The 57,671-nt window shown below is 63.3% G+C and carries 49 protein-coding genes (1 of these 49 cut by a window edge); 19 read left to right on the forward strand and 30 right to left on the reverse strand.

Annotation, left to right across the window (positions count from 1 at the left end):
* Nucleotides 1-10, reverse strand: partial view of an NAD(P)H-dependent oxidoreductase gene (locus tag ACYVG8_RS18030; protein ID WP_199489760.1) — the 5' end (the start) only. Its footprint begins 461 nt before the window's first position; 10 of the gene's 471 nt are visible here — the first part of the coding sequence; it begins with the start codon at nt 8-10; the stop codon falls past the left edge of the window.
* A 28-nt stretch (nt 11-38) separates the two neighbouring features.
* On the opposite strand from ACYVG8_RS18030, the gene ACYVG8_RS18035 reads away from it, so the two are divergent.
* Nucleotides 39-800: a LysR substrate-binding domain-containing protein gene (locus ACYVG8_RS18035; protein ID WP_460746487.1), complete on the forward strand. Its 762-nt coding sequence runs from the start codon at nt 39-41 to the stop codon at nt 798-800.
* A 46-nt stretch (nt 801-846) separates the two neighbouring features.
* On the opposite strand, the gene ACYVG8_RS18040 is transcribed toward ACYVG8_RS18035, so the two are convergent.
* The 4 genes from ACYVG8_RS18040 to ACYVG8_RS18055 form a co-directional block, all read right to left on the reverse strand.
* The gene (locus ACYVG8_RS18040) at nt 847-1,848 is read right to left on the reverse strand and encodes a class 1 fructose-bisphosphatase (RefSeq protein WP_028498179.1); all 1,002 of its coding nucleotides are present in this window, start codon (nt 1,846-1,848) and stop codon (nt 847-849) included.
* A 196-nt stretch (nt 1,849-2,044) separates the two neighbouring features.
* On the reverse strand, nt 2,045-2,200 hold the full coding sequence (locus tag ACYVG8_RS18045) for a hypothetical protein (protein ID WP_158537410.1): 156 nt from the start codon (nt 2,198-2,200) through the stop codon (nt 2,045-2,047).
* A gap of 204 nt (nt 2,201-2,404) precedes the next feature.
* Nucleotides 2,405-3,568: a pyridoxal phosphate-dependent aminotransferase gene (locus ACYVG8_RS18050; protein WP_036385214.1), complete on the reverse strand. Its 1,164-nt coding sequence runs from the start codon at nt 3,566-3,568 to the stop codon at nt 2,405-2,407.
* Between the two features lie 41 nt (nt 3,569-3,609).
* Complete coding sequence (locus ACYVG8_RS18055; RefSeq protein ID WP_028498453.1) at nt 3,610-3,966, reverse strand: 5-carboxymethyl-2-hydroxymuconate Delta-isomerase; 357 nt, start codon at nt 3,964-3,966, stop codon at nt 3,610-3,612.
* Nucleotides 3,967-4,168: 202 nt separating this feature from the next.
* Here ACYVG8_RS18055 and mobB point away from each other — a divergent pair, with 202 nt between their 5' ends.
* Genes mobB through ACYVG8_RS18070 form a run of 3 tightly spaced genes read left to right on the forward strand, consistent with a single transcriptional unit; the run spans nt 4,169 to nt 6,752 of the window.
* Nucleotides 4,169-4,666 carry a molybdopterin-guanine dinucleotide biosynthesis protein B gene (gene mobB, locus ACYVG8_RS18060; protein ID WP_028498181.1) on the forward strand — a complete coding sequence of 166 codons (498 nt, stop codon included), beginning with the start codon at nt 4,169-4,171 and terminating at the stop codon, nt 4,664-4,666.
* Complete coding sequence (locus ACYVG8_RS18065) at nt 4,663-5,886, forward strand: molybdopterin molybdotransferase MoeA (protein WP_233495202.1); 1,224 nt, start codon at nt 4,663-4,665, stop codon at nt 5,884-5,886. The genes mobB and ACYVG8_RS18065 overlap by 4 nt, the downstream gene beginning before the upstream one ends.
* Nucleotides 5,887-5,888: 2 nt before the next feature.
* Nucleotides 5,889-6,752: a lysophospholipase gene (locus ACYVG8_RS18070; RefSeq protein ID WP_460746488.1), complete on the forward strand. Its 864-nt coding sequence runs from the start codon at nt 5,889-5,891 to the stop codon at nt 6,750-6,752.
* Nucleotides 6,753-7,059: 307 nt separating this feature from the next.
* Here the strand turns inward: ACYVG8_RS18070 and ACYVG8_RS18075 are convergent, their stop codons facing one another.
* Nucleotides 7,060-8,370: an NADH-dependent flavin oxidoreductase gene (locus tag ACYVG8_RS18075; protein WP_199905525.1), complete on the reverse strand. Its 1,311-nt coding sequence runs from the start codon at nt 8,368-8,370 to the stop codon at nt 7,060-7,062.
* Nucleotides 8,371-8,434: 64 nt separating this feature from the next.
* Here ACYVG8_RS18075 and ACYVG8_RS18080 point away from each other — a divergent pair, with 64 nt between their 5' ends.
* The gene (locus ACYVG8_RS18080) at nt 8,435-9,358 is read left to right on the forward strand and encodes an AraC family transcriptional regulator (protein ID WP_028498185.1); all 924 of its coding nucleotides are present in this window, start codon (nt 8,435-8,437) and stop codon (nt 9,356-9,358) included.
* Nucleotides 9,359-9,465: 107 nt separating this feature from the next.
* On the opposite strand, the gene ACYVG8_RS18085 is transcribed toward ACYVG8_RS18080, so the two are convergent.
* Complete coding sequence (locus tag ACYVG8_RS18085) at nt 9,466-10,422, reverse strand: LysR family transcriptional regulator (protein ID WP_315383617.1); 957 nt, start codon at nt 10,420-10,422, stop codon at nt 9,466-9,468.
* Nucleotides 10,423-10,547: 125 nt separating this feature from the next.
* Between ACYVG8_RS18085 and ACYVG8_RS18090 the strand changes: the two genes are divergently transcribed.
* Nucleotides 10,548-11,300: an SDR family oxidoreductase gene (locus ACYVG8_RS18090; RefSeq protein WP_107888549.1), complete on the forward strand. Its 753-nt coding sequence runs from the start codon at nt 10,548-10,550 to the stop codon at nt 11,298-11,300.
* Between the two features lie 138 nt (nt 11,301-11,438).
* A complete protein-coding gene (locus ACYVG8_RS18095; protein WP_460746490.1) occupies nt 11,439-12,113 on the forward strand; it encodes a glutathione S-transferase family protein in 675 nt (224 codons plus the stop codon).
* Nucleotides 12,114-12,566: 453 nt separating this feature from the next.
* On the opposite strand, the gene ACYVG8_RS18100 is transcribed toward ACYVG8_RS18095, so the two are convergent.
* Genes ACYVG8_RS18100 through ACYVG8_RS18110 form a run of 3 tightly spaced genes read right to left on the reverse strand, consistent with a single transcriptional unit; the run spans nt 12,567 to nt 14,310 of the window.
* Nucleotides 12,567-13,412: an MBL fold metallo-hydrolase gene (locus tag ACYVG8_RS18100; protein WP_460746492.1), complete on the reverse strand. Its 846-nt coding sequence runs from the start codon at nt 13,410-13,412 to the stop codon at nt 12,567-12,569.
* A gap of 18 nt (nt 13,413-13,430) precedes the next feature.
* Nucleotides 13,431-13,757 carry a hypothetical protein gene (locus ACYVG8_RS18105; RefSeq protein WP_460746493.1) on the reverse strand — a complete coding sequence of 109 codons (327 nt, stop codon included), beginning with the start codon at nt 13,755-13,757 and terminating at the stop codon, nt 13,431-13,433.
* Nucleotides 13,732-14,310 (reverse strand): hypothetical protein, encoded by a 579-nt coding sequence (locus ACYVG8_RS18110; RefSeq protein ID WP_460746494.1) that lies wholly within the window; start codon nt 14,308-14,310, stop codon nt 13,732-13,734. The genes ACYVG8_RS18105 and ACYVG8_RS18110 overlap by 26 nt, the downstream gene beginning before the upstream one ends.
* A gap of 165 nt (nt 14,311-14,475) precedes the next feature.
* Here ACYVG8_RS18110 and ACYVG8_RS18115 point away from each other — a divergent pair, with 165 nt between their 5' ends.
* The 4 genes from ACYVG8_RS18115 to ACYVG8_RS18130 all read left to right on the forward strand — a co-directional run bounded on the left by ACYVG8_RS18115 (nt 14,476) and on the right by ACYVG8_RS18130 (nt 23,891).
* A complete protein-coding gene (locus ACYVG8_RS18115) occupies nt 14,476-15,372 on the forward strand; it encodes a LysR substrate-binding domain-containing protein (protein WP_112692286.1) in 897 nt (298 codons plus the stop codon).
* Between the two features lie 268 nt (nt 15,373-15,640).
* The gene (gene rdrA, locus ACYVG8_RS18120; RefSeq protein WP_460746495.1) at nt 15,641-18,397 is read left to right on the forward strand and encodes an antiviral RADAR system adenosine triphosphatase RdrA; all 2,757 of its coding nucleotides are present in this window, start codon (nt 15,641-15,643) and stop codon (nt 18,395-18,397) included.
* Nucleotides 18,397-21,168 carry an antiviral RADAR system adenosine deaminase RdrB gene (rdrB, locus tag ACYVG8_RS18125; RefSeq protein ID WP_107888545.1) on the forward strand — a complete coding sequence of 924 codons (2,772 nt, stop codon included), beginning with the start codon at nt 18,397-18,399 and terminating at the stop codon, nt 21,166-21,168. The genes rdrA and rdrB overlap by 1 nt, the downstream gene beginning before the upstream one ends.
* 506 nt (nt 21,169-21,674) lie before the next feature.
* Nucleotides 21,675-23,891: an OsmC domain/YcaO domain-containing protein gene (locus ACYVG8_RS18130; protein ID WP_112692219.1), complete on the forward strand. Its 2,217-nt coding sequence runs from the start codon at nt 21,675-21,677 to the stop codon at nt 23,889-23,891.
* A 101-nt stretch (nt 23,892-23,992) separates the two neighbouring features.
* Here ACYVG8_RS18130 and ACYVG8_RS18135 read toward each other — a convergent pair whose 3' ends face one another.
* From ACYVG8_RS18135 to yaaA, 3 genes are all read right to left on the reverse strand, one after another.
* Nucleotides 23,993-24,808, reverse strand: a complete 816-nt coding sequence (locus ACYVG8_RS18135) for a redoxin family protein (protein WP_460746497.1) — start codon at nt 24,806-24,808, stop codon at nt 23,993-23,995.
* Between the two features lie 62 nt (nt 24,809-24,870).
* The gene (locus tag ACYVG8_RS18140; protein WP_107888542.1) at nt 24,871-25,620 is read right to left on the reverse strand and encodes a 3-oxoacyl-ACP reductase family protein; all 750 of its coding nucleotides are present in this window, start codon (nt 25,618-25,620) and stop codon (nt 24,871-24,873) included.
* 210 nt (nt 25,621-25,830) lie between these two features.
* The gene (gene yaaA / locus ACYVG8_RS18145; RefSeq protein ID WP_112692218.1) at nt 25,831-26,613 is read right to left on the reverse strand and encodes a peroxide stress protein YaaA; all 783 of its coding nucleotides are present in this window, start codon (nt 26,611-26,613) and stop codon (nt 25,831-25,833) included.
* Nucleotides 26,614-26,742: 129 nt separating this feature from the next.
* Between yaaA and dtd the strand changes: the two genes are divergently transcribed.
* From dtd to ACYVG8_RS18175, 6 genes are all read left to right on the forward strand, one after another.
* Complete coding sequence (dtd, locus tag ACYVG8_RS18150) at nt 26,743-27,195, forward strand: D-aminoacyl-tRNA deacylase (RefSeq protein WP_028498195.1); 453 nt, start codon at nt 26,743-26,745, stop codon at nt 27,193-27,195.
* 91 nt (nt 27,196-27,286) lie between these two features.
* Nucleotides 27,287-28,654 carry an L-serine ammonia-lyase gene (locus tag ACYVG8_RS18155; RefSeq protein WP_028498196.1) on the forward strand — a complete coding sequence of 456 codons (1,368 nt, stop codon included), beginning with the start codon at nt 27,287-27,289 and terminating at the stop codon, nt 28,652-28,654.
* A gap of 161 nt (nt 28,655-28,815) precedes the next feature.
* A complete protein-coding gene (locus tag ACYVG8_RS18160; protein ID WP_460746498.1) occupies nt 28,816-31,647 on the forward strand; it encodes a DNA translocase FtsK in 2,832 nt (943 codons plus the stop codon).
* A gap of 115 nt (nt 31,648-31,762) precedes the next feature.
* On the forward strand, nt 31,763-32,899 hold the full coding sequence (locus tag ACYVG8_RS18165; protein WP_084299816.1) for a PDDEXK nuclease domain-containing protein: 1,137 nt from the start codon (nt 31,763-31,765) through the stop codon (nt 32,897-32,899).
* On the forward strand, nt 32,896-33,243 hold the full coding sequence (locus ACYVG8_RS18170) for a RidA family protein (protein WP_028498198.1): 348 nt from the start codon (nt 32,896-32,898) through the stop codon (nt 33,241-33,243). Before ACYVG8_RS18165 ends, ACYVG8_RS18170 begins: the two co-directional genes overlap by 4 nt.
* Nucleotides 33,244-33,377: 134 nt before the next feature.
* Complete coding sequence (locus ACYVG8_RS18175) at nt 33,378-34,997, forward strand: ArnT family glycosyltransferase (protein ID WP_112692215.1); 1,620 nt, start codon at nt 33,378-33,380, stop codon at nt 34,995-34,997.
* A gap of 13 nt (nt 34,998-35,010) precedes the next feature.
* Here ACYVG8_RS18175 and ACYVG8_RS18180 read toward each other — a convergent pair whose 3' ends face one another.
* The 12 genes from ACYVG8_RS18180 to ACYVG8_RS18235 all read right to left on the reverse strand — a co-directional run bounded on the left by ACYVG8_RS18180 (nt 35,011) and on the right by ACYVG8_RS18235 (nt 49,574).
* The gene (locus ACYVG8_RS18180) at nt 35,011-36,960 is read right to left on the reverse strand and encodes an acetoacetate--CoA ligase (RefSeq protein WP_460746500.1); all 1,950 of its coding nucleotides are present in this window, start codon (nt 36,958-36,960) and stop codon (nt 35,011-35,013) included.
* Nucleotides 36,961-37,030: 70 nt separating this feature from the next.
* Complete coding sequence (locus ACYVG8_RS18185) at nt 37,031-37,885, reverse strand: beta-keto acid cleavage family enzyme (RefSeq protein WP_028498201.1); 855 nt, start codon at nt 37,883-37,885, stop codon at nt 37,031-37,033.
* Nucleotides 37,886-37,889: 4 nt separating this feature from the next.
* On the reverse strand, nt 37,890-39,218 hold the full coding sequence (locus ACYVG8_RS18190) for an aspartate aminotransferase family protein (RefSeq protein ID WP_028498202.1): 1,329 nt from the start codon (nt 39,216-39,218) through the stop codon (nt 37,890-37,892).
* 108 nt (nt 39,219-39,326) lie between these two features.
* Nucleotides 39,327-40,379 carry a C45 family autoproteolytic acyltransferase/hydolase gene (locus ACYVG8_RS18195; RefSeq protein ID WP_460746501.1) on the reverse strand — a complete coding sequence of 351 codons (1,053 nt, stop codon included), beginning with the start codon at nt 40,377-40,379 and terminating at the stop codon, nt 39,327-39,329.
* Nucleotides 40,376-41,098 (reverse strand): glutamine ABC transporter ATP-binding protein GlnQ, encoded by a 723-nt coding sequence (gene glnQ / locus ACYVG8_RS18200; RefSeq protein ID WP_107890252.1) that lies wholly within the window; start codon nt 41,096-41,098, stop codon nt 40,376-40,378. The genes ACYVG8_RS18195 and glnQ overlap by 4 nt, the downstream gene beginning before the upstream one ends.
* 2 nt (nt 41,099-41,100) lie before the next feature.
* Nucleotides 41,101-41,757, reverse strand: coding sequence for a glutamine ABC transporter permease GlnP (gene glnP, locus ACYVG8_RS18205; RefSeq protein WP_028498205.1), 657 nt, complete (start codon nt 41,755-41,757; stop codon nt 41,101-41,103).
* Between the two features lie 189 nt (nt 41,758-41,946).
* Nucleotides 41,947-42,699, reverse strand: coding sequence for a glutamine ABC transporter substrate-binding protein GlnH (gene glnH, locus ACYVG8_RS18210; protein WP_028498206.1), 753 nt, complete (start codon nt 42,697-42,699; stop codon nt 41,947-41,949).
* Between the two features lie 139 nt (nt 42,700-42,838).
* A complete protein-coding gene (locus ACYVG8_RS18215) occupies nt 42,839-43,771 on the reverse strand; it encodes a MurR/RpiR family transcriptional regulator (RefSeq protein ID WP_112692212.1) in 933 nt (310 codons plus the stop codon).
* A gap of 79 nt (nt 43,772-43,850) precedes the next feature.
* Nucleotides 43,851-44,768 (reverse strand): hydroxymethylglutaryl-CoA lyase, encoded by a 918-nt coding sequence (locus ACYVG8_RS18220; RefSeq protein WP_028498207.1) that lies wholly within the window; start codon nt 44,766-44,768, stop codon nt 43,851-43,853.
* 28 nt (nt 44,769-44,796) lie between these two features.
* Nucleotides 44,797-46,758 (reverse strand): acetyl/propionyl/methylcrotonyl-CoA carboxylase subunit alpha, encoded by a 1,962-nt coding sequence (locus ACYVG8_RS18225; protein ID WP_028498208.1) that lies wholly within the window; start codon nt 46,756-46,758, stop codon nt 44,797-44,799.
* Between the two features lie 28 nt (nt 46,759-46,786).
* Nucleotides 46,787-48,385 (reverse strand): carboxyl transferase domain-containing protein, encoded by a 1,599-nt coding sequence (locus tag ACYVG8_RS18230; RefSeq protein WP_460746504.1) that lies wholly within the window; start codon nt 48,383-48,385, stop codon nt 46,787-46,789.
* Nucleotides 48,386-48,398: 13 nt separating this feature from the next.
* On the reverse strand, nt 48,399-49,574 hold the full coding sequence (locus tag ACYVG8_RS18235; RefSeq protein ID WP_107888532.1) for an isovaleryl-CoA dehydrogenase: 1,176 nt from the start codon (nt 49,572-49,574) through the stop codon (nt 48,399-48,401).
* A 240-nt stretch (nt 49,575-49,814) separates the two neighbouring features.
* Here ACYVG8_RS18235 and ACYVG8_RS18240 point away from each other — a divergent pair, with 240 nt between their 5' ends.
* The gene (locus ACYVG8_RS18240; protein WP_028498211.1) at nt 49,815-51,491 is read left to right on the forward strand and encodes an AMP-binding protein; all 1,677 of its coding nucleotides are present in this window, start codon (nt 49,815-49,817) and stop codon (nt 51,489-51,491) included.
* Nucleotides 51,492-51,524: 33 nt separating this feature from the next.
* Here ACYVG8_RS18240 and ACYVG8_RS18245 read toward each other — a convergent pair whose 3' ends face one another.
* Nucleotides 51,525-52,013 (reverse strand): winged helix-turn-helix transcriptional regulator, encoded by a 489-nt coding sequence (locus tag ACYVG8_RS18245; protein ID WP_028498212.1) that lies wholly within the window; start codon nt 52,011-52,013, stop codon nt 51,525-51,527.
* A gap of 162 nt (nt 52,014-52,175) precedes the next feature.
* Here ACYVG8_RS18245 and ACYVG8_RS18250 point away from each other — a divergent pair, with 162 nt between their 5' ends.
* A complete protein-coding gene (locus ACYVG8_RS18250) occupies nt 52,176-53,486 on the forward strand; it encodes a D-amino acid dehydrogenase (protein ID WP_028498213.1) in 1,311 nt (436 codons plus the stop codon).
* On the opposite strand, the gene ACYVG8_RS18255 is transcribed toward ACYVG8_RS18250, so the two are convergent.
* The 4 genes from ACYVG8_RS18255 to ACYVG8_RS18270 form a co-directional block, all read right to left on the reverse strand.
* On the reverse strand, nt 53,458-54,522 hold the full coding sequence (locus ACYVG8_RS18255; RefSeq protein WP_051528662.1) for an extracellular catalytic domain type 2 short-chain-length polyhydroxyalkanoate depolymerase: 1,065 nt from the start codon (nt 54,520-54,522) through the stop codon (nt 53,458-53,460). The two genes, ACYVG8_RS18250 and ACYVG8_RS18255, sit on opposite strands and share 29 nt — an antisense overlap.
* Nucleotides 54,523-54,618: 96 nt before the next feature.
* Nucleotides 54,619-54,930, reverse strand: coding sequence for a metal-sensitive transcriptional regulator (locus ACYVG8_RS18260; RefSeq protein ID WP_315383672.1), 312 nt, complete (start codon nt 54,928-54,930; stop codon nt 54,619-54,621).
* The gene (locus tag ACYVG8_RS18265; RefSeq protein ID WP_028498215.1) at nt 54,917-55,117 is read right to left on the reverse strand and encodes a heavy-metal-associated domain-containing protein; all 201 of its coding nucleotides are present in this window, start codon (nt 55,115-55,117) and stop codon (nt 54,917-54,919) included. Before ACYVG8_RS18265 ends, ACYVG8_RS18260 begins: the two co-directional genes overlap by 14 nt.
* A 47-nt stretch (nt 55,118-55,164) precedes the next feature.
* Nucleotides 55,165-57,534, reverse strand: coding sequence for a heavy metal translocating P-type ATPase (locus ACYVG8_RS18270; protein ID WP_028498216.1), 2,370 nt, complete (start codon nt 57,532-57,534; stop codon nt 55,165-55,167).
* Between the last annotated feature and the right edge of the window lie 137 nt (nt 57,535-57,671).

Consider the following 57,671-nt stretch of genomic DNA (forward strand, 5'->3'; position numbering starts at 1 on the left):
TGGCCGGCATCGAGTACCACCACAGCGGAAACTGCAGGATGAGGGAAGCGCTCGGCGATCCGCTGCTGCTGCCGGGCCCCCGGGGCATGCGTCCGGCCGCGCGTGCCGAGGCGTTGCGCGACCCGCTGCGGCAGGCGCTGGATGCCCTGGCGCAGGCGGTGTCGGCACCTGCGGTGTTCGATCCTGCACGGGCCAGCCAGACCTGGCGCGTCGCCTCGTTCGACTACGGCGAGTCAACCATTCTGCTGCCGGCGCTGGCCGGTTTGCGTGCCGCCGCGCCCGGTACCCGGCTGGCGGTTCTTGAGGTCGCGCCCGCCGACATGGGCCGGCAGCTTGAACAGGGCGGGATAGATCTGGCATTTCATGTCGGGGACGAGGCGCCCGGGGGATTGCGCCGGCGGCTCATGTTTGCCGAGCAGTACGTGCTGGTCGGCCGGGCCGGCCATCCGGGTCTGAGCCGGCGTCCGACCCTCGCCGAATTCAGCCGGTTCGAGCATGCGATCGTCTCGCCGGATGGTGGCGGATTTCGCGGCGTGACTGACTCTGCGTTGTCGGAACGGGGGCTGAGCCGACGGGTCGTGCTCTCCGTCCCGCATTTCCTGTTTCTGAAATCAGTGCTGGCCAGTACCGATCTGGTGGCCATGCTGCCGTCGCGGCTGGTGCAGGACGATCCCCGGCTGCAGCAGGTCGAGCCGCCCGTGGCCGTGCCCGGCTTCGAGATGCACATGCTGTGGCACGAGCGCTCGCACCGTGATCCCGCGCATCAGTGGCTGCGCGAGCACATCGCGGCGTCGGTGTGAGCGCGCGACGGGCTGCCGGACCGGAATCCGGCAGCCCGCATCCCGCTCAGTTTGCGTGCAGGGCGGTCACGAGGTCGACTTCTTCCTTTGCGCCAAGGAAGACGGCGACGCGCTGGTGCAGGCCTTCCGGCTGCAGGTCGAGAATGCGGCCGTGGCCATTGCTGGCGGCACCGCCGGCCTGCTCGATGATGAACGACATCGGGTTGGCTTCGTACATCAGGCGCAGCTTGCCGGGCCTGGACGGGTCACGGCTGTCCTTCGGGTACATGAACACGCCGCCACGGCACAGGATGCGATGCACCTCGGCCACCATCGACGCCACCCAGCGCATATTGAAGTCCTTGCCGCGCGGACCGGTTTTGCCGGCGAGCAGTTCGCCGACATAGCGCTGGACCGGGGCTTCCCAGTGGCGCTGGTTCGACATGTTGATGGCGAATTCCTTGGCGGTTTCCGGCACGCGCATCAGCGGGTGGGTCAGCACGAACTGGCCGGTACCGTGATCGAGGGTGAAGCCGTTGACGCCATGGCCGCTGGTCAGCACCAGCATGGTCTGCGGGCCATACAGCACATAGCCGGCCGCGGCCTGGGTGGTGCCGCGCTGGAGGAAGTCGGCGACTTCGATGCCGGTCTTGCCTTCCGGGGCGCGCAGCACCGAGAAGATGGTGCCGACGGAAATGTTGACGTCGATATTCGACGAGCCGTCGAGCGGATCGAACAGCAGCAGATACGGGCCTTGCGGGTAGGTGGCCGGGATCGGATACGGATCGTCCATTTCTTCCGAGGCCATGGCCGCCAGCTGACCGGTCCATTCATTGGCTTCGAGCAGCATGTCGTTGGCGATGACGTCCAGTTTCTTCTGGTCCTCGCCCTGCACATTGCCGGTGCCGGCTTCGCCGAGCACGCCGGCCAGCGCGCCGCGATTGACGGCGTCGCCAATGGCGACGCAGGTGTTGGCTACAGTAAGAATGAGTTCGCGCAGCGTGGCGTCGGCCAGTTGGCCCTGACGTTCGGCGTCGAGCAGGAAGCGGGAAAGCGTGATGCGGTTCATGGCGGTCCTGAATGGGAAGCGGGCGCGAACGGCGGAGGCCGGCGCGCGACAATCCCTTATTTTGCCAGACTGACGACCCGGCTGGTATGCGACATGCCACATGTCCGGACGCACAAACGCCAACCTGGGCGGTTGGCGTGTTGTCGTTGGGGGGAAACGGGGAGTCAGGCAGGCATTGCCGTCCCCGTCCGGGTTATCAGCGTTCGCTGTGGCGCTGGCTGGCAACCGGAAGCGGTGCCCGGCGGTTCGCGGTGATCGCGATCACGCAGCGCTGGATTTCCCGATAACTGGATTGGCGGGGGCGGTGATGGATCGTTGCATACAGGTCCAGCAATTTCATCGCATTGTTCATTTTAGTCTCCAACCAACCGCACATTCGGGGGATGCCCGATGGCGTTCTTGTCAAAGAGCCTGCGTTGACACCCCGGCAGTGTGTCCCGGGGCTAAACCGATTGTTGTTACAGGCCCATACCGTTTTCGGCTTGCAGATAAGACTAGACTATGCTTGCGGTAAATGACAAGCCATTTACCGCATTGTGAACCTGCGATGACTGGCTCAGTTCCGGCGGTCGACAAAACCGGCGATGCGCCGTCCCGCTTCCGCGAGCCGTTCGCTGTCGCAGGTGTAGGCAAGGCGGACATAGCGCTCGGCATCGTGCAGCGAGAAATCCCGCCCCGGCGCAACGGCGACATGGGCCTGTTCCAGCAGGTCGCGGGCGAAGGCAAAGCTGTCGTCGGTCAGTGCCGAGACATCGGCATACAGGTAGAACGCGCCCTCCGGTATGGCCGGGAAACGAAAGCCCAGCGGCGTCAATGTGGCCAGCAGGGCGTCGCGCCGGCGGGCGAACTCGCTGCGGCGGACCTCCAGACCGGCGACGGTTTCCGGGGCGAACGCGGCCAGTGCGGCATGTTGCGACAGCGTCGGCGCGGCCAGGAACAGGTTCTGCATCAGCCGTTCCGTCGCGGCAATATAGGCATCCGGCACCACCAGCCAGCCGAGACGCCAGCCGGTCATCTGGAAGTACTTGGAGAAACTGTTGATGACAAAAATGTCGTCGGACTGGGCCAGCGCGGTCGGGGCGTCGCAGCCATAGGTCAGGCCGTGGTAGATCTCGTCAACAATCAGCGTGCCGGCGCGCGCGGCGACGGCACGATGCAGGTCGGCCAGCGCGTCCGGCGTGATCAGGGTGCCGGTCGGGTTGGCCGGGCTGGCGATCATGGCCGCGACGCTGTCTTCGCGCCAGTGCGCGTCGATGTCGGCGGCACTCAGTTGATAGCGGCTGGCGGCATCGACCGGCACGCTGACCGGCTCGGCATCGAGCAGGCTGACCAGGTGGCGATTGCACGGATAGGTCGGATCGGGCAGCAGCACCGAACGGCCCGGCTCGGCCAGCAGCGCCAGCGCGATCAGCAGGGCACCGGAAGCGCCCGGCGTCACGCAGATGCGGGCCGGGTCGACCTCGTGCCGGTAGCGGTCGCGGTACCAGCCGGCAATCGCTTCCCGCAGCGCCGGCAGGCCCATTGCCGCGGTATAGAACGTCTCGCCGCGACTCAGCGCCGACTGCGCGGCGGCAACGATGGGCGCCGGGGTCGGGAAGTCCGGTTCGCCGATTTCAAGGTGAATGACATCGTGGCCGTCCTGTTCCAGGCGCTTGGCGCGCTCAAGGATGGACATGACATGAAACGGCTGGATCTGCGCCAGTCGGGCAGCGAGTTGCATGAGGGAACCTGTTTCGATACGGAAGAGTGGGGGGGCGGGGCTCAAGCCAGCGGGCCGGTCACGGCCTTGGCGTACAGTGCCCGTTCCATTTCGCGGGCATCGACCGTCATTTGCAGGGCACGTCCGGCGCGATTGGCAAGCCGCTGCGTCAGCGTGTCGAGCAACATGGCGGTCAGGGCCCGGCGCTCGTCGGCGCTGCGTCCGGACAGCAGGAACAGCGTGACATGGACGAAGTCGATGTCGGCGTCCTCCCCGATGCAGACCACGTCGGCACGGTAGGCGCGGCTCTTGATGTCGTCGGCGGAGAAATGACCGCTGGCGATCAGCGTGCGGTTCAGTTCCAGCAGCAGCGAGCGGGCGTCGAGGTCGAGATTGTGTTCCAGTGTCAGGTGAGGCATGGGGAGCGGTTTCCGGTAAGGGGCAGGGCACGACAGGGCGTCGGTTGACAGGGCATTATGCCAGCCTGACCGGGGCGGTTGCCGCCCCGGGGGGAATCGTCCAGAATTTCAGACCATAGTCATTTACTTTTGGCGGCTGCCCAGCCGCTATTGAATTTTTGCCAGCCCCGGCCCCGCCGGGTACGCTGTCCTGGAGGCGCCGTTGCAGGTCCTTGGATTCGCCGGATATTCCGGCAGTGGCAAAACCACTTTGCTGGAGAAAGTCGTCGCCAGACTGACGGCGGCCGGTGTGCGGGTGGCAGTGATCAAGCACACCCATCACGATGCCGATTTCGATACCCCCGGTCGCGACAGCTGGCGACACCGGCAGGCCGGCGCCGCACAGGTCATGCTGGTGACACCGGCCCGACGCATGCTGATCGAGACCGTGCCCGATGCCAACGACATGGCACTGGACGAGCATGTGCGCCGACTGGCGCCGTGTGATCTGGTGCTGGTCGAAGGCTTCAAGAACGAAGCGATCGACAAGCTCGAGGTCGTCGACAGCACGGCCGGCCGGCCGCGACTGGCACCTGCCGATCCGCGCGTGCGGGCGGTCGTGACCGACCTGCCGACCGCCATTGGCGATGCGCTGCCCGTGTTTCATCGCGACGACGTCGAGGGTGTCGTCGCCTTCATTACAGAAAGGTATTTGCCGTGACCGCTGCTTCCACCATGCTCGACTTCGAGGCCGCCGCCGACTGGCTGCTGTCCCGTGCGCGTCCGCTCGAAGACACCGAGACCGTGCCGCTGATCCGCGCCCGCAACCGGGTACTGGCGCACGAGGTGGTGTCCGGCATCGACGTGCCGCCACACGACAACAGTGCCATGGACGGCTATGCGCTGCGCGTGGCCGACTGGCGTGACGGCGTCACGTTCGAAGTCAGCCAGCGCGTGCCGGCCGGCAGCCAGCCAGGACCGCTAAAGGCTGGCACCCTGGCGCGCATCTTTACCGGCGCCCCGATTCCCGCCGGCGCCGACGCGGTGGTCATGCAGGAAGACAGCGAGCTCGACGGCGACCGGGTCCGCATCCTGCATGCACCGGGCATCGGACAGAACATCCGCCGTGCCGGCGAGGACATCGGCCATGGCCAGGTGATTGTCGCTGCCGGCAAACGGCTGACGCCGGCCGATATCGGCCTGATCGCGTCGGTCGGCGTACCGGATGTCGACGTGTTCCGGCCGTTGCGCGTCGCGGTGTTCTTTACCGGTGACGAACTGACCGAGCCGGGCGAACGCCTGCAGCCCGGCCGCATCTACAACTCCAACCGCTACTGGCTGCGCGGTCTGCTGGCGCAGATCGGCTGCGAGATCCGCGATCTCGGCATCATTCCGGACAGCCTGGCGGCGACCCGGCTGGCGCTGAGCGATGCGGCGGCCAGTGCCGATGTGGTGGTGACCTGCGGCGGCGTGTCGGTGGGCGAAGAAGATCATGTCAAGACCGCCGTCGAGCGCGAGGGCGAGCTGCATCTGTGGAAGATCGCCATCAAGCCCGGCAAGCCGCTGGCCTATGGCCGCATTGGTGCCGCCGACTTTATCGGCCTGCCGGGAAACCCGGTGTCCGGCTACGTGACCCTGCTGACGCTGATCGTGCCCTTCCTGCGCCAGCGCATGGGACGCACTGCCGTGCGCCTGCCACTGCCGCTGCGCCTGCCGGCCGCCTTCGACTGGACGCGGGCGGATGCGCGCCGGACCGAATTCCTGCGCGCCCGGCTGGTCGGGCAGGACGATGGCGGCCTGGCCGTCGAACGTTACCCGCACCAGGGCTCGGGCGTGCTGACCTCGTGCGCGTGGGCGGACGGGCTGGTGCGGCTGGCGCCGGGCCGGACGGTCAAACCCGGTGATCTGGTCGATTTCCTGCCGATGTCGGCACTGGTCTGAGCGTGACGGCCGCGCTGGAACAGGCCCTGAGCAGCCGTGACGGCACGGCCTTGTCCGGACGGATCTGGCCTGCCGCCGCCCCGCGCGCGGTAGTGGCGCTGGTGCACGGGCTGGCCGAACACGGCGGCCGCTATGCAGCCTTTGCCGAGCGGCTGAACCGGGCCGGCATCTCGCTGGTCACGGTCGACCTGCGCGGCCATGGCCGCTCGGCCGGCGCCCGGGCGCGGGTGCGCCATTTTGATGACTACCTGGACGATGCCGAAGCCTTGCTGGCACTGGCCGGCCGCCACTGCCCGGCCGGCGTGCCGCTGTTCCTGATGGGACACAGCATGGGCGGCGCAATTGCCGCGCTATGGGCGATCGAGCGCCTGCCCGCCAGCGGGGTGGCGCTGGCCGGACTGATCCTGAGCAGCCCGGCACTGTCGCTCGGTGCCGACGTACCACGCTGGATGATTGCCGTCGCCCAGGTGATCGGCCGACTTGCGCCGGGCCTGCCGGTGCGGCGCATTGACGCCGCGCTGCTGTCCCGCGATCCGCTTGTGGTTGCCGACAACCGTGCCGACCCGCTGGTCCATCACGGTGGCGTACCGGCGCGAACCGGCGCCGAACTGATCGTGGCCATGCGCCGCATTGCGGCCGGCCGGCAGACGTTGACGCTGCCGGTACGCGTGTTCCATGGCACCGCCGACCGACTGACCGAGCCGGACGGCAGCCGCGAATTTGCTGCCGGCGTGGGCTCGGCCGATGTCGATCTGGCCCTGTATCCGGACAACTACCATGAGACGCTGAATGATCTGGATCGCGACCGGGTTATTGATGAGTTGATTGGGTGGATTGAGGGGTGTTTGTCGGGGGGGCGTTCATGAGGGGATGGGGGGCGGATTTGCAACCGGGCGAGTTTCGCTTGGGGGCCTTGGGAGGCTGCTGTTCGGCCAAAGCTGCCGTTCAGCCCTCCTTGCTTGAGTGGCATATGCAGCGCCAAAAGCAGCCCGCGCGGTCTCAACAAAATCTGGCTCGATTCAATTGATCACCTGGCAATCACTGCATGCTGGACTTATTTGGTGACGGTGCTTGAAGAGCTCAGTCAGCCCGACCAACTGCTGAAGGTCAGACGCAGAAACCGAAGGCAGTTGGCCCCAAGATGACTGAGTGCCTGGTTGCGTTGAGGAGTCATCAAGCGGCAGGTGGTGTTGCCTCAACAAGTGGAAACCAGCCCTTGGCCACCTGAATGACGCCCCACAATTTGTCGGGGATCGTCAGTTGCGGCACGCGGTCGGAATCGAGCGCTGTGGCAATCTCTGTTCCCCGTCCTTCGGTGGCGAGTTCTACCCATTTCGGATTCATCACCAGCCCCTGTCCGATTGCGACCAACTCCAGGCCCGTCGCGAGTGCTTTTTCGGCATCATCGGGCGTCCGGATAAGACCCGCTGCAATCAAGGGAATGCGGTTGGCAACGTGCTCAACAATCAGCTCGGCAGTGGTTTGCTCGCCGCTGTAGTCCGCAGGTCTGGCATTCGGAATGTCAAAGAGCGACGCATGAAGGTAATCGACACCCGCCTCGATCAGCCGGTCGATCAGCACGTAGCTGTCGCCAATCCGTAGCGCTCCTTCGCCAGGCTCTTCCGGTGAGATGCGGTAGCCCAGCAGGAATGGCCGCTTGGCGTGTTCGGCGATGACCCGCTGTGCTTCGCGTACGACGGCCAGGGGGAAGCGCATACGGTTTTCGAGCGAGCCACCCCATTCATCCTCGCGCTGGTTGAACATGGGCGAGAAGAAGTTCTGGATGAGAAAGCCATGAGCGCCATGCAGCTCGATGCCGTCGAAGCCTGCCTCAATGGCGCGACGAGTCGTTTCGCCGAACGCTCGGATGATCCCTTCGATTTCTTCCTTGCTCAGCGCATGACTGGTCACTTCGGCGCTATTGAACGGGCTGGGCGGTACCTTCAGCGCACTGGCACTGACAACGCGACCATCCGGCACGAGGTGTGGCAAGGCTTTGTTGCCGGCGTGGAATATTTGCAAGATGGCTGGCGCTCCGCCGCTCCTGGCTGCTTCCGACAGGCGACGGAGGCTGGGAATAAAGCGATCATCGTGACTGGCGAATTCGTCAGTGAAGCCGATGCCGTCCGGCGTCACGTGCGTGCAACCCGTCACCACCATGCCAACACCGTTGACGCGAGCGCGGTAGTAGGCCACCTCCTGGTCGGAGATGCTGCCATCCGGATTCGCCGACCATGTCGTCATCGGTGCCATCACAGCGCGGTTGCGCAGGGTCAGGCCGTTCTTGAAAGCCAAAGGCTGAAGCAGTCTCGATATGGTTTGGGTCATTTGAATCGGATCTCCATCGTTGAAAAAGCGCTCTGCGGTGGTTTGTGCTCCCATTGCAAGCAGTGTGTTCCTGAATGCCTTGGTTCCGTTTGCCAAAACCGTCGCGTTTCTTGCCTGATGTGATGAGCTTCGATCAATGAAGGGCCTGGTCTGCATTCGGCAATGCTAAGCTTCAATCACGAAACACAAAGGAAAACACAAGTTTTCATGGAGGTATCCAGTGACCATTGAAGCAAAGCCTGACATCGGAGAACTTGTCAGTCTGGTGGGCAACATTGCACAAATCGATGGAGACTACGACACACCGATTGCAGCGCTGAAACTTCGTCGCTGCAGTTCCACCACCGATCCGATGCCCTGCATTTATGGCCTGGGCCTTGCGCTGATCGTGCAGGGCGGCAAGCGGATCACACTGGGCGATGAGGTCTTCGACTACGGGGTCGGGCAATCCCTTATCACCACCGTGGACATGCCCGTGGTGGCGTACGTCACTCGTGCCAGCGCCGCAGAACCTTTCCTCGGGATTTGGCTGGAACTGGATGCTCGTCTTATTGCCCAGATGGCGGCGGAGATGGAGTTTGCGGCCCCGCTCCAGGCCTCGACGGCACGAGGAGTATCCCTTGTGGCACTGGAGCCAGGTCTGCAGGATGCGCTGACCCGCTTGCTCCGGCTGCTCGCCGAGCCATCACTGATCCCTCTCCTCGCCCCCCTGATCCAGCAGGAGATCGTCGTTCGCTTGCTGCATGGGGGGCATGGCTCCAACCTGCGCCGTCTCGTTGCGATAGGCTCGCCGAGCCAGCAAATTGCCAAGGTGGTCACATGGCTGAAACAGCACTACACAGAGAGCGTGCTGATAGATGATCTCGCGGCCAAAGCTCACATGAGCCCTTCAACTTTTCGGCAGCATTTTCGTGCAGTGGTCGGCGTGAGTCCCTTGCAGTACCTGAAGAACCTGCGGCTACTCGATGCCCGGCAACTGATGCTCAATGAGAATCTGGATGCGGGCAGTGCGGCGACACGTGTCGGGTACGAGAGCGCATCACAGTTCAGCCGGGAGTACAGCCGATTATTCGGAGATCCTCCGAATCGCGATATCAAGCGGATGCGGGAATCCAGTTGGGCGAGAGACGGACAAAGCCACTAAGAGCGGCCACCTGTGCCAGAGGGCCTTCGGCATGGAAACCACCACGTGCCGACACAATGCAAAGACCGACGACGACGACGCCGAAGCCGTGATGCCTGAAAGCCTATTTAAACCTCAGTGCCCGGATATCGGCCAGAGCGAGGGTAATCATTCCCCTGCAGCCTGGACGATGGAGTGGCCTCATTGAAAGCCGGGATCTCCGAAAACACATCGGCGATGAAGTCCATGAACGCGATTGCCCGGGTTGGCAGAAGCCGGTTGGCGACATAGACGATCTGCACAGGGACAGCCGGTGCTGAATATCCCGTCAGGATGTACTTCAGGCGCCCGCTCTTCAAGCCTTCGTCAAACAGCCATGCCGGTCCGTGCCCAACCCCCAGTCCCGCGGTGACTGCTGCGCGGACGGCGTCGGGCGAGTTCACTCTCAGCCTGCCGGAAACCGGAATTTCGGTATTGCGGAAGCGCCATGTCGCACCAGACGCCAGCAAGGTGTAGATCACACAGTCGTGCTCGCGCAGATCATCAGGTGTCCGGGGAATCCCGCGTTTGGCCAGGTAATCCTCACTGGCCACGAAGACGCGTTCGTACGACCCGATGCGCCGGGCGCGGAGTGCGCTGTCCTCCAGTTGTCCGATGCGAATCGCGAGTTCGGTCCCCTCATTGACGAGGTCCACGTAGCGATCGTTGATCTGCAGATCCAGCGTCAGTCTGGGATAACGCTCCAGGAATGCCGGCACGTGTGGCAACACGAAGGCATGGGCGAGCGCGGTGGGACAGGCGACGCGCAAGAGCCCTGACGGATCGGCATTGCTCCTGAATGAGGATTCGGACTCCTCCACCGCGTCGAGGATTCGCCGGATGTCGGCGTAGTAGCGTTCGCCCTCCGGCGTCAGAGACAGCTTGCGCGTGGATCGGTGCAGCAGCCGCGTTTGCAGGTGGTCTTCCAGCGCTGCCACGTAGCGACTGACGTTGGGTTGCCCCAGGCCCAGATCGCGTCCTGCCGCAGAAAAGCTGCCGGTCTCCACGGCGCGCGCGAAGCAGGTCATCAAGAGAAATCGGTCCACGCAGCCTCCGTATTCATGCACTCAGGACATTAAATATATTCAATACGACCATCTTATCCAGATTAAAGCATAGGTGCACATTTCTCCCTGCCGACCACAGTGGTCGTTACTGAATGGAGAACACAATGTCACGCTTGCAAGGTAAACGTACGCTCATCACCGGTGGCACCAGCGGCATCGGTCTGGAAACCGCAAAACAGTTCCTGGCCGAAGGCGCTCGCGTCATCGTCACGGGCGTCAATCCCGATTCAATCGCAAAGGCCCGGGCTGAACTCGGGCCCGAGGTTCCGGTGCTGCGCGCAGACTCGGCCAGCGTCGCTGCGCAAAGGGAACTGGCGCAGGCCGTCAAGGACCACTACGGCCAGCTCGATGTCGCCTTCCTCAATGCCGGCGTATCCATGTGGCTACCGATCGAGGAATGGACGGAAGAGATGTTCGACCGTTCCTTCGATATCAACGTCAAGGGGCCGTATTTCTTGCTTCAGGCACTGCTGCCGGTGTTTGCGAATCCCGCCTCCGTCATCCTGACAACCTCGGTCAGCGCGCATGCCGGCGCGGATCGCTCTTCCGTCTATGCCGCCACCAAGGCCGCATTCCTGAACATGTCGAAGACGCTGTCGACGGAATTGCTGGGGCGCGGGATTCGCGTCAACGCGGTCAGTCCCGGCCCGGTCGAAACGCCGCTGTACGACAAGCTCGGCATCCCCGATGCCTATCGCGCGCAGGTGAACAAGGACATCGCCGCCACTATCCCGCTCGGCCGCTTCGGCACCGCCGACGAGGTAGCCAAGGCGGTGCTGTATCTGGCCTCCGACGAGTCCCGCTGGACGCTCGGTTCGGAAATCGTCGTGGATGGCGGCCGCCTGCTCAACCGCTGACCACGCAAGGCTGGCGTCCAGGTCGCCGCGTTCGGTAACAAGCCCTCGGCTTCAAGACCGCAGCCAACAAGCAGGAGGGGCGTGGCGAATACCCGCGCGCCCCTTCCTCGATCCCACCCTTCAAAACCCGACCTGCCAATGCCCACGCTTACCCTGATCAGCCACCCGCTGTGCCCCTTCGTTCAGCGAGCCGCCATCGTGTTGCTCGAAAAACAGGTTCCGTTTCATCGCATCAATGTGGATCTTGGTGACAAACCCGCCTGGTTTCTGGCGATTTCACCGACCGGCAAAGTCCCCCTGCTTCAGGTGCAGGATGCATATGGCGCGGAGGAAATACTGTTCGAGAGTGTGGCTATCTGCGAATACCTGCAGGAAACCCAGCCCGGTCCCGGCCTCTATCCGGATGATCCTCTGATGCGAGCGAAGCACCGAGCATGGATTGAATCTGGCTCCGCAACCCTGGAAGAGGCCTGGGGGTATCTGAACGCCAGGGATCAAGCTAGCGCCGATCTGAAAGCCGCTTCGCTCAAGGACAAACTGGCTCAACTCGAAAAGATTCTCGGGTCTGGCCCGTACTTTGCGGGTGAGGCCTTTGGCATGGTGGATGCGGTTTTTGCGCCCGTTTTCCGCTATTTCGATGTGCTGGAAACCGATAGCACCGAATCGCTGTTCACAGACTTTCCCGGGGTCAATGCCTGGCGCAAAGCGCTCAGTGCGAGAGCGAGCGTGAGCGCTGCAGTTTCCGCAGATTATCCGGCGCTTTTTCAGGCGCACTTGCAGCGTCAGCAAGCCTTGCTGATGAAGGAGATTTAAGACGCCTCCAGCCGTATCTGGCCGGGTCGGCATGCTCGGGAACAGACCGGAGTCATACCTCGACGATGGGTTTGGCTTGAGCGAGCATTTCCAATGCGCGAACGCGCCATTTTATTCTGGTATTTGCCAGCCTGAAGCCACCCCTCAAGCTGATTGAGGTAGACGATGCACTGGAGATCTCAGAGAAAACGGAAATCCAGCCTCGTGCGGCGGCCGTGGCAGAGCCTGTTTTGGGCTCGTCACCACCGCCGTCTTGCATGCTGTATTCGCACTACCGCCCGATAGCCGATTCGGATGAGTTCGACGTATCCGTTATTTGAAACCGGCCGAACAGGCCAGGCGTGCAGCTCGGCCGAAGCGGCCAAGACCGTTATGCAGGCATCAACGTTTTCGTGGTCGCCCAGGCGTGGAGTGCGGGAGTGATCTCAGACAGGGGCGCTTCTGTTCGCGCCCTCACGCTTCGGCCTCGTAGAACAGCCCGTACTTCCCCTTTGTTTGCTTGATTCGCGCGAAACCGGCCTCTCCCAGATGCATGCCGGCGATCAAAAGCCCTTCGGAACTGACCCTGTCCAGCAGCCGTGATCGGGTGCTGGCTGCCAGGGATGGGTCCTGGTCAAATGCAATCGACACGTCCGGTCGCTGAATCTGGATATACGGAAAATGCACGATATCTCCCCAGACAAGCAGACTCTGGTCACGGGATTCGACGATATATCCGGTATGCCCGTCGGTATGCCCTGGTAATGGCATCGCGCTGATCCCGGAGAGCACCTCTCCTTCATCGAAAGTACGCAGCTTGTCGCTATAGCCGTGGAATACCTGACGCGCGATCAGGAAATTACCGCGCGCCCGCTCACTGGCACGGGCCAGATTTGCGTCGTCCTGCCAGAACTTGACCTCGCGCCGATGCACAACCAGTTCCGCATTCGGAAAAATCACTTGTCCGGCAGCATTCACCAGCCCGCCAACATGGTCGGGGTGGGCGTGCGTGAGCAGGATGGTATCGATCATGGATGGCTCGATGCCAGCCAGCAACAAATTGGCCTGCAGCCGCCCGCCCCATTGCTTGATGCCACCAGCGCCACCATCGACAAGAATGGTGCACCCGGCGCTGCGTATCACGTAGCAGTTGATATGTATCGCAGAGGGCTCATTCTGACCCGCATCGCGCTGGATTCCGGACGCTTCGGACGCGTCGATGTTCGAGAGGGAATCGAGGCTGGCATTGAGGTAGCCATCGCTGATTGCGGTGACCGTGAAATCCCCGACCTGCTGACCGGGAAAGGCAAGGATGGACACAATACGTCTCCAGAGCGGTTAGTTTCGGGCGTAAATGTTCGACGCGGCATAACCAAAACACCGAATGCGCGCGGCAAGACCCGTGTGATGAGCGATGGTGTTGTCCAAAGCGGTCATGAACCGGTTCATGACCGCAGGTGTGCGAAACGCCTCAAGGCGATACCGGATTTCCGCAAAGACGGGATGCCCCTGGCCGGGTTGTACATTGATATAAATGACATGAACATTTTTGAGTTGCGCCTCAAGGATTCCGGTACAGAGCTTGATGCAGTCGCGGGAAAGCCCGGCAAGGCACTCTTCGGACGGCATCTGGCCCGCGTCAATGTAGAAGGTCAGGTTTGGCATCGCTGGCCTGCCTGTTTTCCCCGGCCGGAAGGGCACCGGCGCGGGTCAATTGCGCCGTCATCGGCTCGTACAGGTCAACGCCCTCCGGGAGCGTCTCGACAAAGTGGAGCTTGCTTCGGGGCAGGATGGCGAGCCACCGCCGTTCCGGATACTTTTCCAGCGCAACGGCCTGCATGCCCAGCGGTTCGAGGCCCATCGCAATCAGCGAATCGGGGCCCTTTGCACCCAGAACGAGGAGTTCGTCGGCATGGACTGCCGGCGCCAGACCAATGTCACTGTAGAGATTGCGGTGCCAGTCGGTGATCTGTTGCTGCCACCGCGCGAAATTGCCGCCGCCTTTGCGGCGATATTCCTCTCCCGTCAGGACATCAAGGCCGTCCACCGTGTGGATGGCCAGGTAGACGGGACAACCCTCGCTGATCGATTTGAAACGTTGCGAGGAATGAAAGCCGGTTACCGAGATGAGCGCGGGCAGTTTTTCAAGGCTGTAGAAGTCGTTCCATTCGGCTTCGCTGGCAGGATCGGCGAAGCTGCATTCCACGGTATAGATCATCGGATTTTCCTTCGTTACGGTTAAGCATTCTTCCGCGAACGCGTGATGCTCATTGCAGTAACATCATGGTAGCCTGATGTTTTCGGCCTATATAACGAAATAAAGTCAGCCTTCAGTGATATTTAATCAAGCTGCCTTTGAACCCATTTTGATCGCGAGACTTCAATGCGACGTAAAATTCCCAGCAGTTCCGCGCTCCAGGCATTTGAGGCTGCGGCCCGGCATGGCAGCTTTGCCCGCGCGGCGGAAGAACTGGCACGAACAGAGGGCGCGGTCAGCCGCCAGATTGCCCGGCTGGAGGCATTTCTGGGGGCGGTACTGTTCGAGCGTGTGGGAAACCGTGTACGGCTTGCCCCCAATGGCGCGCGCTATGCGGCACAGGTGCGTGAGACGCTGGAGCGCCTGGAACGGGACAGCCTGTATCTGATGGGGCAGCCGAGTGAGGGCGCGAGCATTGAGATCGCGGCCATTCCGACTTTCGCCACCCGCTGGCTTATCCCCCGGCTGAAACGCTTTCAGAACAAGCATCCAAATATTACGGTGCATATCGCAGAACGGATGGAGCCCTTCCTGCTGGCAGGTAGCGGTTTCGATGCGGCCATTCATTTTGAACACCCGGCATGGGCGGGCATGCATCTGCATCCTCTGCTGGAAGAGGTGCTTGTACCGGTCTGCAGCCCACAGCTTCTTGAAGATGCCGGTGCCCATGCGCCGCTGGACGCGCTGCCACGCCTTCACCGGCGGCAAAACCCGCATGCCTGGCAGATTTATGCTCAAGAGACAGGTGTAACGCTGACCAATTCGGCAATTGGTGCACGTTACGACCTCCATTCCATGCTGATTGAGGCCGCACTTGCCGGCCTGGGCGTGGCATTGGTACCGCGGCTTTACGTTGGGGCCGAGCTAGAGCAAGGTCGTCTGGTCACGCCCTGGCCTGAGGGCAAGACGATTGCCAAAAATTTCTGCCTCGTTCTGCCTGAGCGGATCGAATTGAGTGAAGGGCCAGTACGGGCATTTGCGACGTGGATTCTTGACGAAGCACGGGGCGCAACAACCGGATAGTGAGTACTGGCTTTGGGCGGGGCATTGGCCCAAGCGGTCAGTGAACCGAACAAAGAAAATGGCCGGTTCTGGTAGGAGGCCGGCCATTGGCATTGATCACTAGCTATTTCGTCAGTTCACTTAGGCTTCCGATCCATCGAAAACACAAAGCTCGTCTAAGGCTCAAAGTTGCACTTGGCATGGGGGAATGCCATTCGTATTTGTCGTGATAGAATCAGCTCAAACTTTTTCCTATAGAAATCCGCCAGCCGCTAGCCAGGTGCCGATCATGAGCCAGAACAAGCGATACATCCCCCTCAATGCCGGCGAAAGCGCCGTATTGCCCGACGCCAACACCCTGCTGCCACGCGATGAAGTGTACGAACCGCTGGCGCAGATGATTATTGAAGCCGTGAACAAGGCGGATGCCGCCAAAGGCCAATCGCTGAACCAGCTGCGCGAACACAATGCCATCTCGATTGATGGCGTACGCGGTACCGGCAAAACCGCCGTGCTGGTCAATCTGAAAAGCTATCTAGATCAGGAGAGGCATAAGAATATTCTGAGTAAAGTTCACATCCTCGATCCGGTAGACCCTACCCTGCTGGAAAATGGCGACTCGCTGTTCCTGCACATAATCGTCGCGGCCGTGCTGCACGATAAAGAGGTTAAAGAAGCGCAAAGAAAAGAGCCGAACAAAGCCCGCAGCCTGAACCAGACGCTGGAGAAACTCGCCCAGTCGCTGGAGTCGGTCGAAACCCAGCAAGAGCGCCATGGCATGGACAAGGTGCGTGCCATGTACAGCAACAAGCAACTGGCCGACTGCGTGCAGGACTTCTTCCGCGAAGTGCTGGGCTTGCTGGGCAAACAGCTGCTGATCCTGCCGATTGACGACGTCGATACCTCGTTGAATCGCGCCTTTGAAAACCTAGAAATCGTACGCCGTTATCTGGCGACACCTCATGTCTTGCCCATCGTCTGCGGCGACCGCGAACTTTACAACGATGTGACCTGGCGAGACTTTCATGGCCGCCTGACAAAGGATTCCAATCACTTGTCGGACACTGATGCGTATCGGACAGCAAAAGAGTTAGCTATAGAGTACCAGCGCAAAATCCTGCCTTCTCCGCGCCGCCTGACCATGCCACTGGTTGGGAAATATTGGCAGCAGAGCAATATCTATTTGCGTGACGGACAGCAAGCCGAAGTTATGCCGCTGCGCAACTTCATTGCCTGGCTGGAAATTTTTCTGACCGGGCCGGTGAATGGCCTGGGTGATAGCCAGTTGCCATTGCCGATTCCATCGATCCGCGCGCTGACTCAGTTGCTGAACCAGTGCCAGCACTTGATTCCAGATTTGCCTGAAGCAATAAAGAAGGCTGATTCAGTCTTGACGGTCAAGCGTGCATGGCAAATGCCGGATGTGCCTGTAAAGGCGATTGAGGAATTTGATAAGGAGTATCAGAAACGACATAAGGACGAAAAGCGTGAATATGGATCGGCCTATGCCAAGTTTGCTGAGTTTGCCAATCAATCTTCCTCTGCCGATGAAAAAGACAGGAACAATGTTAATCGCCAAGACTGGATATCCCCTCTGGAAAAACATTTCAGGTTTGAGCCGGCAGGTGGAACGGCGTATCTGGTCTTGCAGGCAAGACGACATTGGCAACAATGGCGTCAAACACCTGCCAGTCAGCGCAGTGGTAGTGTATTTGATACACCGCTATTCCAACCACGCCAGCATAGTCATGCTAATTATCAACTTTTCGATAAAAACCACGACTTGTCAGATTGGATGGATTCACTCGGAGATAGACTGCCCAAGGTATGGTTCCGTGATCTGTCAGGCTTGAAAACCATCTTGCCATATCCACTGGCTGAGGTTGGCTGCAATGTCAATAAAGCTTTCCAGAAGAAACTTACAGCCGGCCGTAAAGAAAAAAACCAAGATTGGATGAATGAGCTTGGCAAACTAGCGCCAGAGTTTGCATCAAATGAACAGCTATCCCGCAAGGCCGGTCTATTGCTGAACTTGCTGGCAGAGCATTACTTCTACAAGCCAGCACAACGTACGGTGGTGCTGAATATCGGGCGTATTTTCGAGCTGGTTATCACCAGCCTGCTCGGTGAGGTGGAGTTAAGCGACTTGCAGCGGATTCTTCATTCTTCACCGTTCTTTTCCGCCAAATCCCAATCGCAGGATATTGCAGTTTCCGGTCAAGAAGATGCTATTGATGATGAAAGTGAAACCTCTGAAGACAGTTCTGACGCTGACAAGGCAGATCTGCTCGATTTCGCATTGGGCGAGCTACAGCAGGCAATTGCGCAATGGCGAAAAGAATATGCCATTGCGCAACTAGATATCTCGCCTTGGCTGATCTACAAGGTTTTCGAAAAAGTTTATTCGATGATTTCAGACAGCAAGGATTATCGGACTGGGCTGGATGAGTTGGCGATTGCCTTGAATAAGGCTGGTCTGGTGTTTTACGCGACCTGGTCTGCCTTTGGTAATTTTGAGAAAGGACGCTTGTTTGGTTTGCCTGAACTGGTTACCGGCGTGAGCTTGCGTAAGGCACAGAACTTCGAAAGCAATGATCATTTCAGAATGAATGTTGGTCATTTAGCACCACGTAGTAATCAATTGCCATTGCCAGATATGAAAGCTGCTCAGGATAAGAAGCATTATGGGACTGCGACAAGATCACTAACTTACGTATTGGCCGATCACCCGTTGCGCAAGTGGATTGATGAGATTTCAAATCTGGATTGGGATGGAGCCTCAACGACATTGTCAGGACCGGTTACGCCTAAAAAAGCTGAGTTCAAAGTTAGAGAAGCCTCTGGGCCTAAAGTCTGGCTATGCAAGAGGCTTGGATTAAATACTGGAAATAGGCTCACTGAGGCTAGCATACGGGAAGCAATTGAAAACTGGTCAGAATCTGAATGCCGGGCGCTTGCCAATGAAATGTGGGGCGTATACCCGAAAGCTATAGAGCGCAATGTTTTGCGAAAAGCAATAAACAAAAAATTCCCTGAGCAGCTCTGATGCTCCAGCGCACCCTGACTGAACACGCCGCCGAGTGTTTTTTCGGCGATGAAAGGTTGGCCGCATGGCTGTGGCAGCACTTGCTGCAGCCTGCCGATAATCTCGAGTCTGACCGTTGGCGCCGGCTGCAGCAGGATTTTTACCATTTGCTGGTGGAGGGCGTGGAGGCGCGTTATCCGCGCGAACACCGGCTGACCGATGTGCGCCAGTTGATGGGGCGTATGCTCGATGGTGATTTGCTGCTGACACCAGAACTGCCGTGGCTGGACGAGCTGCAACAGCGGCTATTGCAACGGAATGGCGACTTGCTGTGCTACCCCGAGGGCGAGGTGCAGGCTTATGTGCGGCTGGCGGCAGGGCTGGACCCGGCGTTGCTGGCCGGCTGGCACTTGGCGCACTGGATGAGGGAGATTCCACGCCCTGACGAACACGACATCCGTCGCGTTGTGTCCGCTCAAACCGCCTTTTTTGCTCCGCTTGGCAATCCTTCGCTACCATTTGCCGATGGGCATGTGCATTGGGGGGGAGTATCAATGGATAGTGCCATACTTGATGCCAAACTCTTTGCTAGCGATGATGCCACGCTGCTTAAGCTGCCTGAAGATGCTACTGGATGGCAGCAAGAACAATTCCGTGTTTTGCTCCATTTGTTGCAACGTGCCCGTCGTTTGTTGGTTGCATTAATGGATCAAGGTCAAGATTGGACAAATCCTCATCCGTCTTTGTCTGAACCGCTGGGTAATGCTGTTCGCTGTCCAGATTGGTCTTTGTTAATAGATAGCCAAGTTGTTGCCAATGTTGGTAGTGCTGATTGGTTGTTGGGTGAGTTTGCTCAAGTCATGAAGGAGAAAGGCTTAAATCGTTGGCTGTGGCTAAATGTCTATTTGTGTCGTTGCTATTCACAGCATGCTACCAAGTCACTAAAGCGTGCCGCTATTTTGTGTTTCTGGCAAACCGTCAATCAATTGCGTCGCAGCTTGATCATGGATGGGCAAGGGCTAACACGCTTTGTTGAACGTTATTTCAAATCAACTCTTGGGCGAGGTGGTAGCCCATCTCATAGGGTTGGAATAATTTGGCCTGGAGTTAGTGATGTAGCAGAAATCAAAAGCAGCCCATCTACATTTGAAAAGAAATTTGCAAAAAGAATTGCAAAAGAACTGGTGGAAAAAGCCAAGCTGCAATTGCCACCACCGCCCTATATTTTTGGCGAGCATGAAATCCCATTGGATGGCAAGACCTTGGCCAGCATACAGGCACTGGAGCGCTGGCAATTCTGTGGACATTTCTCGCGCTCTCAAGCTCACAAGCAAAACCATCGTCCCAAACCAAATAGCGAAAAACTGTGGCAAGAAGCTAAAACGGTGATGGACTCTCTGGAGAGTGCATCCGGCTGGAATGCGCCCGAGTTTCTGGGCGGTAGGCTGAACCCGAATTTCCATTTTCAGCCGGCCAGATGGTTTCGCGGGCTGGATGTGGCAGGGGACGAGAACGTGCTGAAGATCGAGTGGTTTGCGCCGGTGCTGCGCTGGCTGCGCAGCGGCTTCAAGTCACGGACGGATGGCGAGCGTGCCAGCACGGGGTTTCATCTGAGCATTCATGCGGGTGAGGATTATGCCCACCTGGCGTCGGGCATGCGCCATATCGACGAGACGGTGCGCTTTTGTCAGATGCGCGAGGGCGACCGGCTGGGGCATGCGCTGGCGCTGGGTATAGAACCGAAACAGTGGGCTGCACGGCAGGGCGAGATGATGCTGCCGCTGGACGAGCATCTGGATAATCTGGTGTGGCTGTGGCATCACGCCAGTGTGCTGAGCGGGGTGCTGCCGCTGGCGCAGCAGGTATTGCCCCTGTTCGAGCGGCGCATTGCACGTTTCTGGCGTTTGTCGCATTGGTGGCGGGTGCCGGATTTGATGGCTGGCGATGACGATGGTGGTGATGACCAGGACGCGAGTTTGAGTCCGGCAGCCGGTTTCGATACTTCGCCTTTGCGTCACGTGACGCCGGATGATCTGTATCAGGCATGGTGGCTGCGACGTAATTGTCACTATCGCCTGGGGAAGGTTGGTGATGGCTGGCAAATCACTTCACAAGAGCTGTACGCCTTGCCTGATCATAAAGAATTGAGTGAGAGGCGCACGCTGGCGAGCCAGCTGTATCAGACGCGGCATGATTGGCGACGGGCAGAAGAAATGGCCTGTGACCATGCCGGCGTACAAGTGCAGCAAGGCAGGAGAATTCGCAAGTATCAGGAGAGGCTTGTAATAGTGCGTATGGGTGATGAAGCGGTGGCGCATGGCGGGTTTCACCCCAAGCTGGGCCGCAAGACTGATGAAAACATTCTGGAGGATGTGGATACCCCGGCTGAGCTGGATTTCATACACGCGCTGCAAGACTGGCTGCTGACCGAGTACGACAAGCTGGGGCTGATCATCGAGGCAAACCCGACGTCCAATGTCTATATCGCGCGGCTGAAATCACACGCCGAGCACCCGATTTTCCGCTGGTATCCACCGGATGAATCGGCGCTGGAACGCGGTGCTGCGGCCAACCTTTACGGCTTGCGCCGTGGCCCGGTGCGCGTGCTGGTGAATACCGACGACCCCGGCATCATGCCGACCACGCTACGCACCGAGTTCTTGCTGCTGCGCGAGGCTGCGCTTGAATTGAAGATTGGCCGCACCGTGGCCGAACGCTGGCTGGAGACCCTGCGGCAGTACGGTATCGAGCAGTTTCATCGCAATCATTTGCCAGTGTTCGAGCCGACTTGAAGGGAATAATTGTCGGAAAAAGACGTACAGTTTGTGAAACAGTGAGTCGCTCCCGCTTCTCTATATGACTTAACGGCGGCAGTTGATACAAAAGCAGACATCGTGGAACTTGGCTGTGGCGGACCGCTAAGGCCGATATGCAGTCAGAAAGCCATCATAAGAAACAAGTCATCGGTCGTAGCCGGCCCAGAGCATCCGGCCTTTGCCAGCTCAGCAGCAGCCGTTCACCTGCGGCTCAGGTGTAAATGCATCGAACGGCAGGTTGCCTGCCGGACAGATGAAGGTCACCGCTGCAGCATCACAAGCGTGATGTAGCGCCTGAAGAGCCCCCCTGTTGAAGAGCGAGGCAGGCGCGGCTTTGTGATGCACCCGGTCTTTGACGCATCGTCTGCCACTGTCAGCGCCAGCACTGGAGCCCCCCGAACAGCCGAGAAGCACGGCTTTCCTGCTGGAAAAACCGGATAATGGCGGCCAACTCGTTTTGCACGCTATTTTGGAATTCCCACATGGAAATCAAGGTCAATTTTCTTGACAAGCTTCGCCTTGAAGCCAGGTTTGATGACTTCACGGTCATTGCCGACCAGCCTGTGCGCTACAAGGGCGATGGTTCGGCGCCGGGGCCGTTCGATTACTTTCTGGCCTCATCGGCCCTGTGCGCGGCCTACTTCGTGAAGCTGTACTGCGACACGCGCAACATTCCGACCGAGAACATCCGCCTGTCGCAGAACAACATTGTCGACCCGGAAAATCGCTACCAGCAGATCTTCAAGATCCAGGTCGAGCTGCCGGCGGACATCTCCGCCAAGGACCGGCAGGGCATTTTGCGTTCCATTGACCGCTGCACGGTGAAAAAAGTTGTGCAAACCGGGCCCGAGTTCGTGATCGAGGAAGTCGAGAATCTCGATGCTGATGCGCAGGCCTTGCTGACGCTGAACCCGGATGCGGATGCGAGCACCTATATCATCGGCAAGGACCTGCCGCTGGAGCAGACCATCGCCAACATGTCCGGCATTCTGGCCGGTCTGGGCATGAAGATCGAAATCGCTTCATGGCGCAATCTGGTTCCCAACGTATGGTCGCTGCATATTCGCGATGCACATTCGCCAATGTGCTTTACCAACGGCAAGGGTGCGACCAAGGAAAGTGCCCTGGCCTCGGCGCTGGGCGAGTTCATCGAGCGGATGAGTTGCAATCACTTCTACAACGACCAGTTCTGGGGTGAGGACATTGGCAACGCGGCGTTCGTGCATTACCCGAACGAGCGCTGGTTCAAGCCGGGCCACAGGGGGGCGCTGCCGGCCGGGATGCTCGATGAATACTGCCTGGAGATTTACAACCCGGATGGCGAGCTGCGCGGCTCGCATCTGTACGACACCAACTCCGGCAATACCGAACGCGGTATCTGCGCGCTGCCTTATGTGCGCCAGTCGGATGGTGAAGTGGTGTATTTCCCGACCAACCTGATCGACAACCTGTTCCTGAGCAACGGCATGAGCGCCGGCAACACGCTGGTGGAAGCGCAGGTGCAGTGTCTGTCGGAGATCTTCGAGCGGGCGGTCAAGCGCGAAATCCTCGAAGGCGAAATCGTGCTGCCGGATGTGCCGCAGGACGTGCTGGCGAAATATCCGGGCATTCTGGCCGGCATTGCCGAGCTGGAAAACCAGGGCTTTCCGGTGCTGGTCAAGGATGCATCGCTGGGCGGCAAGTATCCGGTGATGTGCGTCACCCTGATGAACCCGCGTACCGGCGGTGTGTTTGCCTCCTTCGGGGCGCACCCCTGCATGGAAGTGGCGCTGGAACGCAGTCTGACCGAGCTGCTGCAGGGGCGCAGTTTTGAAGGGCTGAACGATTTGCCCCGGCCGACCTTTGAAAGTCACGCCGTTACCGAGCCGAACAACTTCGTTGAACACTTTATCGATTCCAGCGGCGTGGTGTCGTGGCGCTTTTTCAGCGCCAGAGCGGAGTACGATTTTGTCGAGTGGGACTTCTCCGGTCAGGGCGAAAACGCCAATGCCGACGAAGCCGCTACCTTGTTCGGCATTCTCGAAGGCATGGGCAAGGAAGTGTACGTGGCGGTGTATGACCAGCTCGGTGCGATCGCCTGCCGCATCCTGGTGCCGGGGTATTCGGAAATCTATCCGGTGGAAGACCTGGTCTGGGATAACACCAACAAGGCGCTGGCTTTCCGCGCCGATATCCTGAACCTGCACCGTCTCGACGATGCCGCGCTGGCAGCCTTGCTGAATCGGCTGGAAGACAGCGAGGTGGATGAATACACCGACATCATTACCTTGATCGGCGTCGAGTTTGACGAGAATACCAACTGGGGTCAGCTCACGGTTCTGGAGCTGAAGCTGCTGATTAATCTTGCGCTGAAGCAGTTTGATGAGGCGCACGATCTGGTGGGCGCTTTCCTGCAGTACAACGACAACACGGTCGAGCGCGGACTGTTCTATCAGGCCCTGCATGTGGTGCTGGAGGTGCTGCTGGACGACGACCTGGAACTGGCCGATTACGAGGTCAATTTCCGCCGGATGTTTGGCAACCCGCGGATGGATGCGGTGATGGGGTCCGTGGACGGCAGCGTGCGCTTCTTTGGCCTGACGCCAACGGGGATGAATCTGGACGGACTCGACCGCCATCAGCGCCTGATCGACAGCTACAAAAAGCTGCACATGGCGCGGGCGCGGATGGCTTCTTTGTCCGGCCAAATACCAGAATGAGCAGATGACGCCCTGCGCGCTTCGGCCTCCGCCAGGCGGTGCAGGGCGGGCGGTCGCTGTGCAGAATCCGCCGCCTCGTCAGCCGCCGGCATTGCCGGGGGTCAGGGCGATGGTCTGCGGCGCAGCGGCTCCAGCTTGCTGGCGAGCGAGGCCGCCGACAGCTCGCCCAGATGGGTGGCCACGAGCTTTCCCCGGGCATCGAAGAACAGCGTGGTGGGCAGTGCGACCGAGCGGTACGTTTTTCCCAGCTGGCCGGCGGGGTCCAGCAGCACATTTTCCAGTTGCAGCTTCTCCGTCTGCAGGTATTGCTGCACGGAGGCGGCAGTTTCGCCCTGATTGACGAAGATGAAGCGCACGTCGTTTTCATGCTGTTGGGCTGCCTGCAACAAAGGCATCTCGCGGCGGCAAGGCGGGCACCAGCTGGCCCACAGGCTGACGACCACCGGCCGGCCTTCGGCCAGTGCGGGCAGGGTGGTCTGCGGGCCGGACAGGGTAGCCAGTGCTTGCGCCGATAGCGCAGGTGTTTCATTGCCGGTCAGCCATGCCTTGCCCGCTCCCCAGGTCAGTGCTCCGGCCAGCAGGGCAATGGCAAGTGGCCGGCGCAGGGCCGGCTGACGGCTGCCGTGCCACATCGCCCAGGCCAGGGCGCCGCCGATGCCGGCCCACAGGTTGAATCCCCCGTCGCGTATGTCCAGCATGCCCCATGGCTGTGGCCGGTACTGTTCAAACCAGATCGCGACAAAGCCCAGGCGGGCGGCAACCAGACCCCACAGCAGCATGTCATTCAGGGGCCCGGCCACGCTGATGCGCTGACGGCGCCCCGCCAGATAACCGGCACCCAGGGCCATCAGCCAGGCGCACCCCGACAGCGCGACAGAGAAGGGGATGGCCAGGGGGCCCAGATTGAAGCTCAGCATGGCTTTCCTGTTACTGCGTCCCGCACGGGGCGGCCCGGGGGGCTTTTCGGGCTTCCTGCCGTTCAGGCGGCAAAGCCACCATCGATGCTCAGGCTTGCGCCGGTGACATACCCTGCCTCCGGGCCTGCCAGATAGGCGACGAAGCCGGCAATCTCTTCCGCCTTGCCATAGCGGTGCAGCGCCATCAGCGCTTTCAGCTGCTCGGCAGACTCGCCTGCGTCCGGGTTCATTTCCGTATCCACGGGGCCGGGCTGCACGTTATTGACGGTGATGCCGCGCGGGCCGAGGTCACGCGCCATGCCTTTCACCAGCCCCACCAGCGCCGATTTGCTCATGGCGTAAACCGCACCGCCCGCCACCGGCATGCGGTCGGCGTTGGTGCTGCCGATATTGATGATGCGGCCACCCTCCTGCATATGACGCGCCGCTTCCTGGCTGGCAACGAACACGCTGCGCACGTTGATTGCCAGGGTGCGGTCAAAGTCCTCAAGCGAGAGGTCTTCGGTCGTTCCCCAGGCCAGCACCCCGGCGTTGTTGACCAGGATGTCGAGCCGGCCAAAGTGGCTTGCCGCCTGGCGTACGGCCTGCTGCAAGGCAGCGGCATCCGCACTGTCGGCACGAATGGCAATGGACTGGCCTCCCGCTGCCGTGATGTCGGCGACGACGGCTTCAGCCCGCTCAGCAGAAGCCATGTAGGTGAGGGCTACCGCGGCGCCTTCGCGTGCAAGACGTCTGGCGATGGCAGCGCCGATGCCGCGTGAACCGCCCTGAACGAATGCGACCTTGCCTTGAAGGGGGTGAGTTGCCGACATGTGTTGTCTCCTGACTGGGGTTGCGGGTGAAGGCGGGCTGCCCTCGTGTGGAATCCGGAAGGTATCCCGAAATGCCGGGGGACAGTCTGCACGATGTTCCCGATTTGATTAACCTGCCGGGACTGGCTCCCCGGACCGCAGCCCGGCCAGATGATGTCAGTGACCTGCCTGCACGGACTGAGTCAGGCGGTTCCGGCCTGACTCTTCCCGTCAGCGCGATGCATGCTCCCGGCGGAACACCAGCGTAGTGCCGTCGCTGGCCGCAGCGCAATGGCGATAGCCATCGCTGTCGAAATCGCGCAATGCCTCCGGCCGGGTGATCCGGTGTTCGGCAATCCAGCGCACCATCAGGCCGCGGGCGCGCTTGGCCCAGAAGCTGACGATCTTGTACGGCCCGCCATCCTTGCTGTCCTGGAATACCGGCGTCCAGACCGGGGCCGAGAGTTTCTTCGGCCTCACCGATTTGAAATACTCGTCGCTGGCCAGGTTGACCACTACCGGGCTGTCGTCGGCCGCCAGCCGCTCGTTCAGCAGCGAGGTCAGCGTATCGCCCCAGTACGCATACAGGTTGGCTCCTGCCGGATTGGCCAGCCGGGTGCCCATCTCCAGCCGGTAGGGCAGGATCAGGTCGAGCGGGCGCAGGATGCCGTACAGGCCGGACAGGATGTTCAGCCGTGTCTGCAGCCAGTCCAGGGTCGGGTGATCGAGCGAGGCGGCGTCCAGCCCGTCGTAGACGTCCCCGTTGAAGGCGAACACGGCCTGTTTGGCCTCGGGCGCGGCATAGTCGGGATGCCACTGGGCGAAGCGGGCAACGTTCAGGTGCGCCAGCGTGTCGCTGATGCCCATCAGCGCGGACAGGTCTTGCGGACTCTTGCGGCTCAGCAGTCTGACCAGTGTCGACGAACGGTCGAGCAGGGGCGGCATGCTGGCTGTCGCGATGGCGGCAGGCGTGGTGAAATCCAGTGACTTGGCGGGAGAGATGACCATCTGCATCGGGCGGTCCTCGCGATAGGGGAAGGCGCGATTGTAGGAAAATCGGCCCGGCGCGCCAAATCGGTGCGCTATCCCTCACCCAAAAATATTTGTGTTTGCTAATATTCCGACCTTGAATCGGGGAGAGTCATGCGCGTATTGCTGCAACGGGTGGAACAGGCCCGGGTGGAAGTGGAAGAACGGGTCGTCGGCGCCATCGGCGCGGGGCTGCTGCTGCTGGTCGGCATCGAAGGTGACGACAATGCGACAGATATTGACTGGCTGGTGCGAAAACTGGTCGGTTTGCGGATTTTCGAGGACGGCACGGGCAAGATGAACCGCTCGCTGGCCGATATCGATGGACAGGCGCTGGCGGTCAGCCAGTTCACCCTGTTTGCGAGCTGCCGCAAAGGCGCTCGCCCGTCATGGAGCCGCGCGGCGCCGCCGGAGGTGTCGCTGCCGCTGTTCAACGAATTTGTTGCGCGCCTGACGGTCGAACTCGGCAAGCCGGTGCCGACCGGCGTCTTTGGCGCCGAGATGAAGGTGTCACTGGTCAATGACGGACCGGTGACGATGTTGCTCGATTCCCGCAACCCGGAATAACCGGGGGCGGTTTGTTATTTGTCCCGCGTGGCTGACCGGCATGGTCGGGCGCGGGAAGCTACTCAATGCATACGCAGCAAGGAAACACGCGATGATCAGCGTATTCGACATGTTCAAGATCGGCATCGGCCCGTCCAGTTCGCACACGGTGGGGCCGATGAAGGCTGCCGCCGCGTTTGCCGCCGATCTTGACGCCGCCGGCCTGCTCGACCGCGTCAGCCGCGTACAGGTGGATTTTTATGGTTCACTGGCCCTGACCGGCGAAGGCCACGGCACGGTGCCGGCCATGCTGCTGGGGCTGGAGGGGCAATTGCCGCCGACGGTCGACCCGTTGCGGCTGCTGCCACGTACCGCCGAGCTGCGGCAGGGGGCGGCGCTGAAGCTGGCCGGCCGGCACGATATCGGGTTCGACTATGCGCGCGATGTGCATCTGAACAAGCTGAAGGCGCTGCCGCTGCATCCGAACGGCATGCGTTTCCAGGCGTTCGACGCTGCCGGCGAAGTGCTGCAGCACGAACATTATTATTCGATCGGTGGCGGTTTCATTGTCACCGAGGCGCAGTTCGGCACGCCGCTGGCGACGCTGTCGCCGCCGCCGTTCCCGTTCGCCACCGGCGCCGAGCTGCTGGCGCACTGCCGGCGCGAGCAGAAGAGCATTGCCCAGATCGTGCTGGCCAACGAGGCCTGCTGGCGGCATCCGGACGAAGTGCGTGTCGGGCTGCTGGAAATCGCCAATGTAATGCGCGACTGCATCGAGGCGGGCTGCCGGCATGACGGCACCCTGCCGGGCGGGCTGGATGTGCGCCGCCGGGCGCCGGGCATTTTCCGCAAGATGGTGTCGCAGCAGTTGTCCGGTCGCATGGACAATCTGCTGTGGCCGATGCTGTATGCGATGGCGGTCAACGAGGAAAACGCGGCCGGCGGACGAGTGGTGACGGCGCCGACCAATGGCGCTGCCGGCATCGTGCCGGCCGTGCTGCAGTATTTCCGCCATTTTGCCGCGTCGGCCTGCGATGACAAGGTGATCGAGTTTCTGGCCACGGCCGGTGCGCTGGGCATGCTGTACAAGCTGGGGGCGTCGATTTCCGGCGCCGAGGTCGGCTGTCAGGGCGAGGTCGGTGTGGCCTGCTCGATGGCAGCCGGTGCGTACTGCGCCGTGCTGGGCGGCACGGTGGCGCAGGTCGAGAATGCGGCCGAGATGGCCATGGAGCATCACCTGGGGCTGACCTGTGACCCGGTCGGCGGGCTGGTGCAGATTCCGTGCATCGAACGCAATGGCATTGCGGCGGAAAAAGCCATCAAGCTGGCGCAACTGGCCCTGCTCGAAGACGGCCAGCACAAGGTGTCGCTGGATACCGTGATCGCGACCATGCTGGCGACCGGGCGCGACATGAAAACCACGTACAAGGAAACCTCACTGGGCGGGCTGGCCGTGACCGTGAACATTACCGAGTGCTAGTGGTCCCGGTGCCTGCGATGGCGCCGTCTGGCGCATTGCGGGCGTGATTGTCTCCTGCGGGGAATGTCTGCAAGCGGATATTCCCCGTTATCATGTCGGTTTGCCGGCGGGCGGCGGTGCGTCCGAAGCCGGTTTGAATGAAATTGTCTGGATAGGGAACCGTGTCGGTCGTTTTCTTGCTGATTGTGTTGTTGGTGGTAGTCAGTGCCGTCGGTATCTGGTGCTGGCGGAACGGGGCATTGCCGGAATGGCTGGAGCGCGGCTTCGAACGCGCACAGCTCACCGCGCGCGACCTGCAGCCTGCCCGCGAGATTGCCGTTGCCGCTGCCTTTCGCACCTGGCACCAGATCGTGCCGCTGTGGCGACACTTGTGGCAGGCATCGGTGCGGGCACTGGCCAGACTGATTGCCCTGGGGCGTTCGCTGCTGGACGAGTGGCGCACACCCGCGCCTTATGAACCGGTCGAGCCGGCCGAGCCAACCGTCGGCCCGGATGAGCTCGACTGGAGCCCGCGCCAGCAGCCGGATGCCCCGACGGCGACCGAACCTGCCCGCAAGGCGCCGGAACGACCGGTTGTTCCTCCTCGCGACATCGAGCGGCCCCAGGTCCGGGTGCCTACGCCTGCGCCGAAGCCGCCTGCTGCGCGTGTCGAGGTACCCGCCGCTGCCCGCCCGGCTCCCCGTCCGGCTCCCGTTCCCGAGCGGCCGGTGATCGGTCTGGCCGAAGTGCAGAACAATCTTCGCAGCAGCTATATCGCACGCAAGGCCGACGCCCGCCCGTCCCGACCACAAGTCCATGACAGCAGTGATGCGCCTCCGGTGATCGGACTGGCCGATGTCAGGAACAATCTGCGCGGCGGTTATGTGCCGGCCGCGCGCCGGCATGACCGCAGCGCTGCCGCTCCGGCGCGCAGCGTGACACTGATCGAGCCGAATGTGGTGCGGGCACGGGTGCAGGTCCTGCACAAGGACCGCCTGCAGCGCGAAGCCGACCTGGCTGCTGCGCGGCGTCGGCGGCTGCAACCGGCGATGATCGAGCCGGTGCGGTTCTCGTCCCCGGCGAGTCCGGTGGTGATGCCGGAAATCCGTTCGCTGGTGACGCCGGAAGAAGCGGCCGCCGAAGGGCTGATCCCGCTGCCTGCCGCGCATGAGTCGTCACTGTCCCCGTCCGGCCCGCCGCCGGTACCGGCTCCGGCCAGCGAGCCGGTGACCGGGCCGGCTGCCTTGTCGCCCGCCACTCCCGACACGGGCCATGTGCTGGCCTGGAATATCGTCGACGACGAAGCGGAAGTGCAACCCGCGTCCACTCCTGCCTTTGCCTGGGTACCCCCTCCGCCGCTGCCCGTTGCCGGGCCTGCGCCGGTGGTTCACGAATTGCCGCCGACACCGGTGACCCCGCCGTGGCGGTCCAGTCCTGCACCGGTGAGTGAGTCACCGTCCTTTGCCGCGCCTGCCACAGCGTACAGCACGGTGCAGGCTCCGCCGGCAGAGGCGTGGCCGCCGGCCTATGGCGATTACGCCCTGCCGCCGCTGTCGCTGCTGATGCCGGCCGATGACAATTCGGAGGTGGCGGTCAGTGAAGAGTCGATGATGGAGCGGGGCATTGTCATCGAGGAGAAGCTGGCCGAATTCAAGGTCAAGGTGCGGGTGGTCGATGCCTATGCCGGCCCGGTCATTACCCGCTATGAGGTCGAGCCGGACGTCGGCGTGCGCGGCAACCAGGTGGTCAATCTGGTCAAGGATCTGTCGCGTGCGCTTGGCCTGGCGTCGATTCGCGTGGTCGAAACCATTCCCGGCAAGACCTGCATGGGGCTGGAGTTGCCGAATCCGCGCCGCGAGATGATCCGCCTGTCCGAGATCCTGTCCGACGGGGTGTTCCAGCGTCCCGACTCGCGCCTGACGCTGGCGCTGGGCAAGGACATTACTGGTCAGCCGGTGACAATGAACCTCGGCAAGGCGCCGCACTTGCTGGTGGCCGGCACCACCGGTTCCGGCAAGTCGGTCGGCGTCAATGCGATGATTCTGTCATTGTTGTACAAGGCGACGCCGGAAGAAGTCCGCTTCATCATGATCGACCCGAAGATGCTGGAACTGTCGGTTTACAACGATATTCCCCATCTGCTGGCCCCGGTGGTGACCGACATGAAGCTGGCTGCCAATGCGCTGAACTGGTGTGTGGCCGAGATGGAAAAGCGCTATCGGCTGATGAGCGCGCTCGGGGTGCGCAATCTGGACGGCTTCAACCAGAAGCTGCGTCGGGCCGAGGCGGCCGGGCGCCGGATTGTCAATCCGTTCACCCTCACGCCGGACGATCCGGAACCCCTGTCGCCACTGCCGTTCATCGTGGTGGTGGTGGACGAGTTTGCCGACCTGATGATGGTGGCCGGCAAAAAGATCGAAGAGCTGATCGCCCGGCTGGCACAGAAGGCACGTGCGGCCGGCATCCATCTGATTCTCGCTACCCAGCGCCCCTCGGTCGATGTGATTACCGGCCTGATCAAGGCCAATATCCCGACGCGCATCGCGTTCCAGGTGTCGAGCAAGGTCGACAGCCGCACCATTCTCGACCAGATGGGGGCCGAAAGTCTGCTGGGGCAGGGGGACATGCTGTACCTGCCGCCGGGCACCGGCTATCCGCAGCGGGTGCACGGGGCGTTTGTCGCTGATGAGGAAGTGCATGCGGTCGTCGAGTACCTGAAGCAGTTCGGCGAACCGGATTACATCGACGATCTGCTCACTGGCGGCGCCGAGGCGGAGGATGCGGGCGCCGCAGCGGCAAGCGGCGGCCGTGGCAGCGAAGAGGACCCGCTGTACGATGAAGCGGTCGCCATTGTGCTGAAGACGCGCAAGGCGTCGATCTCGTCAGTCCAGCGTCAGTTGCGCATAGGCTACAACCGAGCCGCACGCCTGATCGAGCAGATGGAAGAGGCCGGCATGGTCAGCCCGATGGAGAGCAATGGCAACCGGACTGTGCTGGTGCCAGACCGGGGCTAGCGGGGACAGGGGGCAGGGCTGTTGTGCCGAATTGGAAGCTTCCGGGGTGATTGGGTATAAGTGGCGATGGCCCGGCGAAGAACAGGGCTGAACGCATCGTTCATTACCGGAGCGGATGAACATGGTCCTGGCGCCCATTCCCCCCGATTACGCTGATTGGCTGACGTCCCTGAAAAGCCGTATCCGCGCGGCGCGCAGTCGCGCTGCACTGACGGTCAATGCCGGATTGATCCGGCTGTACCATCAGATTGGTCGGGATATTCTTGACCGGCAAACACGCCATGGCTGGGGAGCCAAGGTGATAGAGCGCGTTGCCCGTGACCTCAAGGATGCCTTTCCTGACATGAAAGGTTTTTCAGGTAGCAACATCAAGTACATGCGCTATTTCGCCGAGCATTGTCCCGGTGTCCAGTTTGGTCAGCAGCCTGCTGACCAATTGCCCTGGTTCCACATCGTGACCCTGTTGACCAAGCTGCAACCCGCCAATCGTGAGTGGTATGCGATGCAGGCTGTCTCGGGAGGCTGGTCGCGACTGACGCTGGAACAGAACATCCGGAATCGGCTGCATGAGCGTCAGGGCTCTGCTGTCAGCAACTTTGCGTTACGCCTGCCCCCGCATGACTCTGCCCTGGTCCATGAAGCGCTCAAGGATCCATACCTGTTCGATTTTCTGGGACTGGCCGACGATGCCCAGGAGAGGGATATCGAAGATGCTCTGGTTCGCCATATCACCCGGTTCCTGCTGGAGCTGGGGGCCGGTTTCGCTTTTGTCGGGCGCCAGTTCAGGCTGGATGTCGGCGGCGACGAGTTCTTTATCGACCTGCTGTTCTATCACACCCGCCTCAAATGCTATGTCGTGGTCGAACTCAAGGCCGGGGCGTTCAGGCCCGAGCACGTCGGCAAGCTGAATTTCTATCTGTCGGTCATCGATGACCAGGTAAGGGCCGAGGACGACAAGCCCACCATCGGTCTGCTGCTGTGCCGTCAGCAGAACCGGCTGGTGGCGCAATATGCGGTCAATGGCATCGACAAACCCATCGGCGTGGCGGAGTACCAGTTGCTGCAGGATTTGCCGGATACGCTGGCCCGCAGTCTGCCCAGCATCGAGGAGATCGAGGCGGAACTGGCGGGCGAAATGCGACAGACAGAGGCGCCGTCGCGCGGAATCGGAGACAATGCGGACCGTCCCGGTGACGAGTCTCTCGCCGGTGATTGCACGATTCCCCCCAGAAAAACAGGAGAAACCCCATGAGCATCCAGCGCATTGAACCGGGCAAGCGCTTGTCCGAAGCCGTCGTTGCCGGCAACCTCGTTTTCCTCGCCGGACAGGTGCCGAATGACACCAGCAAGGACATCACCGGTCAGACCGCCGACGTGCTGTCGGCCATTGATGCCCTGCTGGCCCAGGCCGGCAGCGACAAGTCGAAGCTGGTCGACGTGACCATCTTCCTGGCCGATATTGCCGACTACGACGGCATGAATGTCGCCTGGGACGCCTGGGTCGACAGTGCCAACCCGCCGGCTCGCGCCACGATTGAAGCCCGACTGGCCAATGCGGCCTGGAAGGTTGAAATCAAGGTTGTCGCCAGTCGCTGAGTCGCCACCGAATGGATGTCGGGCATGGCCTGACATCCATTCTCATGGCGGTGGCCGGGGCGGGGCGGGTATCATGGCGGCCGCTACCGGCCGGTTCCGCGCCGGCCACCCACTTCCCTGACCGCCGATAACGCATGCTGACCTACACTCCGCCCCGCATGGACACCGCCCCGGCCACGAATGAAAAGCCGTGGATGCTGCTCCTGCTCTGCTTCGTCTGGCTCTGGCCCGGCATCTTTGGCCATGCGCCGTGGAAGCCGGACGAAGGCTATGTGGCAGGGGTGGTCCAGTCGATGCTGGAGGACGGGCACTGGCTGGTGCCGACCATCGTCAACGTACCGTATCTGGACTCGTCGCCGCTGTACTACTGGGTGGCGGCGGGTTTTGCCTGGCTGACATCGCCGATTCTGCCGCTGGCGGACGGCATGCGGCTGGCGACGCCGTTCTTCATGGTGTTCGCGCTGTGGTTCGTCGGTCTGGCCGGCCGCGACCTGCTCGGCCGTCGCTACGGCCGCTCGGTGGCCATGCTGCTGCTGGGCTCACTGGGTCTGATGACTTTCGGCCATGCGGCGTCGCCCGACATTGCCACCTTCTGCGGCTTTGCCCTGGTGCTGTGGTCGCTGTCCCTGTCGCGCTCGCACGGCTGGCTGGCCGGGCTGCTGTTCGGCATCGCCACCGGCATGCTGGCGCTGTCGGCGAGCATGCTGGAACTGGGGCTGGCCTGGATCATCGCGCTGCTGCTGTTTGCCTTCAAGGCGTGGCGAACGCCGGAACACGTCAAGGCACTGGCGGTGGCGCTGACCGTGGGTCTGCCGCTGGCGCTGGCCTGGCCGCTGGCACTGACCGAGGTCGACCCGGCCCTGGCCAGCTACTGGTGGCGGCACCGGGCGCTGGGTACGTTCCAGGGCTTCGGGCGGACTGCGTTCCTGCATGACTTCGGCTATTACCTGCAGATTTTCCCCTGGTTCGCGATGCCGCTGTGGCCGCTGAGCCTGTGGACGCTGTGGCGCCGTCGTGCGGCCCTGTCGTCGCCGGCGCTGCAGCTGCCGATGCTGTTCTTCGTCGTGCTGGCCGTCATGATGACGCTGTCTCCGGTCCAGGCGCAGGAACTGGCACTGCCGTGGCTGGTGCCGCTGGCGGTGCTGGCGGCCGCCGAGCTGGACACGCTGAAGCGCGGCGCGGCAGCCTGCTTCAACTGGTTCGGCCTGATGACCTTCGGCCTGATCGCCGCCTTCATCTGGCTGGGCTGGGTTGCCCTGAACTTCGGCTGGCCGGCGCGTCTGGCCGAGCGGGCGGCGTTCTTTGCGCCGACCTACAAGGCCGAACTGAACCTGCCGATGCTGCTGGTCGCCTGCGCGGCGACGCTGGTGTGGCTGTGGGCCGTGACGCGCCGCAATCTCGAAGGGCGCAAGGCGTCGACCAACTGGGCGGCCGGCGTGACCCTGATCTGGGCACTGGCGGCCAGCCTGTGGCTGCCCTGGATCGACATCCAGAAAAGCTATGCGCCACTGATCTCGCAGCTGCGACCGGCGGCGCCGACCGACAGTTGCATGGTGACCGATGCCGGCCTGTCGTTTATCGCCCTGGCGCGCTATCACGGCGGCCTGATCCTGCATCCGGACAGCGGGGCGCATGCTGACTGCCGCTACAGCCTGGTGATGCGCTATCGCGACAGCGACCGGCCGGCCAACTGGGTCTGGACCGGCCAGCGTCCGGGCGATCGCAAGGAGTTTTACTACCTGATCCGGCGCTGACCGCCCGCGGGCCTCAGTCCGCCAGTTCCGGCCGGTCGACGAACTCCCGCAGCGCCTCCGGGTTGGCCAGTGCACCCAGATTCAGCACCGGCTCGCCATGGATGGTGTTCTTGACCGCCAGCTCGACAATCTTGCCCGACAGCGTGCGCGGGATGTCGTGGACCTGGGCGATGCGGGCCGGCACATGGCGCGGACTGGCGCCTGAGCGGATCTGCTGGCGGATGCGGTCGCGCAGTGCGTCATCCAGCGTGATGCCATCACGCAGCCGCACAAACAGCACCACGCGCTCGTCGCCGTCCTGGCGCTGGCCGCAGGCCAGGCTTTCCAGCACCTCATCGATCTGCTCGACCTGACGGTAGATTTCCGCCGTGCCGATGCGCACCCCGCCCGGGTTGAGCACCGCATCGGAGCGGCCGTAGATGATCACGCCGTCGTGCGCGGTCAGTTCGGCGAAATCGCCATGGCACCAGATGCCGGGGAAGCGGGCGAAATAGGCCGCATGATATTTGCTGCCGTCCGGGTCGTTCCAGAAGCCGACCGGCATGCACGGGAACGGCTTGCGGCACACCAGCTCGCCTTTTTCCTCACGCACTGTCCGGCCCTGCTCGTCGGTGATCTCCACCGCCATTCCCAGCCCCCGGCACTGCAGTTCTCCACGCCAGACCGGCAGTGTCGGGCAGCCGAGCGCAAAGCACGACACGATGTCGGTGCCACCGGAAATCGATGCCAGCTGCAGATCGGCCTTGATGTCGCGATAGACATAATCGAAACCTTCGGCCACCAGCGGCGAGCCGGTCGACATCAGCACGCGCAGGGCATCCAGTTTGTGGCTGACGACTGGTTTCAGGCCGGTCTTGTGTGCCGCGTCGAGATACTTGGCCGAGGTGCCGAAATGGGTGCCCTGCTCGGCGGCGAACCAGTCCCACAGGGCGCTCCCCCGGCTGGCGAACGGCGAGCCGTCGTACAGCAGCAGGGTGGCGTCGCTGGCCAGCCCGGTCATCAGCCAGTTCCACATCATCCAGCCGCAGGTGGTGAAGTAGAACAGGCGGTCGCCCGGCCGCACATCGGTGTGCAGCTGGTGTTCTTTCAGGTGCTGGAGCAGGGTGCTGCCGGCCCCGTGCACAATGCACTTCGGCTTGCCGGTGGTCCCGCTGGAAAACATGATGAACAGCGGCCGGTCGAAGGCCCCGCGATCGAAGGCGATATCACCGGCAGCATACGGGGCAATCCAGTCGTCCCAGCGCTGCGTGCGGGCATCGGTCGGCATGCCGGCCGGCACATACGGCACCACCACTACCCGTCGCACATCCGGCAACTGCGCCGCGATATGGTCGACCCGGGCCGCGACATCGACCGCCTTGCCGTTATACAGATAGCCATCGGGCACCAGCCAGACCGTTGGCCCGATCTGGCCGAAACGGTCCAGCGCGCCATCGGTGCCGAAATCCGGCGAGCACGACGCCCAGATCGCGCCGAGGCTGGCGGTGGCCAGCATGGCGATCAGCGTCTCCGGCAGGTTCGGCAGCATGGCGCCGACCCGGTCGCCGGGACCGACGCCGTCGGCGGCCAGTGCCTGTGCGACCCGGCTGACCGCGTCGTAGAGCTCGCGGTGGCTCAGACGGCGGCTGACATGGCCTTCGCCGGAAAACACCACGGCTGGCCCGTCATCGCGCCGGCGCAGCAGGTTTTCCGCATAGTTCAGCTCGGCCTGCGGGAACCAGCGTGCGCCGGGCATGGCTTCGCCGTTTTCCAGCACGACCTCGCCCTTGCTGCCGATGACACCGGTGAAATCCCACAGCAGATCCCAGAAGTCGGCGCGCTGGTCGACGCTCCATTGCCAGAGCGCCGGGTAGTCGGCAAAAGTCCGGCCGCTGCGGGCCTCGGCTTCGCGGGTGAAGGCGGTCAGCCGGCTGGCGGCAATCCGCTCCGCCGACGGGGTCCAGATGGGCAGGGTATCGTTCATGCTGTGTCTCCTCTTGCGGTCTTCGCCGCATGGGTGTTGCCGATCGTCGTGTACGGCTGACCGACCCGCGTCAGGCGTCCGGGTGATACAGGGTGCGCAAGGCCTCCGCCGTCATTGGCGCCAGGCCCAGTGATTGCAGCCGTTCGGCAATGCCGCGCACCAGTGCGGCGTTGTCGGTGGCCGTGCTGCCGTCCGGCAGCAGCATATTGTTCTCGAAGCCGACCCGCACGTGGCCGCCCAGCAGTGCCGCGGTCAGTGCGCAGCCGGCCTCGCGTGCGCCAAACGCACACATCGACCATGGCACCCCGGCCGTCAGTTCGCCACCACCATGCCATGCCGCCAGGAACGGCAGCAGGTCGGATGGTGCCGAACGTTGCCCCTGGCTGTAGCGGCCCAGCACGAACAGCACGCCGTGTCCTGCCGGCGGAATCAGGCCGCGCCGGCGCAGGTCGAGATAGCGCAGCACGTCGCCGTCCGAATACAGAATGTACTGCGGGACGATGCGCTCGCGGGCCATCCAGCAGAAGAAGTCGGCGGCGTCGGTCTCGTGGCCGGCATCCGGCACGAGTTCGCGCAGCGCGACCGACACCGCTTCCGGGCGCAGCTCGCGCACCATGGCGATCTGTTCCGGCGGGGCGTAGATGCCGACCGCCTCGCTGGTCAGCTGCAGCACCAGCGCGTCACCGACACTGCGGCGCACGGCCTCGATGGCCGGGCGGTAGTCGGCGGCGGCCAGGCTGTGGCGACCGTCGGCGCGGCGGACGTGCAGGTGCAGCATGGCGGCGCCGGCGTCCAGGCAGTCGCGGGCGCAGGCCGCGAGCTCATCCGGCGTGACCGGCAGGGCCGGATGGTCGGCCCGGGTCTTGCGCGCGCCATTCGGGGCGACGGCAATGGCGACGGCGGGCAGGGCAGAGGTATCTGTCATCGGCTCAGCTTTCGGCGATAGCGGCATCGATGGCGTCGCCAAGCAGGGCGACGATCAGCTCGATGTCTGCTTCGGTGCAGATGAAGGGCGGCGCCAGCAGCACATGGTCGCCACGCTGGCCGTCGACCGTGCCGCCCATCGGGTAGCACAGCAGGCCGCGCTGCATCGCCAGTTGCTTGATCCGGGCATGCAGCCGGCGCGACGGCGCGAACGGCTCCTTGCTGTGACGGTCGGCCACCAGCTCGACACCGACGAACAGGCCGCGGCCGCGGATATCGCCGACGTGCGGATGGTCGGCGAAGCGGGCGCGCAGGCTGGCGCGCAACTGCTCGCCACGGGCGCGGACATTGTCGAGCAGGTGATCGTCGGCGATGACCTGCTGCACTTCGAGCGCGGCGGCGCAGGCAATGGCATGGCCAATATAAGTGTGGCCATGCTGGAAGAAGCCGGAGCCCCCGACAATGGCGTCGTAGATCCGGCGGCTGGCCAGCATGGCGCCGATCGGCTGGTAGCCGGCGCCGAGGCCCTTGGCGATGCAGAGGATGTCCGGCGATACGCCGTCTTCCTCGCACGCATACAGGTAGCCGGTGCGGCCCATGCCGGACATGACTTCGTCGAGAATCAGCAGCACGCCGTACTTGTCGCACACGGCGCGGATTTTCTGCAGATAGCCACCGACCGGGGCCAGCGCCCCGGCGGTGGCGCCGACCACGGTCTCGGCCACGAAGGCGGCGACCTTGCCGGCACCGAGTTCGACAATGCGCGCTTCCAGTTCATCAGCAAGCCGTTGAGCATACTGCTCCGCGCTCTCGTCCTCGCGCTGGTCGCGGTACGGATAGCACGGTGACACATGGTGACCGGGTACCAGAATCGGCAGGAATGGTTCGCGCCGCCAGGCGTTGCCGCCGATGGCGAGGGCGCCGAGCGTATTGCCGTGGTAGCTCTGGCGCCGGGCGATAAAGTACTGGCGATCGGGCTCGCCGGTTTCGACAAAGTACTGGCGGGCGAGTTTCAGCGCCGCCTCGACCGCTTCCGAGCCGCCGGAGACGAAATAGGCCTGGTCCAGACCGGCCGGGGCGTGCTCGATCAGGCGGTCAGCCAGGGCCTCGGCCACTTCGGTGGTGAAGAACGAAGTGTGTGCATAGGCCAGCGTCTGTGCCTGCTGCTGGATCGCCTTGATGATGCGCGGATGGCCGTGACCGAGGCAGGACACGGCGGCGCCACCGGACGCATCCAGATAGCGGCGACCGGTGCTGTCGATCAGATAGATGCCTTCGCCGCCGACGGCGGTCGGCAGCTGCTGGCGTGGATTGCGGTGAAAAATGTGGGACATGATGCGGCTCCGGGGTGGGGCGGTTTGCATTTGCTCCGGGCGCACGTTCCCCGTTGCGGCCGGAAAGGCCGCGACAGGAGGGCTGCGGGGAGCGAGCGGGGCCGGAAACTAGCGGCTGGGCGCGATTTCCAGGGTATGAGTCGGGGGCGCGGCGGCATTGCCGCCCTGGTGCACGTTCAGGACCACGCGATCGGATTCGAGCCGGAAGATCGCGCTGGCCAGTGTGTTCTCGTCGTCAGGGTCGGCCGGATCGTCGCGGAAGATCGGCAGGCCGTCCGCGGCGCGGTCGGTCAGGGCGGCGCAGATCTCTTCGCCACCCGCCTGGGCGGGGAACGCGGCGGTCAGGCTGTCGATGCGCACCTGGCGGTCGTGCGATGACTCGGTGATCACCTGCGGCTCGCTCTGCGCACCGGGATGGATACGGTGGTTCGCATGGCCGTAGACGCCGGATACCGGCTGGACCGAGCAGGCGCGCGGCGTGGCCTCGACACTGAACATGCGCGCGTCGCCGCACTGGCCCAGCGTATGGTGGAAGGCACCGGCGCGCGGCAGGCCGGACAACAGGTCGAGTGCCGCATCCAGCGTCGTGCAGTCCAGCACGGCGCGGCTCAGGAACTGGCGCGGCAGGCCGTCCAGCGTCTCGACCATGCGCAGATTGTTGATGGTCTGCACCAGGCCGGCGCGGTTGACCGCGAATGTGTGGCCGGGTACCGAGCCGGGGTAGCAGAAACTGACAAAGCCCGGGGCATCATCAAGATGCACGTCTGCGATAAAACAGTGACCCTGGACATACGGGTCACCGTCTTCGTTATGACCTATCCACTGCCGCCCGGGCCGGTTGATCGCTGCCGTGGTGCAGCCGTCCGGCGTGCGGCCGACCAGATCGCCACGGCAGTTCCACAGGAACAGGTCGTGCATCGGCATGGCAAGCCCTTCGGCCATGCCGGACAGCTCGTCCCAGACCTGCGGCAGGTGCCGCTGTGCAGCTACGGCCAGCCGGTCGAGTCGCGGGTGATCGCGCCAGGCCTGCAGTGCATGCCAGGTCCGGCTCTGGTCGAGACAGTCGCGCATGACCGGGCGGGCGAGTTCGCCCAGCACGCGGCCGACATGGCGCGGCGTGCCGTCAATGCGGACCAGGGGCAGGGAAGGAGGTAGTGTCATTTTACGTGCTGGAGGAAGTCGCGCAGCCGGGTGCTTTGCGGGTTGTCGATCAGCGAGGCGGGCAGACCGTCTTCGACGATATGGCCGCCTTCCATGAACAGCAGCCGGGTGCCGACGCGGCGCGCGAACTCGATCTCGTGCGTGACCACGACCATGGTCATGCCCTCGTCGGCCAGCGTCTGCATGACCTTCAGCACTTCCTGGCGCAACTCGGGATCCAGCGCCGAGGTCGGCTCGTCGAACAGCATCAGCTTGGGCCGGATTGCCAGTGCGCGGGCGATGGCCACGCGCTGCTGCTGGCCACCGGACAGCTCGTGCGGATAGTGGCCGGCACGCGGGCTCAGACCGACCTTGTCCAGCAGTGCCTCGGCCTGCGCGCGCGCCTCGCTGCGCGACGTGCCGCGTACCCGGATCGGGCCGAACATCACGTTTTCCAGCGCGGTCATCTGCGGAAACAGATTGAACTGCTGGAACACCATGCCGGCTTCCAGCCGGATGCGGTGGATGTCGGACTGCGAACCGCGAACGCTGAGCCCGTCGACGATCAGATCGCCGCCATTGATGGTTTCCAGCACATTGATACAGCGCAGCATGGTCGACTTGCCGGAGCCGGACGGGCCGATCACGACGACTTTCTCGCCCTGTTCGATCGACAGGTCGATGTCCTGCAGCACGACATTGTCGCCAAAGCACTTGGTGACCTTGCGAAACTCGATCATGCTCATAGGATGTGCATCCTCTTTTCCGTGATGCGCAGGATCAGGCTCAGCACACCGGTCATTACCAGATAGAACACTGCCACGGCGGACCAGATTTCAACCGCGCGGAAGTTGCCGGCCATGATTTCCTGCCCCTGACGGGTCAGCTCGCCGACGCCGATGACGATGAACAGCGAGGTGTCCTTCAGGCTGACGATGCACTGGTTGCCCAGCGGCGGAATCATGCGGCGGAACGCCAGCGGGCCGATGATGAAGATCAGCACGCGGTAGAACGGCATGCCCATGGCCAGCCCGGCTTCCTTCAGCCCGCGCGGGATCGACAGGAAGGCGCCGCGCACGATCTCGGCAATATAGGCGCCGGAATTGATGATGATGGCGGTCACGGCGGCGGTCACGCCGTCAATGCGGATATCGGCCACCAGCGGCAGTGCGAAGTAGATGAACATCACCTGGACGACGATAGGCGTGCCACGAATCAGTTCAATGTAGATCTGCGCCAGGGCGTTGAGCCACAGCGGGCCATAAGCGCGTGCCAGACCGGCCAGCAGGCCGACGGTAAAGCCGCCGGCAAGGCCGATCAGGGCGATGATGACAGTCAGCTTGGCGCCGTCGAACAGGCTCGGCAGCGCTTCGATGACCACGGACCATTGAAAGTCCATAACGGGTCCCCTTGATGCTTGTGTGTTTCCTTCCCGATGCCGAGGGTGGCGTCGGACGGGACGTTCCGGTGGATACGGTCGTCCCCGGCCGCTGCACAAGGCGGCGACCACTGTCTGGCACGATGGCCGGGGACGACATTGTCCGGGCGGATCAGGCCGTCAGGCGGCCTGATTTCCCGGTGGCAGGACTCAGGCCTTCGGTGCGGTGCCGAACCACTTCTTGTAGATGGCGTCGTAACGGCCATCAGCCTTGATCTTCTTCAGTGCGGCATTGACCTTCGGCACCAGCGGGGACCCCTTCGGGAAACCGATGCCGTAGAAGTCGCCACCCTTGACCGACTGGCCGACGACCCGGACCGCGCCCTTGCCGGCCGTGTTCACGTAGTAGAGCACGTTCGGCGTGTCGTGCACGGCGGCGTCGACGCGGCCGGTGCGCAGTTCGAGATAGGCGTTGTCGATGTTCGGGAACAGGCGCAGTTCCTTCGACTTCACGTTCGCCTTCAGGTAGTCGGCGGTGGCGGTGCCGGTCTTGGCGGCGATGATCTTGCCGTCCAGATCCTTCACCGTATTGATGGTCTTGTTGTTCGCACTGACCATGGCCAGCAGACCGCTCTCGTAGTACGGATCGGAGAAGTCGATGACTTTCTTGCGGTCTTCGCGAATGGTGATGCCGGCCAGGGCCACATCGATGTTACGGGTCTGCAGGCCAGGCACGATGCCGTTGAAGTCCATCGGCTGCAGCTTGTACTTGACACCGATGTCCTTGGCGATCTCGTTCCACAGGTCGATGTCGAAACCGACATATTTGTCACCCTGTTTGAATTCGAACGGCACGAACGCGGTGTCGCAGGCGACGACCAGTTCCTTTTCCGCTGCCTTGACCGGCACGGCAGCGACGAGGGCAAGGGCGGCACCGATAGCAAGCAATTGTCTGCGTAACATTGATAAATCTCCAAAGGCTCCAGGATGGAGACGCGCCGGGGAATCCGGCGTGTCGCGACTCAGGCGGTGTGCCACCTGTTTTGTTATGGTTTGCGGTCCGTGGACGGACCTGTTGTGTCGAATCCGAAGGGTGATCGTATCAGTCGCCGGCCTCGTCGGCATGCTTGTGTTCGAGACGACCTCCTCTGGGCGGCGCCGCGCGAACAAAAGCGCGGGCCCGCTTGAGCTGGGCATCGCTGGTGGCCAGCCGGTTGAAAGCCTCGGCGCCGGCCAGCCGGTACCAGCGCAGCAGCAGCGCATCGAGCATGGCCATTGGCGCCGCGAACGAGTGGAAGAACGACGGAATCTCGACCGGTGCGACCAGCAGCACGTCGGCCAGCTCATGACCGGGTGCGAGCGGGCTGTCGGTCAGGTAGATGATGCGGGCGCCCCGCTCGTGGGCACAGTACAGCCCTTCGACCACCGGTCGCGTGTACGGATCGAAGGTCATGGCCAGCACCACGTCCTCCGGCCCGACATGGCGCAGGCCGTCGTTCAGCGTATCGCCGATGCCGTAGATGGGTACGATGCGGTCATCGAACAGCTGGGCGATATAACAGAAAGTATGAGCGAGGGCGACGCCGCTGCGCGCTGCAAACGGGTGAATTCGCCGGGCGCTGTGCAACAGGCGGGCTGCGGCATCGAGCTCGTCATCACCGCAGCGGGTGAACATCGATTGCAGATGGCCGAGCAGACTGCTGCCGATGCGTTCGCTGTCCGATGGCGTGCCGTTGCCGGGCGTGCCCAGCATGCCGACCCGCTGGCTGAAGCCGCCGGGCTGGCGCAACTGGTTCGCACAGACACGCCGCAGGGCGGCAAAGCTGTCGAAATCGAGTGCGCGGGCCAGTCTGGAGAACGTGGCGATGGGCAGGCCGAAACGGCTTGCCAGTTCGCGCAGCGGCAGCAGCGCGAAATCCTCGACGTTCGGCTCGATCAGGGTTGCCGCCCGGGCCAGTTGTGGGGACAGGCCCGGCACTTTCTGTGCGAGCAGGATACAGAGTTGATCGAAGTCGATGGGGGCTTCTGCCGGCATGGGATTTTCTGCGAAATTTTTTTCAAGAGTAAGTTGATGAAAAAAATGGATCAAGTGTTTTGTTATTTTATTGTCAATGTCATTCCCTGACATCATAGGCTTGTGAAGCCAATACTGCCTTAGCAACCTTGCTGACGGGTGAACGTCCCAGGCGTTCGCAGATAAAAACCGCCGTTTCGACCAGCGATACCAGATCGACGCCGGTGTCGACGCCCAGTCCGGCGAACAGGTGGACCAGATCCTCGGTAGCCACGTTGCCGCTGGCGCCGCGTGCATACGGGCAGCCGCCAAGGCCACCGACCGAAGCATCGAAAGTGGCCACGCCTTCGCGCCATGCCGCGTAGACGTTGGCCGCCGCCATGCCCCAGGTGTCGTGAAAATGGCCAGCCAGCCGCTCCATCGGCACCCGTGCCGCCACCGTGCCGATCAGTCGCCGCGTTGCTTCCGGCGTGCCGCGGCCGATGGTGTCGCCGAGCGAGATCTGTTCGCAGCCCATGTCGGACAGTCTGGCGGCGACATCGGCCACGGCTTCGGGGGCAACCTCGCCCTGATAAGGACAACCGAGTACACAGCTGACATAACCGCGAACGCGGACCCCGGCAGCGAGGGCGGCTTCGACCACCGGCTGGAAGCGCTCAAGGCTTTCCGCGATCGAACAATTGATGTTCCGGCGCGAGAACGCCTCGCTGGCGGCGGCAAACACCGCGATGTCGCGCACGCCGGCAGCGCGGGCGGCTTCGAATCCGTGCAGGTTCGGCGTCAGCACCGGATAGCGGACCGGACCGTCGAAATCCAGCGCGGCCAGCACCTCGGCGGTGTCTGCCATCTGCGGTACCCAGCGCGGCGACACGAAACTGCCGGCCTCGATGAGGGTCAGGCCAGTGGCCGCCAGGCGGCGGATCAGTTCGATCTTGTCGGCGGTACTGACCGGCGCGGCCTCGTTCTGCAAGCCGTCGCGCGGGCCGACCTCGACCAGGGTGACACGGGAAGGGGGCATCGGATTCTCCTTGGCTGGGCAGGGTGCGTCAGGCGGCGACGAAGTCGAGCAGGTCCGCGCCTTCGCCGACCTGTTCGCCGGCGGCAAAATAGAACTCGGACACGCTGCCGCTGCTCGGCGCGGTGATGGTGTGTTCCATCTTCATCGCTTCGAGAATCATCAGCGGCGCGCCTTTCTCGACCGGTCGGCCGGTTTTGGCCAGCACGGCGACCACGCGGCCGGGCATCGGAGCCCGCAAGTGGCTCTCGGTCTGCGTGTCATCGGCAATGACCGCCAGCGGATCGACCCGCCGCAGTGCCTGCCTGCCCTGTGGTCCGTACACGATGTACTGCTCGCCGTCGCGGATCAGCGTGACCGGCACCCGGTGGCCATCGATGTGCAGTACCCGCTGTTCGCCTTCTCCGGCCAGCATGCCGCAGTGGGGGATATCGTCCAGCGTCAGCCGGGCACCGTCATTGTCATGGCGGACATGCACCGCGTGCTCGCGGCCATCGGCGGTGACGAAGCGCAGCGTGCGCTGGCCGGGCTGGTTCAGGCGCCAGTCGGGCCGGACCTTCCAGGCGTCCTGACTGGAGCCGGGCTGGCATTCGGCCAGTGCGGCAGCCAGCAGCGCCACGTCGGCCGCGGGCGTGGTGGAAGGGAACAGGGCATCGTGATGGCGCTCGATCAGTCCGGTGTCCAGGTCGGCCCCGGCAAAGGCCGGGTGCGTGATCAGCCGGCGCAGGAAGTCGATATTGGTGGCGACACCGACCACCCGCCAGTCGGCCAGTGCCCGATCGAGCCGGGCCAGCGCGGCATCGCGGTCTTCCGCCCAGACGATCAGCTTGGCGATCATCGGGTCATAGAACGGGGTGATGCTGTCACCCTCGGCCACGCCGCTGTCGATGCGTACCCCGGTGCCGGCCTGCGGCGGACTCAGCCGCCGCAACTGGCCGGTGGCGGGCAGGAAGCCGCGTTCCGGGTCTTCCGCATACACCCGTGCCTCGATCGCATGGCCATGCAGCGTCAGCGCCGATTGTGCGCAGGGCAGCGGCTCGCCGGCCGCGACCCGCAACTGCCACTCGACCAGGTCCAGCCCGGTGATCATCTCGGTGACCGGATGTTCGACCTGCAACCGGGTGTTCATTTCCATGAAGTGGAAGCGGCCATCCGGTTCGACGATGAATTCGACGGTGCCGGCGCCGACATAGCCGACGGCGCGCGCCGCATTGCAGGCGGCTTCGCCCATTTCGCGACGGCGCTCGTCGCTCATGCCGGGTGCCGGCGCTTCTTCCAGTACTTTCTGGTGGCGGCGCTGTACCGAGCAGTCGCGCTCGAACAGGTGGACGCAGTGGCCGTGGCTGTCGGCGAATATCTGCATTTCGATATGGCGCGGGCGCTGCAGATAGCGCTCGATCAGGACGCGATCATCGCCGAAGCTGGCCGCCGCCTCGCGCCGGCACGAGGCCAGCGCGTCGTCGAATTCCGCCGACGTGCCGACAATGCGCATGCCCTTGCCGCCGCCGCCGGCCGAGGCCTTGATCAGCACCGGGTAGCCGATGTCGTCGGCGCGGGCGTGCAGGGTGGCGCTGTCCTGGGCGTCGCCATGGTAGCCGGGCACCAGCGGCACGCCGGCTGCTTCCATCAGGCGCTTGGCGGCCGACTTGCTGCCCATGGCCGCGATGGCCTCGACCGGCGGGCCGATAAAGACGACACCGGCCTCGGCGCAGGCGGCGGCAAAGCCGGCGTTTTCCGACAGGAAGCCATAGCCCGGATGAATGGCCTGCGCGCCGCTGCGACGGGCGATGTCGAGGATCAGGTCGCCACGCAGGTAGCTGTCTGCTGCCGGGGCCGGCCCGAGTCGCCAGGCTTCGTCAGCGTCGCGCACGAACTGCGCGTCGCGGTCGGCGTCGGAGTGCACGGCCACGGTACGGATGCCGAGCCGCTTGCAGGTGCGGATGACGCGACACGCGATTTCGCCACGGTTGGCGATCAGGATCTTGCTGAACATGAAAATTCTCCAGAGCGCGTGCTTGCGCTTACAGGCGGAAGACGCCGAAGCGGGTGGTCTCGACCGGGGCGCTGAGCGAGGCCGACAGCGCCAGGGCCAGCACCTCGCGGGTCTGGGCCGGGTCGATGACGCCGTCGTCCCACAAGCGGGCGCTCGCATAGTACGGATGGCCCTGGCGTTCGTACTGCTCGCGCACCGGCGCCTTCAGGCGCTCATCGTCGTCGTCGCTCCAGTCCTCGCCTTTCTGCTCGCGCTTGACCGTGGCCAGCACGCCGGCCGCCTGTTCGCCGCCCATGACCGAAATGCGCGCGTTCGGCCACATCCACAGCAGGCGCGGGCCGAAGGCGCGGCCGCACATGCCGTAGTTGCCGGCGCCGAACGAGCCGCCGATCAGTACCGTGAACTTGGGCACCCGGGCGCAGGCGACTGCCGTGACCAGCTTGGCGCCATCCTTGGCGATGCCGCCGTGCTCGTACTTCTTGCCAACCATGAAGCCGGTGATGTTCTGCAGGAACAGCAGCGGAATGCCGCGCTGGCAGCACAGCTCGATAAAGTGGGCGCCTTTTTGTGCCGACTCGCTGAACAGGATGCCGTTGTTGGCGATGATGCCGATCGGCCAGCCGTCCAGCCGGGCGAAGCCGCAGACCAGCGTGCTGCCGTAGTTCTGCTTGAACGGATCGAATTCGCCGTCGTCGACCAGCCGGACGATGATTTCGCGCACATCGAACGGGGTCTTGCTGTCGGTCGGGATGACGCCGTACAGCTCGGCGGGATCGTGGCGCGGCGGGCGTGGCGTGGCGCGGGCCAGCTCGCCCTGCTTGCGCCAGTTCAGGTTGGCGACGCAGCGACGGGCAATGGCCAGGGCATGGGCGTCATTCTGCGCCAGATGGTCGGCCACGCCGCTGATGCGGGTATGGACATCGGCGCCACCCAGTTCCTCTGCGCTGACCACCTCGCCGGTGGCCGCGCGCACCAGTGGCGGCCCGCCGAGAAAAATGGTGCCCTGGTGGGCGACGATGATCGACTCGTCGGCCATGGCCGGCACGTAAGCGCCGCCGGCGGTGCACGAGCCCATCACCACCGCAATCTGCGGGATGCCGGCGGCACTGAGCGTGGCCTGGTTGTAGAAAATGCGGCCGAAGTGGTCGCGGTCGGGAAACACCTCGTCCTGCAGCGGCAGAAAGGCGCCGCCGGAGTCGACCAGATAGAGGCACGGCAGGCGGTTCTCGCGGGCGATGTCCTGGGCCCGCAGGTGCTTCTTGACTGTCATCGGGTAGTAGGTGCCGCCCTTGACCGTGGCGTCGTTGGCGACAATGACGCATTCGGTGCCGTGGATGACGCCGATGCCGGTAATCAGGCCGGCGCCCGGCGCGTCGTCACCGTACATGCCGAAGGCAGCCAGTTGCGACAGTTCGAGAAAGGCGCTGCCGGGATCGATCAGCAGGTCGATGCGTTCGCGCGGCAGCAGCTTGCCGCGCGCCACGTGCTTCTGCCGTGCGGCGTCGCCGCCGCCAAGCGCATTGACCGCCACGCGGGCACGCAGGTCGTCGACCAGCTCGCGCATGCGGCTGGCGTTGCGCAGGAAATCGGCGGCGCGCGGATTGAGCGAGGATTCGATGATCGGCATGGTCCGCTGTCCTTTACTGGCGCTGGTCGGCCATCAGTTCGCGACCGATCAGCCAGCGGCGGATTTCGCTGGTGCCGGCGCCGATTTCATACAGCTTGGCATCGCGCAGCAGGCGCCCGGTCGGGTAGTCATTGATATAGCCGTTGCCGCCGAGGCACTGGATGGCATCGAGCGCCATCTGCGTCGCCCGCTCGGCCGCATACAGGATGGCGCCGGCGGCATCCTTGCGTACCCGGCGGCCGGCATGGCCGGCATCGAGCGCGCGGCCGACGGCGTACACATAGCTGCGGCTGGCCGACAGCGTCACGTACATGTCGGCCAGTTTGCCCTGCATCAGCTGGAAGTCGCCGATGGCCTGGCCGAACTGGCGTCGCTCGGCCAGATACGGTTCCACCACATCGAGGCAGGCCTGCATGATGCCGAGCGGCCCGGCGGCCAGCACCGCGCGTTCGTAGTCGAGCCCGCTCATCAGCACATTGACGCCGCCGCCAATCTCGCCCAGCACGTTCTCGACCGGCACTTCCACGTCATCGAAGAAAATCGGATAGGTGTTCGAGCCGCGCATGCCGAGTTTGTCGAGCTTGTTGCCGGCACTGAAGCCCTTGAACCCCTTCTCCACCACGAAGGCGGTAATGCCGCGCGGGCCGGCGTCGGGGTCGGTGCGCGCATAGACCACCAGCACGTCGGCATCGCCGCCATTGGTGATCCACATCTTGCTGCCGTTGAGCACGAAGCGGTCGCCGCGGCGCTCTGCGCGCAGCTTCATGCCGACCACGTCACTGCCGGCGTTCGGTTCGCTCATCGCCAGTGCGCCGACATGCTCGCCGCTGAGCAGGCGCGGCAGGAAGCGGTGTTTCTGTTCGTCATTGCCGTTGCGGTGGATCTGGTTCACGCACAGATTCGAGTGGGCGCCATATGACAGCCCGACCGACGCGCTGGCGCGGCTGATTTCTTCCAGTGCCACCATGTGCGCCAGATAGCCGAGGCCGGCGCCGCCATGTTCTTCGTCGACGGTGACGCCGAGCAGGCCGAGATCGCCGAAACGGCGCCACAGTTCGGCCGGGAACAGATTGTCGCGGTCGATGTCGGCCGCACGCGGGGCAATCTCCTTGTCGGCAAAGGCGCGCACGCTGTCGCGCAGCAGGTCGAGGTCTTGTCCGAGCAGGTCGGGCAGTCGGTTCAGGCTCATCGGGGTCTCCTTGGGGGGGGCGGCTTCGTGGTGTGCAGAATATGAATTACGCTTACGTTAACGTCAAGTGCGTGGCGCTATCGAAATCCGATTGCAATTCGTCATGCTTGTGGCTTGACTTTAGTTTACGTTAACGTAATGGTTAATTCAGCCGGGCGGCCATCGATATACTGACCAGACAGGCGGAAAGCCGCGGTCAGGGACGCCCGTTTCACTCACCGATGGAGGAGACGCCATCCGATGCCGCACCCCAGTTATGTCCATGGCGCCAGCGCCATTCCGCTGATCGGCTTGCCGATCGGCCGCTATTTTGCCGACGCCTGCCGCCGCTACGCCGACCGGCCGGCCCTGATCGTGCCCTATCAGCACGTGCGCTGGACGTATGCCGAGCTGGCCGAACAGGTCGACCGGCTGGCCTGCTCGCTGATCCGGCTCGGGCTGCAGCCGGGCGAGCGGGTCGGCATCTGGTCGCAGAACAACAGCGAGTGGGTGCTGGCGCAGTTCGCCACCGCGCGTGCCGGGCTGGTGCTGGTCAATATCAACCCGGCCTATCGCCGTGCCGAGCTGGAGTACGCGCTGAACAAGGTCGGCTGCGCGGCGCTGATCGTGTCGCCGGGCTTCAAGAGCAGCGACTATCTGGACATGCTGTACGACCTGGCGCCGGAGTGGAAGAACGGCACCCCGGGGCGGCTGTCGTCGGCGCGGCTGCCGAGCGTGCGGCTGGTGATCCGGCTCGGCGACAGCACCAGCCGCGGCATGCTGAATTTCTCCGCGCTGCTGACCGGGCCGGCAGATGGCGAGCGCGAGGCTCTGGAGACGCTGAACGAGCGGATCCAGTTCGACGACCCGGTCAATATCCAGTTCACATCCGGTACCACCGGCAGCCCGAAAGGGGCGACGCTGTCGCATCACAATATCCTCAACAACGGGTTTTTCGTTGCCGAGGCCATGCGACTGACGGCGGATGACCGGCTGTGCATCCCGGTGCCGCTGTACCACTGCTTCGGCATGGTGCTTGGCAACCTGGCCTGCCTGACCCATGGCGCGGCGATGGTGTATCCGTCCGAAGGATTTGATCCGCTGGCCGTGCTGGAAACGGTCGAGCGCGAACGCTGCACGGCGCTGCATGGCGTGCCGACCATGTTTATCGGCATCCTCGATCATCCCGAATTCGACGAGTACGACCTGGCCAGCCTGCGTACCGGCATCATGGCCGGCAGTCCGTGCCCGACCGAAGTCATGCGGCGGGTGGTCGACGACATGCACATGCGCGAGGTCACCATTGTCTACGGCATGACCGAAACCAGCCCGGGCAGCTTCCAGAGCCAGACCGATACCCCGGAGGCGCGACGCGTGTCCACGGTCGGACTGGTGCATCCGCATGTCGAAGTGAAGATCGTCGATGGTGACGGCGGCATCGTGCCGCGCGGCGAAACCGGCGAGCTGCTGACGCGCGGCTATTCGGTCATGCTCGGCTACTGGGGCGACGAGGCGAAGACGCGCGAGGCGATCGATGTCGCCGGCTGGATGCATACCGGTGACCTGGCAGTGATCGACGACGAGGGCTACTGCACCATCGTCGGCCGGGTCAAGGACATGGTGATCCGGGGCGGCGAGAACATCTATCCGCGCGAGATCGAGGAGTTTCTCTACCGCCATCCGGCGGTGCAGGATGTGCAGGTGATCGGCGTGCCGGATGCGCGGCTGGGCGAGGAGCTGTGCGCCTGGATCAAGCTGCGGCCGGCGCAGACGATCAGCGAGGACGATATCCGCGACTTCTGCCGCGGCCAGATCGCCCACTACAAGATCCCGCGCTATATCGAATTCGTCGACAGCTTTCCGATGACCATCACCGGCAAGATCCAGAAATACATGATGCGCGACGCGATGAAGGAAAAGCTCGGCCTCGACGGCTGAGTCGCGCGCCAGACGCCGGCGCCGCCGGTCCGGTCAGCCATCGATCGGCAGCGCCAGCGTTTCCTTCACTTCTTCCATTACCACATAGCTGCGCGATTCGTTCGCACACGGCAGCTTCAGCAGGATGTCGCCGAGCAGGGAACGGTACAGCGACATGTCGGGAATCCGCGCCTTGATCAGATAGTCGAAGTCGCCCGAGACCAGGTGGCAGTCGAGTACATGCGGCAGCGTGACCACCTCGCGCCGGAACGCCTCGAAAATCTCTCCCGATTTGGTCGACAGCCGGATCTCGACGAACACCAGCAGCGGCAGGCCGAGCGCCTTCGGATTGACCCGCGCCGCGTAGCCCTCGATGACCCCTTCCTTCTCCAGTCTGCGCACCCGTTCGGTACAGGGCGTGGTGGTCAGACCGACCCGTTCGGCCAGCTCGGTCATGGCGATGCGACCATCGCGCTGCAGCACGTCAAGAATGCGCCGGTCCATGCGATCAAGCTCTTTGACGCCCTGATAGCGAGTTCTCATGATAAGTCCTGAAAATTTCCAATTGAGCCTGCAACTACTATAGCCAATTCGCGTAGAACGGTGAAAATACCTGCAAGGTGGCCAATATACTATAGGAAATCACTGCCGATTCCGGCAGGGTTATACAAGAACATATTCTGCACAAGCATAGAGGGCAGCAAGATGAAAGTCGTCGTTCTCGGCGGGGGCGTTATCGGGATTTCCACCGCGTATTATCTGGCACGCAGCGGCTGTGACGTGACCGTGGTCGAACGCGAGTCCGGCCCGGCGCTGGAAACCAGCTTCGGCAACGCAGGACAGATCTCCCCGGGATATTCGGCCCCGTGGGCGGCGCCCGGCATCCCGCTGAAAGCGGCCAAGTGGCTGTTCCAGCAGCATGCGCCGCTGGCCATCCGCCCGGACGGCACGCTGGCCCAGCTCAAGTGGATGAAGCAGATGCTGGTCAACTGCACCTCGGCGCGCTATGCGGTCAACAAGGCGCGCATGATGCGGCTGGCCGAATATAGCCGTGATTGTATCAAGGCGCTGCGGGAAGACACCGGTATTCACTACGAAGGTCGCCAGCTCGGCACGCTGCAGGTGTTCCGCACCCAGCAGCAGGTCGATGCGATGCAGAAGGATATTGCCGTGCTGGAAGAGTGCGGCGTGCCGTACAAGGTCTATGACCGCGACGGCATTGCCGCCGTCGAACCGGCGCTGGCACGGGTCAAGGACAAGCTGGTCGCCGCGCTGCAACTGCCGAACGACGAAACCGGTGACTGCAATCTGTTCACCATCGAGCTGGCCCGTCTGGCGGCCGAGCTCGGTGTCAACTTCCGCTGGAACACCCCGGTCGACAGCCTGCTGACCGACGGCAAGCGCATCCGCGGCGTGAAATCGGGCAGCGAGGTGATCGAGGGCGACCATTACGTCGTCGCCTTCGGCAGCTATTCGACTGCGTTCCTGAAGCCGCTGGGCATCGACATCCCGGTCTATCCGCTGAAAGGCTATTCGCTGACCGTTCCGATCACCAACCCGGACATGGCACCGATCTCGACCGTGATGGACGAAACCTACAAGATCGCCATCACCCGCTTCGACAACCGCATCCGCGTCGGCGGCATGGCCGAAATCGCCGGCTTCGACCTGAGCCTGAACCCGAAACGCCGCGCCACGCTGGAAATGTGTGTCGGCGACCTGTTTGCCGAGGGCGGCGACATTCCGGCCGCCACGTTCTGGACCGGCCTGCGGCCGATGACGCCGGACGGCACGCCGATCATCGGCGCGACCCGTTTCGCCAACCTGTCGCTGAACACCGGCCACGGTACGCTCGGCTGGACCATGAGCGCCGGCTCGGGCAAATTGCTCGCCGACCAGATTACCGGCCGCACGCCGGATATCTCGGCCGACGGGCTGTCGGTCGCCCGCTACGGCGCCCGCACTGTCGCGCCGGCGCGGTCCGGCGTCATGGCAAACCCGCACCCCGCTGTCTGATTGCGGCGGCGTCCGTTGCCGGCGACGGCAGCGGCGCCGATACCAGATGATCGGCCATCGCCTTGATGGCCGTTATCTGTGCGCCGCCCTTCCACGCGTAGTCCGCACCGCTATAGCCCCACCAGTCCCAGCAGCCGGACGGATTGACCATCGGCGTCGGGTCCACTTGCGGGTACAGAATCAGCAGATTGTTGCTGTCGGCCCAGCGGTTGTAGCCGGTGCGGGTGTAGAACAGATCCCCGATCGTCTTTGACGACTGCTTGCAGCCATGCAGCGCAATATGCACGCGGCAGGGTTCGCCCCGTTCGCAGGCACGCGGCACGTAGACATGGCCTTCGCTGGCCATCCGCGCCCGCCAGCTGGTGAACGGCTTCTGGTCGAAGGCGACCAGACGGCCGGCCGGGATGTCGGCCGATGGCGGTTTCAGCTCGGGATCGATCTGGGTGAGGATGGCGCCTGCCTGGTCATAGCCGTTGTCGTCCACCGCGCAGTGACTGATATAGGGCGTCTTGTTGGCATCGCACGCATTGCCGAAGGCGGGCGTGATCAGCGCATGGCCGGCCGGCAGCGTGCCCACATAGCGGCGCTGTGCGTCCGGCATGCCGGCCAGGCGCAGGAAGGCATCACCGGCTTCCACCGCCGCCGGCTGCACCACGCTGTCACTCGTGCCGCTGAACAGGTAGGCGCGGCGTTTGGCCAGATGGGACAGTGCATCGATCTGCCCCATCAGCTCGAAGGTTTCCGCCGAGGCGAGCAGCGCCGCCGGTGCCGGCGTCAGCCCGTTCATGCAACTGAGCGCGGTCGGCAGATTGCCCACCGCGCAATAGTACGGACCGCCGGCGACCACGCCGGCGCCCTTGACCGAAGCCGAGTTGGCGACCAGGTACTGGAAAGCCATGAAGGCGCCGGACGACAGTCCGGATACCGAAGACTGCGCCGCATCGCCATTGAAGGCCGGCAGCGGCTGAGCGGCAAAGGCGACGGGGGTCAGGGTGACAAGCAGGGTGGTCAGCAGCAGGTGGCGATGTCGTGACATGCACTTTTCTCCGTAAGATTTCAGGCTACCCCTTACAGATAGCCTGAAACCCGCCTGCACTCAAGGACAATGGCATTGTGCGACGCAAAATACGGCTCAGGACCGGGTCAGCTTGCGGAACACGCCCATCAGTTCCTCGATCGCCGCATCGCCTTCGCCGCCTTCGATCGCGCGCGACACACAGCCCTTGGCGTGGCTTTCCAGCAGCTGCATCGCCAGCCCGTCCAGCGCCGACTTGACCGAGGCGATCTGCGTCAGCACATCGACACAGTAGCGGTCGTCGTCGATCATGCCGCTGATCCCGCGCACCTGGCCCTCGATGCGGTTCAGGCGGTGGATCAGCTTCTGCTTGTCAGCGCGGACGACCGTCTTGTCCGTGACCGGGTGGCACCCTTCATGCGACGTCAAAGCCGGCATCCTCGATGGCGCTGCGCAGCGTATCGGCGTTCTGTGCCGCCGGGTCGAATTCGACCGTGGCGCGGCCGATGGCGACGTCGGTGTGCTTGACGCCGGGCAGGGCTTCCAGCACCCGGGTGACGCTCTTGACGCATCCCTGGCACGTCATGCCGGAAATCGTGAGTTCGATGGTGTTCATGGTCTGCTCCTTGGTTGGGCAAGTGGGGTTAAAGGACAGGGTGGCAATCAGCGTGGCTGACGGGTCCAGCGCCGAAGCAGCAGGGAATTGCTGACCACCGACACCGAACTGGCGGCCATGGCCGCGCCGGCAATGACCGGACTCAGCAGGCCGATGGCGGCCAGCGGAATGCCCAGGACGTTGTAGATAAAGGCGAAGAACAGGTTCTGGCGGATTTTCTTCATGGTTTTCCGCGACAGGTCGATCGCATCGGCTACCGACGACAGATCGCTCTGCATCAGCGTGATCTCGGCCGTCTCGATGGCGACATCGCTGCCGGCGCCCATGGCAAAGCCGACATCCGCGCAGGCCAGGGCCGGGGCATCGTTGACGCCATCGCCGGCCATGGCAACCACGCGACCTTCGCGGCGCAGTCCCTCGACGATGCGTGCCTTGTCGGCCGGCAGCACCTGCGCCTCGAAGCGTTCGATGCCGGCCTGCGCGGCAATGGCACGGGCGGTGGCGGCGTTGTCGCCGGTCAGCATGATCACGTCGACGCCCATCTGCCGCAAGCGGCGGACAGCGGCGGGCGATGTCTCGCGCAGGGCGTCGGCCATGCCGATCAGCCCGGCGGGCCGGCCGTCGACCTCAAGCACCACCACCGTGCGACCGGCAGCAGCCAGCCGGGTGGCCTGTTCGCACAGCGCCTCGTCGGCGCCGATCCAGTCCGGGGTGCCGAGGCGCAGCGCCTGACCGCCACGCAGGCGGGCGGCGACACCATGTCCGGCCTCGACCCTGAAATCGTCCACTGCCGCCAGCGCCAGGCCATCGGCCGCGGCGGCATCGAGCACCGCACGCGCCAGCGGGTGTTCGGACCCCTGTTCCACGCTGGCGGCGAGCTGCAGCACGCTGGCGCGGTCATGGCCGGCAAGGGCCTCGACATCGGTGACGACCGGCTGACCGCGGGTCAGCGTGCCGGTCTTGTCCACGACCAGTGTATTGATGTGTTCGGCGCGTTCCAGCGCCGACGCATTGCGGAACAGCAGACCGGCTGTCGCGCCGCGGCCGATGCCGACCATGATGGCAGTCGGCGTGGCCAGGCCCAGTGCGCACGGGCAGGCAATGACCAGCACCGCGACCGCATGCATCAGGCTGGTGACACCGTCGCCGGTCAGCAGCAGCGTGACGACGAAGGTCAGCACCGCGATCGCCATCACCACCGGCACGAACACCCCGGAAATGCGGTCGGCCAGTTGCTGGATCGGCGCTTTCGAGCCTTGCGCCTCGCTGACCAGGCGAACGATCTCGGCCAGCCGGGTCCGCTCGCCGACACTGCCGGCACGGACCTTCAGCATGCCCTCGACGGTGCGGGTGCCGGCATAGACCGGGCTGCCGACCGCCTTGTTGACCGGCATGCTCTCGCCGGACAGCATGCTTTCATCCACAGCCGCCGTGCCGTCGCTGACTTCGCCATCGACCGGCAGTGCTTCGCCGTAGCGGACCACCACGATGTCGCCGGGCTGCAGGCTGGCGATCGGCACCTCGGTCAACTGGCCATCACGCTCGACCCGTGCGGTTTTGGGCTGCATGCCGAGCAGGGTCTCGATGGCGGCCGACGTGCGGCCCTTGGCACGTGCCTCCAGCAGCTTGCCGAGAATGACCAGAGTGATGACCGAGGCGCTGGCCTCGAAATACACATGCTGGTGTTCAAGCCCCAGCACGGTAATGACGGCGCTCATTGCGTAGGCAACGGTGGTGCCGGACGCAATCAGTACGTCCATATTGGCGCCACCGCCACGCAGGGCATGCCAGGCGCCGCGATAGAAGCGCCAGCCGGCCCAGAACTGCACCGGTGTCGCCAGCAGCAGCTGCAGCCAGCGCGGCAGCAGGCCTTCGTGACTGCCACCGAACATGGACACCATTTCCAGCCACAGCGGCAGCGTAAACAGCGCGGCGATGGCGAACTGGCGCAACTCCTGCCGGTAGGCGAGCTGTTTCTCCGCCTTGCGTGCGGCGCGGTCATCGCCGGCTAGCGGTCTGGCTTCATAACCGGCCCGGGTGACGGCGGCGACCAGTGCGTTCACGTCGGCGGTGCCGGGCAGCATGTCGACGCGAGCGGTTTCGGTGGCGAAGTTCACGCTGGCGCTGACGCCGGGCAGGCGGTTCAGCACCGTCTCGATGCGCTGGGCGCAGGCAGCGCAGGTCATGCCGGACAAGGCCAGCTCCACGCGCTCGGGCACGATGTCGAAGCCGGTTTTGCGTATGGTGTCGACCACGGTAGCCAGCGGCACGCTGTCGTCACGGGTGACCACGGCGCTTTCGGTGGCGAAGTTGACCTGTGCGCTGACACCGTCGAGCGCATTCAGCCGCTTCTCGATGCGGATGGCGCAGGCAGCGCAGCTCATGCCGCTGATGGGAAAGACTGTCGAAGTGCTCATTGCATAGCCCTGTGGGGTATGTGTATGAGTGGACTATATACCCTGGCACCCTATATGAACAAGCTGTGTTCCGAACCGGGCCCGCCCGCCCCGGTGGCCTGCTGCAAATAAAACGGGGGACTGCCGTCTCCGGCAGT

The sequence above is a fragment of the Microvirgula curvata genome, assembly GCF_054781615.1.

Coding starts and splice junctions, on each gene's coding strand:
- yaaA (WP_112692218.1), bottom strand. CDS start 26,613: ATGCAGATGGTCATCTCTCCCGCCAAGTCACTGGATTTCACCACGCCT.
- ACYVG8_RS18170 (WP_028498198.1), top strand. CDS start 32,896: ATGAGCATCCAGCGCATTGAACCGGGCAAGCGCTTGTCCGAAGCCGTC.
- glnQ (WP_107890252.1), bottom strand. CDS start 41,098: ATGATCGAGTTTCGCAAGGTCACCAAGTGCTTTGGCGACAATGTCGTG.
- ACYVG8_RS18230 (WP_460746504.1), bottom strand. CDS start 48,385: ATGCCGATCATCGAATCCTCGCTCAATCCGCGCGCCGCCGATTTCCTG.
- ACYVG8_RS18140 (WP_107888542.1), bottom strand. CDS start 25,620: ATGTCGGCAACTCACCCCCTTCAAGGCAAGGTCGCATTCGTTCAGGGC.
- glnP (WP_028498205.1), bottom strand. CDS start 41,757: ATGGACTTTCAATGGTCCGTGGTCATCGAAGCGCTGCCGAGCCTGTTC.
- ACYVG8_RS18110 (WP_460746494.1), bottom strand. CDS start 14,310: ATGATCTATACCGTGGAATGCAGCTTCGCCGATCCTGCCAGCGAAGCC.
- ACYVG8_RS18155 (WP_028498196.1), top strand. CDS start 27,287: ATGATCAGCGTATTCGACATGTTCAAGATCGGCATCGGCCCGTCCAGT.
- ACYVG8_RS18185 (WP_028498201.1), bottom strand. CDS start 37,885: ATGACAGATACCTCTGCCCTGCCCGCCGTCGCCATTGCCGTCGCCCCG.
- ACYVG8_RS18255 (WP_051528662.1), bottom strand. CDS start 54,522: ATGTCACGACATCGCCACCTGCTGCTGACCACCCTGCTTGTCACCCTG.
- ACYVG8_RS18225 (WP_028498208.1), bottom strand. CDS start 46,758: ATGTTCAGCAAGATCCTGATCGCCAACCGTGGCGAAATCGCGTGTCGC.
- ACYVG8_RS18115 (WP_112692286.1), top strand. CDS start 14,476: ATGCGACGTAAAATTCCCAGCAGTTCCGCGCTCCAGGCATTTGAGGCT.
- rdrA (WP_460746495.1), top strand. CDS start 15,641: ATGAGCCAGAACAAGCGATACATCCCCCTCAATGCCGGCGAAAGCGCC.
- ACYVG8_RS18090 (WP_107888549.1), top strand. CDS start 10,548: ATGTCACGCTTGCAAGGTAAACGTACGCTCATCACCGGTGGCACCAGC.
- ACYVG8_RS18105 (WP_460746493.1), bottom strand. CDS start 13,757: ATGCCAAACCTGACCTTCTACATTGACGCGGGCCAGATGCCGTCCGAA.
- ACYVG8_RS18270 (WP_028498216.1), bottom strand. CDS start 57,534: ATGAGCACTTCGACAGTCTTTCCCATCAGCGGCATGAGCTGCGCTGCC.
- rdrB (WP_107888545.1), top strand. CDS start 18,397: ATGCTCCAGCGCACCCTGACTGAACACGCCGCCGAGTGTTTTTTCGGC.
- ACYVG8_RS18180 (WP_460746500.1), bottom strand. CDS start 36,960: ATGAACGATACCCTGCCCATCTGGACCCCGTCGGCGGAGCGGATTGCC.
- dtd (WP_028498195.1), top strand. CDS start 26,743: ATGCGCGTATTGCTGCAACGGGTGGAACAGGCCCGGGTGGAAGTGGAA.
- ACYVG8_RS18130 (WP_112692219.1), top strand. CDS start 21,675: ATGGAAATCAAGGTCAATTTTCTTGACAAGCTTCGCCTTGAAGCCAGG.
- ACYVG8_RS18035 (WP_460746487.1), top strand. CDS start 39: ATGAGGGAAGCGCTCGGCGATCCGCTGCTGCTGCCGGGCCCCCGGGGC.
- ACYVG8_RS18055 (WP_028498453.1), bottom strand. CDS start 3,966: ATGCCTCACCTGACACTGGAACACAATCTCGACCTCGACGCCCGCTCG.
- glnH (WP_028498206.1), bottom strand. CDS start 42,699: ATGTTACGCAGACAATTGCTTGCTATCGGTGCCGCCCTTGCCCTCGTC.
- ACYVG8_RS18245 (WP_028498212.1), bottom strand. CDS start 52,013: ATGAGAACTCGCTATCAGGGCGTCAAAGAGCTTGATCGCATGGACCGG.
- ACYVG8_RS18050 (WP_036385214.1), bottom strand. CDS start 3,568: ATGCAACTCGCTGCCCGACTGGCGCAGATCCAGCCGTTTCATGTCATG.
- ACYVG8_RS18220 (WP_028498207.1), bottom strand. CDS start 44,768: ATGCCCCCTTCCCGTGTCACCCTGGTCGAGGTCGGCCCGCGCGACGGC.
- ACYVG8_RS18235 (WP_107888532.1), bottom strand. CDS start 49,574: ATGAGCCTGAACCGACTGCCCGACCTGCTCGGACAAGACCTCGACCTG.
- ACYVG8_RS18195 (WP_460746501.1), bottom strand. CDS start 40,379: ATGACACTACCTCCTTCCCTGCCCCTGGTCCGCATTGACGGCACGCCG.
- ACYVG8_RS18095 (WP_460746490.1), top strand. CDS start 11,439: ATGCCCACGCTTACCCTGATCAGCCACCCGCTGTGCCCCTTCGTTCAG.
- ACYVG8_RS18215 (WP_112692212.1), bottom strand. CDS start 43,771: ATGCCGGCAGAAGCCCCCATCGACTTCGATCAACTCTGTATCCTGCTC.
- ACYVG8_RS18190 (WP_028498202.1), bottom strand. CDS start 39,218: ATGTCCCACATTTTTCACCGCAATCCACGCCAGCAGCTGCCGACCGCC.
- ACYVG8_RS18240 (WP_028498211.1), top strand. CDS start 49,815: ATGCCGCACCCCAGTTATGTCCATGGCGCCAGCGCCATTCCGCTGATC.
- ACYVG8_RS18265 (WP_028498215.1), bottom strand. CDS start 55,117: ATGAACACCATCGAACTCACGATTTCCGGCATGACGTGCCAGGGATGC.
- ACYVG8_RS18075 (WP_199905525.1), bottom strand. CDS start 8,370: ATGCAGACCAGGCCCTTCATTGATCGAAGCTCATCACATCAGGCAAGA.
- ACYVG8_RS18165 (WP_084299816.1), top strand. CDS start 31,763: ATGAACATGGTCCTGGCGCCCATTCCCCCCGATTACGCTGATTGGCTG.
- ACYVG8_RS18250 (WP_028498213.1), top strand. CDS start 52,176: ATGAAAGTCGTCGTTCTCGGCGGGGGCGTTATCGGGATTTCCACCGCG.
- ACYVG8_RS18040 (WP_028498179.1), bottom strand. CDS start 1,848: ATGAACCGCATCACGCTTTCCCGCTTCCTGCTCGACGCCGAACGTCAG.
- ACYVG8_RS18135 (WP_460746497.1), bottom strand. CDS start 24,808: ATGCTGAGCTTCAATCTGGGCCCCCTGGCCATCCCCTTCTCTGTCGCG.
- ACYVG8_RS18175 (WP_112692215.1), top strand. CDS start 33,378: ATGCTGACCTACACTCCGCCCCGCATGGACACCGCCCCGGCCACGAAT.
- ACYVG8_RS18045 (WP_158537410.1), bottom strand. CDS start 2,200: ATGAACAATGCGATGAAATTGCTGGACCTGTATGCAACGATCCATCAC.